A 57,671-nucleotide genomic window follows, 5' to 3' on the forward strand; every position below is an offset into this window, starting at 1 on the left:
GTTACTAAGAAATTTTATTTTAAGAGATCGGTTACGTATGGTAATAAGGCCATTTGGCGTGCTTTTTTAATGGCATCACCTACTTTACGCTGGTATTTTAAAGAATTGCCTGATAAGCGTTTGGGCAACATTTTACCTTGTTCATTGATGAATTTCTTTAAAAATTCAACATCTTTATAATCAACGTATTTAATGCCATATTTTTTAAACCGGCAGAATTTCTTTTTGGGTTTTTCCTGTTTAATGGCGGTAAGGTATTTAATTTCATTCTTTGCCATGGTTTATCCCTCCATTTTTTCGGTTATTTTAAATCCGCCATTTCTTTTTACATAGTTGTACTCGACGGCGTTTTTATCGAGTTTTGTAATCATGTGACGCATGATTTGCTCATCACGTAACATTTGAATTTTCAATTTTTCATTGAAACCGGGATTGGCGGTATATTCTAATACCCAATAAATACCCGTTGTTTTTTTCTGAATGGGATAAGCCAGTGATTTCAATCCCCAGGGATTGCTGTGCACAATGGTGCCGCCATTTTCGGTTACCAGTTCCGTATACTTTTTTTGTGCTGATTTAAAATCATCTTCTGAAAGTACCGGGGTAAAAATGATCATTAATTCGTAATTGTTCATTACCCTTTTTTTAATTGTTTAAATTGGTTTTTACCCAATGGACAAACTTCCTTTTGAAAGTATGATTCTGCCAAAACAGAATTGGGGCTGCAAAAGTAAGTGTTTATGGTTAAAATAAGAAACTGTTTTTTAAAATAAGTGTAGATATGCTCTTGGAAGGCTAAGTTATTCATACATTGATCCGATCAATGCGGATGAAATAAAAAAAAGAGCGCCTATTGCTCAGCGCTCCTCTTTTTTTAATTGAATTGATCAACCTATTTATTTCCCGGCTACTTGTTTGCGGATGATATTTAAAGCAGCCCCAGCTTTAAACCATTCAATCTGTTGCTGATTGTAGGTATGGTTGGCAATAATTGCTTCTGAACTGCCATCTGCATGATGTAAAACTATGGTTAAAGGCTTACCGGGTTCAAATTCGGTTAAACCAATAATATCAATGGTATCATTTTCAGCAATTTTGTCGTAATCGTTTTTATTAGCAAAAGTTAATGCCAGCATGCCCTGTTTTTTTAGGTTGGTTTCATGAATCCGGGCAAATGATTTGGTTAAAACTACACGTACACCTAAATGCCGGGGTTCCATGGCGGCATGTTCACGGGAAGAGCCTTCTCCATAATTTTCATCGCCCACCACAATGGTATCAATACCAGCTGCTTTATAAGCCCTTTGGGTATCGGGAACGGGGCCGTAAGCGCCTGTTAACTGGTTTTTTACCAAATTGGGTTTTTCGTTAAAAAAGTTAATAGCACCAATTAATAAATTGTTGGAAATATTATCTAAATGGCCACGGTATTTTAACCATGGGCCTGCCATAGAGATATGGTCAGTGGTACATTTTCCTTTTGCTTTAATGAGTAGTTTTAATCCCTTTAAATCAGTACCCTCCCATGCCGGGAAAGGTGCTAAGAGTTGTAAACGTTTTGATTGAGGGTCAACCACAACGTTCACCTTACTTCCATCGGCGGCGGGTGCCTGATAACCGGGATCATCTACCGCAAAACCTTTGGCGGGTAATTCAATGCCTGCCGGAGGGTCTAGTTTTACTTTTTCACCTTTTTCGTTCGTTAAATAATCTGTTAATGGATTAAAAGTTAAATCGCCGGCAATGGCTAATGCGGTTACCATTTCAGGCGAAGCCACAAAAGCATAGGTATTGGGGTTACCATCGGCACGTTTGGCAAAGTTTCTGTTAAATGAATGTACAATGGTGTTTTTTTCCTGCTTTTCTGCGCCCATTCTATCCCACATGCCGATACAAGGCCCGCAGGCATTGGCAAAAACTTTTGCACCAATCTTTTCAAATGTATCTAAAAAGCCATCTCTTTCAATGGTAAATCTTACTTGTTCAGAACCGGGGGTAATTGTATATTCTGCTTTTGTTTTTAATTGTTTATCAGCAACTTGTTTTGCTAAACTAACCGCTCTGCTAATGTCTTCGTATGATGAGTTGGTACAGCTGCCAATTAACCCAACTTCTACTTTGGTGGGCCATCCGTTTGCAGCGGCAGCTTCTTTCATTTTAGAAACAGGTGTAGCCAAATCGGGTGTAAAAGGCCCGTTTAAATGCGGTTCCAATTCATTTAAATTAATTTCAATCACCTGATCAAAATAATTTTCGGGATTTTCATATACTTCCGGATCAGCATTCAAATATGATTTGATGGTATCTGCCATTGCAGCTACTTCTTTGCGGCCGGTGGCTTTTAAATAACGGCTCATGCTATCATCATAACCAAATGTAGAAGTGGTGGCACCAATTTCAGCCCCCATATTACAAATGGTTCCTTTTCCGGTGCAACTAAGGGCAGCTGCTCCTTCACCAAAATATTCAACAATGGCGCCGGTTCCGCCTTTTACTGTTAGTATGCCTGCTACTTTAAGAATAATATCTTTAGGTGCGGCCCATCCATTCAATTTTCCGGTTAGTTTAATGCCAATTAATTTAGGCCATTTCAGTTCCCAGGGTAAACCCGCCATCACATCGCAGGCATCTGCTCCACCAACTCCAATTGCAATCATACCTAAGCCACCTGCATTTACAGTATGAGAGTCAGTACCTATCATCATACCGCCTGGAAAAGCATAATTTTCTAAAACCACCTGGTGAATAATTCCGGCACCGGGTTTCCAAAAACCAATGCCATATTTGTTAGAAACAGAAGCTAAAAAATCATATACTTCTTTGCTTTCGGTAGTAGCTACCTGCAAATCTTCTTTTGCTTCTACACGTGCTGTAATTAAGTGATCACAATGTACTGTTGAGGGTACGGCAACTTTAGGCCTTCCTGCCTGCATAAATTGTAACAGGGCCATTTGTGCGGTAGCATCCTGCATCGCTACTCTGTCTGGAGCAAAGTCAACATAACTTTTGCCTCTTTCAAAGTTATTTAAAGGTTGTTCTGAGTGTAGGTGTGCAAATAATATTTTTTCTGCCAGTGTCAAGGGTCTGCCTAAAGTTTTACGGGCTGCGGCTATTTTAGCCGGCATTTCAGCGTAAACTTTTCTAATCATTTCAATGTCGAATGCCATAATTGCTATTTTATAATTTGATGAATGAAAAGAGATGACTTTAATAAAGTGAACTGTTTCAAGTTTTTTAAAAATGCAAAATTACGATAAAACAAAAGGCGATAAAAAACTGTTTTATGAATTGTTTTGCAGTTACTATTTGTAAATACAGTAAATTGCATAAAGTTTATTTCTAAAATAAACACTATGAAACTGATGAATAAGTTACGTGAGTTTATGGAAATGCATGCTTTTGGTGTTTGCACAGCAATAGGTGAAAAACTTGGTATTGCCACTTCAAGAATTAGGATGTGGTTTATTTATATTTCATTTCTAACCATGGGCTCACCACTGATTATATATATGATTCTTGCTTTCTGGATGAATATAAAGCGATACATTCTCAATGCGAGAAGAAATCCGCTGAAGTATTTATAAAATATTTTTCAATTGTATTAACCAATTTTAACCACTGTTTCCCTCAGAGAGGCCAGTTTTTCAAGTAAATTTTCCAGTAAATGAAGTGGCAGCATATTGGCTCCATCACTAAGCGCCTTTGCCGGGTTGGGATGGGTTTCAATAAATAAACCGTCTGCCCCGGTTGCTATTGCTGCTTTTGCAATGGTTTCAATTAACGCAGGGTTACCGCCGGTAACGCCACTGGTTTGATTTGGTTGTTGTAAACTATGGGTACAATCCATTATCACCGGTGTATCTAAAGCTTTCATCCAGGTAATATTTCTGTAATCTACCACCAAATCCTGATACCCAAATGTAGTACCTCGTTCTGTTAACATGATTTGTTGGTTTCCGGCTTTTTTAATTTTATCAACTGCAAACTGCATGGCAGGGCCACTTAAAAATTGTCCTTTTTTTACATTAATAATTTTATGGGTAACTGCGGCAGACTGCAATAAATCAGTTTGCCGGCAAAGAAAAGCGGGGATTTGTAAAATATCTATATACTTTGCTGCTTCGGCTGCTTCATCATGTGCATGAATATCTGATGTTGTAGGCAAGCCAAACGTTTTACCTACTTTTTCAATTAACGATAATCCAACTTCATCGCCCAAACCGGTAAAGGAGTTAGCACTGGTTCTGTTCGCTTTTCGATAACTGGCCTTGAATATATAAGGTATACCTAATTTTATGCAGGTGCTATATACTTTATCTGCTACTTCCATTACCAATTCTTCATTTTCTACTACACAGGGCCCGGCAATTAAAAAAAATTGTTGTGGATGATATTGTTGATTTTTTAATACAGAAGATAAGTATGCAGGCATCATAAAATTAAATGAGTTATTGAAATGCGAACTTACATGCATTTTTGTTTTCTTTGCGCTAACAATTGTTAGTAAATTTAAATTAAATGGTGAAAGATAAAATTTTGGTGATTGGAGCCAGCGGACAGATAGGTGTAGAATTAACCCTTGCTTTAAGAAAAGTGTATGGCAATGTAAATGTTGTGGCTTCTGATTTACGGGAAGAAAATGATTTACTGAAGGGTACAGGGCCTTATGTTAGTTTAGATGTAATGAATAAGGAAATGTTGCATGTGCAGGTAATACGGCAAAATATTACACAGATTTATTTATTGGCGGCTATCTTATCTGCTACCGGCGAAAAAAATCCAAATCTTGCCTGGAACCTGAATATGCAGGGGTTATTAAATGTTTTAGATATTGCTCGGGAGGAGCAAATTCATAAAGTTTACTGGCCAAGCAGTATTGCAGTTTTTGGACCTACTTCACCAAAAATAAATTGTCCGCAACAAACCATTATTGAGCCTATTACTGTTTATGGTATCAGTAAATACGCAGGTGAATTTTGGTGTAATTATTATCATCAACGGTATGGTGTTGATGTAAGAAGCCTTCGTTATCCAGGTTTAATCAGTTATAAGTCTGCCCCGGGTGGTGGTACAACTGATTATGCCATTGAAATTTTCCATGGTGCACTTGAAGAACAAAAATATACCTGTTTTCTGAAAGAAGACACTTATTTACCAATGATGTATATGCCCGATGCCATTAAAGCCACATTAAGTTTAATGGAGGCACCACAGGATCAAATAACTGTACGAACTTCTTATAATGTTGCTGCCATGAGTTTTTCACCAAAAGAAATTACAGCAGCCATTCAGCAACTTATTCCTGATTTTACCATTGCATACCAGCCCGATTACCGCCAAACCATTGCCGATAGCTGGCCGCAAAGTATTGATGATACTACCGCAAGAAAAGATTGGAACTGGCAACCCGATTTTAATTTGCAATTAATGACTGCAGATATGATTGCTAATTTGCCGCATGTTTAGTTTTAAAAATTATTTTGATACACTGTAGTGAATAATACAGGTTTTGTTGTATCACTATTTTTTATTTCGTGTACGGGCTGTGCAGATACGATGACGGCAATGAAAATGTTCAGGAGTAAAAATAATATTTGCTTTTTTATCATGACAACATGGCTAAATCTGCCACAGTTTTACCTTCTAAAATTTTTAAAGAAGCGTCTCTTACTTCTATCATCACTCTATTCAGGCCACAGACTTCTTCTTCACAATCTTTACATTTCTCATAAAAATTTAAACTTACACAAGGTAATAAAGCAATAGGCCCCTCCACAGTACGCATCACCTTTGCCAAAGGAATGGATGAAGGTGGACTTTTAAAAAAATAGCCACCACCCTTGCCTTTCTTACTTTCTAAAATGCCTACTTTTTTTAATTCGAGCAGAATGTTTTCCAGAAATTTTATTGGAATATTTTTCTTTTTAGAAATTTCTGCAATTAAAACAGGATCATTATCCTGATGTTGTGCAAGATAAATCAGTGCTTTAAAAGCATATTGTGTTTTTTTAGACAGCATACACAGGGTTATTTTATATTCAATGTTAAAACTTTTAACGAATATCGTGAACTATTTTGCTTTTTCAACATGCTGTTAAATGTAGTTATTTTATTGTTATGCATTTGTAAATTCATGATAATAGAATAACAATCACCATGCTAAATGTTGAGTAGTTTGTAATGTGTTGTACTATTAAAATCAGTTTTCGTTTGAAACTTATTGCCTAATGGTGTTTCAGTAAACTCTGTATAACTAATGGCTGTTGAGCCAATTTTATTGAAACTTATGCCCAGTAAGCTTTTCAGAGCTTAATAGCACAACACGTTAGTTTGTATTGATTGCTACAAGAAAGGAAGTTGTTTTTCTGATTCAAAAAACATGTAAGCGGTTTTAATGTAACCCTAATACATCTTTCATTGTAAAAATTCCCTGTTTACCTATCAAAAATTCGGCAGCCAAAACTGCTCCGTCGGCAAAGCCCATTCGGCTATGTGCGGTATGTACAATTTCAATATCATCAATTGTTGAGTGGTACAAAATTTTGTGTGTGCCGGGCGCAGGATCAATTCGCTCTGAAATGATACTTAATTCATCTGCGAGGTTTGTAATGGTATTAACCCATTTTTTTTTCGATGGTATTTCCTGCATAATTTGTTCTGCCAATGAAATAGCTGTACCGCTGGGTGCATCTTTTTTTTGTGTATGATGAATTTCTGTAATAGTTACTTCATATTCCGGATGCTGTTTCATTAAATGTGCCAGAAATTTATTTAATTCAAAAAACAGATTAACGCCTATACTGAAGTTGCTGGCATAAATTAATGAACCTTTTTGTTGTATACAAGCCGCTTCTATTGCATGCCATTTTGCTAACCAGCCGGTTGAACCACAAATTACCGGTGTGCCGCTGTTGATGCATTGCATTACATTGCTGAAGGCGCTGTGCGGGCCCGTGAACTCAATCGCAACATCTGCTTTCTGTAAATGTGCTGCATTCAATTCATGTGCATTGTTTACATCAATTTTTAGAACAATTTCATGACCTTTGGCTACTGCCACTTTTTCAATGGCCTGGCCCATTTTACCATAACCTATTAATGCAATTTTCATGATTCGATTGCTTGGAGTTTAAACAAATACCATTTACCTGACATCGGGTAATGGTTTTAAAATATTGTGTTTATTTCTGAAACTAAAGGTAAAACTTAATCCCGGTGCCGAAAGCATAGGATTATAAGTGGGTTCAATATGTAAACTTAAATTGTTGCTAACATCAAAATCTTTTAAATGCCCATATACTGTGGCATCTACTACATTTAAACCCCATAAAATCATGAACCAGAGAATAGAGTAGTCTCTGTCTTTTCTAAATGAGTTGCGATAGGTTTGTAAAGCAGACGGATCTACATTTTGTAAAATGGGATAAATATTGGCAAAATGAGCAGTATCGTTATTAATTTTTATGTTGTATGCATCTCTGGTTCGTTTGTACCAGGTATTGTTGTATAAATAGGTAATGGTAGGAATAGCCAAAGCACCATAAACAATAGGAATTTTCCAGTATTCGCGATTATATGCCTGGCCTAAACCTGGTAATATGGCAGAGCGGAGCGTGGCAATTTTTGGATTGTGTTTTTTTTTGATAATAGGACCTGTGGCCTCTTTCTGGTTGTTTTCACCCGTAGTATCCATCAGAAATTTTTCATGAATGTTGCTGCCGGGTAAACTGCTGCCATTCCTGCTGAATGCAGTAGATACAGTATTCAAAAAAATAATGATACCGAATATTGTAATGCTTACCTTCATTTTTAGCTAACGCTTATATTCATAAGCTCTAAAATTTTATTCAATTCCTGTAAAGAATAATATTCCAATGTAATACTTCCTTTCCCTGTTTTTTGATGTGCCAGCGAAACTTTGGTACCAAAGTGAGAGGCTAAATTATCTTCAATTTTTTTATAAGCCGGTGGTAATTGGTTTTTTGAGGAAGATTTAACAGCCTGATGGTTTTGTGCCTTATACATTTGGCGCACCAATTCTTCGGTTTGGCGCACACTTAATTCCTTTGATTTAATTTCATTAAAAACAAATAGCTGTTTATCAACACTATCAATATTGATTAATGCTCTTGCATGCCCCATACTAATTTTACCGCCTCTTACTGCCAACTGAATATCAGGCGGCAATTTTAATAAACGTATATAATTGGTGATGGTACTTCTTTCCTTACCCATTCTTTCGGCTACCTGCTCCTGTGTATAATTTAATTCTTCCATCATGCGTTTGTAGCTTAAGCCAATTTCAATCGCATTTAAATCTTCACGCTGTAAATTCTCTAATAAAGCCAGCTCTAATAATTCTGTATCATTAGCCTGTCGAATATATACCGGTACATCTTTTAATCCGGCTAATTTGCTTGCTCTGTATCTTCTTTCGCCTGCAATGAGCTGGTATTTTCCGGAGGCTAATTTAGATACTGTTAAAGGTTGGATGATATCGTGTAATTTAATTGAAGCTGCTAATTCCTGAAGAGCATTTTCATCAAAATCACGCCGGGGCTGTTTGGGATTGATTTGAATATCCTGAATGGGTATGCGCATTACTCCGGTAACCTGTTCAACTACCTGGTTCTTAAGATGGCCGGTTGTATTTTTTAAATCTTCATCAATATTTTGCAGTAAAGAGCGGATGCCCTTACCCAATAAAGCTTTATTTTGTTTTGGTGCACTCATAATCAATGATGTGTTCTGATGAATTAGTTATTTTGAAATGACAGGTAAAAAGGTCTATTCAATTATTCGTTCTGTGTTCGACATATTGGTCATTTCGTTTTTTTGTAAAATTTCTTTGGCTAAATTCAGATAATTAACAGAGCCCTTGCTTTCTGCATCGTACAAAATAACGGGTTTGCCTACACTGGGTGCTTCACTTAATCTGGTATTTCTATGAATAATGGTTGAAAAAACCAAATCGTCGAAATGCCTTCTCACTTCACTGACTACCTGATTGCATAAACGTAAGCGGCCGTCATACATCGTCATTAATATGCCTTCTATTTGTAAATTCGGATTCAACCTGTTTTGCACAATTTTTACGGTATTTAATAATTTCCCCAATCCTTCCAAAGCAAAAAATTCGCATTGAACCGGAACAGCAACACTATCGGCCGCAACCAATGAATTTACAGTAATCAATCCAAGCGAAGGGGAACAATCAATAACAATAAAATCGTATTTTTCTTTAATGGGTTCTAAAACTGTTTTTAAAACATTTTCCCGATTGGGGTAATTGATCATTTCAATTTCGGCGCCTACCAAATCAATATGAGAAGGGATAACATCTAAATAAGGCATTTCACTTTTCAAAACCACATCTTCTGCGGATGCATTATTTACCATACAATCGTATAAACTGTTGGTAATATTATGCAAATCGAAACCAACACCGGTAGTGCTGTTGGCCTGTGGATCAGCATCGACCAATAATGTTTTGTACTCTAAAACTGCAAAACTGGCAGCCAGATTAATAGCTGTAGTGGTTTTACCTACACCTCCTTTTTGGTTTGCAATACTAATAATTCTCGCCATAGGGTTGATTGCTTAAAATGCAATTAAAAATAAGAAAGGATTTCCCAATTTATCAAGATTGCAAATCTAAAGTATTCTGTTGCATGTGTTCATATTTAATTTCTCATATTTTGATGTGTTTTTTCAGTTAGAATTTTTTTAATAGCGGGGTTGCAAAAAAATGAATGATGCATAATAAGCGGTGGTGGTTGTTGCCAAAACTTAAAAAAACCCTTCTTTTTTGCGGAAGAGGCTGGTATTTTATGATTGATTAGAATGTTTAAAGCGGAATGGTTTCGCCTATAGCTGGTAAATGCAGCGTTTTGCCGGCGGTGGCAAATGCTATTTTTGCAGCTTCGGTGTCTATTTTAATAAAACCGAATGTGTTATAATGTACGCCTATAATATGTTTACATTGCACAAAATCGGCTGCTTTTACCGCATCGGCAACATCCATGGTAAAATTATCTCCAATGGGGAAAATGGCATAATTTAAGGCAGCCCAACCGGGAATGAGTTGCATGTCTAAGGTAAGTGCCGTATCGCCGCTATAATAAAAATTACCTTCATCAGTAGTAAAAACAAATCCAATCGGATTGCCGCCATAAGTTCCATCGGGCAGTGCGCTGCTATGTTGTGCTACCACACATTTAACGGTTCCAAAATCAAATTGCCATTTGCCGCCTGTGTTCATGGGGTGTGTATTGGCAACGCCATTTTTATTGAGCCATTCATGAATTTCAAAAACTGCAACCACTTTTGCTCCTGTTTTGGTGGCAATGGAAATACAATCGGCTATATGATCGGCATGGCCATGGCTTAAAAAAATATAATCGGCTTCAATGGCATCTGCCTTAATATTTTTTGCTAATTCATTGTAAGTAATAAATGGATCGAAAAGAATTTTTTTGCCTTTCACTTCAACCAAAAAACAAGAATGTCCGTAATACGTAAATTGCATAGTTGTATTATTAAGCATTTAAAAATTTAATGTCATCTGCTTAACAAAATTAGTAGAAAGATGTTTAAACAATGTTGCAATGCTATTAAAACTTTAGTGAACAAAATATTGCCTGTTAAAAAAATATTTATGCGTAGTACCGGAATTTGGTGGATCATTATCTCCATTTTAATTATTTTAGATGTTTATGTATTTCAGGCTGTTAAAACAGTACTGCAAAACGCTTCAGAAAAAACCCGGATATGGGTAACTGTTATTTACTGGTTGATTGCCCTACTTTGCTGGATTGCTTTAATTGCATTGCCCTATATTCAGGACTTACAGATTTCTAAATTTTTTAGAAATTATGTTTTTTTTATATTAGTTGGCTTATTCATGGCCAAACTGATTGCTTCAGTATTCTTTTTAATGGATGATATTCGGCGTGGTATAGTTTGGCTTATAACATTTTTTTCCACGAAATCTGGTACTCATTTTGCCGATAATGGAGCTGAAACTATTTCACGTTCCTTATTTTTAAGCTGGATGGGTATTGGTATGAGTATTACATTAATGGGTATCCTTTTATATGGTTTTGGAAATAAATACAATTATCAAATAAAATATATACGCCTGCAATTTGCGAATTTGCCCAATGCATTTAAAGGTTTAAGGATTGCTCAGATTAGTGATATACACAGCGGCAGTTATAACAACAAACAGGCTGTTGCGCATGGGGTAAACATGTTGTTGCAACAAAAGCCCGATTTGGTATTGTTTACCGGCGATTTGGTAAACGACCGCTACGAAGAGATGAACGATTATATGGATGTATTTGAAAAAGTAAAAGCGCCAATGGGCGTGTACAGTACATTGGGTAACCATGATTATGGCGATTATGTTCAATGGCCATCTATACAGGCTAAACAACTGAATTTGGAAAAGTTGAAAGCAGTACATGCAGCTTTAGGCTGGCGCCTTTTAATGAATGAACATGCTATTTTGGAAAAGAACGGTGATGCCATTGCATTACTGGGAATTGAAAACTGGGGTGCAAAAGGCAGATTCCCAAAATATGGTAAAATGGAGGAAGCTTATCCCGGAACAGAAAAATATTCTTTTAAAATATTAATGAGCCACGATCCCAGCCATTGGGATGCTGAAGTTAGAACAAAATATCCCGATATTGATTTAACACTGTCTGGCCACACACATGGTATGCAATTTGGTGTAGAAACGCCTTTTTTTAAATGGAGTCCGGTACAATGGATGTACAAACAATGGGCAGGATTATATCAGGAAGGCTCGCAGTATTTATATGTAAACCGCGGATATGGCTTCATTGGTTATCCGGGCAGAGTAGGTTTTTTGCCTGAAATTACCATAATAGAACTGGTTTAAATCAGCAGCAATAGCACAGTTAATTGGTCATTCATTGTATCAAGAAAAAATTTTAGCCTTTTTTAATTTTAAATAACGTGTTGTGCTATTAAAATCTGTTTTCGTTTGAAACTCATTGCCAAATAGTGTTTCAGTAAACTCTGTATAACTAATGACTGTTGAGCCAAGTTTATTAAAACCCATGCCCAGTAAGCTTTTCAGAGCTTAATAGAACAAAGCGTTAATTTTAAATATTATCATACAATACTGCTTGTTTGCAACTTGTTTACATATAGAATTAAGTTTGGCACAATCATTGACTTTTATCCCTGTAAAACAATCATTTATGAAAAAAATAATAGTATTAACCATTGGTGTGTTTTGTTTAACGGCCATAGCACAGGCGCAAGGTTTTAGAGCCGGTATTAAAGCAGGCGGTAATTTAACTAAGATTGATGGGCAAACTTTTGATCAGGGCTTTCAATTGTCGTATCAGGTGGGTGGTTTTGCCGAAATAGATTTTAATAAAAAATTTGGTATTCAGCCGGAATTACTCTGGAGCCAATCTGCCACAAAATCAGCCACATTTTCTGGTATTTTTCCGCCCGATCAAAATATTAAATTAGATTATTTAACCATTCCGGTATTGTTGCGCTATAATGTTGGAAAATTGGTAACCTTCAATCTTGGGCCGCAATTTGGTATACTGCTGAATAAAAATGACAACTTGTTGGTGAATGGGCAAAATGCTTTTAAATCGGGCGATTTTGCCATGGTTGGAGGCGTGCAGTTGAATTTTAACGTATTGCGTATTTATGGTCGTTATGCGGTAGGTTTGAATAATTTGAACGATGTAAGTAATCAAAATAATTGGAAAAGTCAGCAAATACAAATGGGTATGGGATTTAGGTTTTAATGTAAATTTCTGCATAATGCATGGCATGGCATATCTTACCGGGTATGCCATTTTTTTGCGCCATTTTGTACCGTTTGCCCATCTTTGTTGCCAATGGCATTAATATTGCCCCAAACATACGCCAATAAATAAATCATTTTTATTGGTTGTAAGTGACAAAATGACTTTTTACCATAGATTGTAGTGTATGAACAAAAACAAATTTCTTTTTTCAGCAGAAGACGAGAATGATTTTATGCCCATCATTGCCATTAATGAACGGGAAGGTGAAGAAGAAAAAATTGTAATTCCCGATACTTTACCCTTGTTACCCTTACGAAACACAGTATTATTTCCGGGGGTGGTATTGCCCATAACAGTAGGGCGGGATAAAAGCATAAAGGCAGTAAATGAAGCTTATAAAAACGATAAGCTGATTGGCGTATTGGCACAAAACGATACCGAAGTAGAAGATCCTGCGGTAAAAGATTTGTGTAAAATTGGTACAGTTGCAAAAATTTTGAAACTGATTAAAATGCCCGATGGTGGGACAACCATCATTATTCAGGGTAAAAAAAGGTTTGAATTAATGCAAGTAATAGCCGAAGAACCATTTTTTAAAGCCCAAATACAATTATTAGAAGATCAACCGGTTTTAAATGACCCGGATTTTGATGCATACATCAGTACTATTAAAGATCTGGCAACAGAAATTATTCAGTTGTCTCCCAATTTACCTACCGAGGCTTCTATCATTTTAAAAAATATAGAAAATCCTTCCTTTCTCATCAATTTTGTAAGCAGCAATTTAAATACTTCTATTACAGAAAAGCAGGAATTGTTATCCCTTGAAAACATCAAAATAAGGGCAGAGAAATTAACCGGTATTTTACACAAAGAATTGCAGTTTGCAGAACTGAAAAATAAGGTTACCACAAAAACCAGAACAGAACTGGATAAACAACAACGTGATTATTTTTTACAGCAACAACTTAAAAGCATTAAAGAGGAGTTAGGCGGCGATCCCAATGAAAGAGAAATTGCTGAAATGAAAAAGAAAGCTGAAGCCAAAAAATGGCCTGAAGCTGCCAAAGCCATGTTTAAATCTGGTATTGAGAAATTAGAAAGAATGCATCCCAGTACACCCGATTATTCTGTGGTGTACAATCATTTAGATTTATTGCTTGATTTACCATGGAGAGAATATACCGATGATAATTACGATTTAAAAAATGCCAAAAAAATTTTAGATGCCGACCATTATGGCATGCAAAAAATAAAAAACCGAATTCTGGAGTATTTGGCCGTGCTCAAATTAAAAGGCGATATGAAGAGCCCGATTCTTTGTTTTATTGGCCCTCCCGGAATTGGTAAAACATCTTTAGGTAAAAGTATAGCCCATGCAGTAGGCAGAAAATATGTGCGTGTAAGTTTAGGTGGTCTGCACGATGAAAGTGAAATACGAGGGCACCGGAAAACCTATATTGGTGCTATGCCAGGGAGAATTATTCAGAATATCAGAAAAATCAAAACATCTAATCCTGTAATGATTTTAGATGAAATTGATAAAATTGGTAACGATTTTCGCGGCGACCCATCCTCTGCATTGTTAGAGGTATTGGATCCCGAACAAAACAACAGTTTCTATGACAACTATTTAGAATTGGAATATGATTTAAGCAAGGTATTGTTCATTGCTACTGCCAACGATATTCAAAACATACAACCCGCACTTCGCGACAGGTTGGAAATAATTGATTTAAGTGGATATGCCATTGAAGAAAAAGTTGAAATTGCCAAACGACACCTCATTCCAAAACAAATGGAAGCGCATGGGTTAGCAAAAGTAAATCTGAAATTCAGTGATAAGATTTTAGAAAAAATTATTGAAAACTATACACGTGAAAGTGGCGTAAGAGAATTAGACCGTCAATTAGCCTCCGTTATGCGCTATGAAGCCAAGGAACTGGCTACAAAAAATAAAATTAAACTATCGGTTTCATTAGCAGATATTGAAAAAATATTAGGTCCGCAGCGCTATAATAATGAAATATACAAAATGGCGAATATGCCCGGTGTAGCAGTAGGTTTAGCCTGGACTTATGTAGGCGGCGATATTTTATTTATTGAAACAGTACTGAGTGAAGGAAAAGGAGAATTGAAGCTTACCGGCAATCTGGGTAATGTGATGAAAGAAAGTGCCACCACAGCCTACACTTATTTACAGGCCAACGCCAAAAAACTTGGGATTGAAATGAGTGCCTTTACTACCCATAATGTGCATGTACATGTACCTGAAGGCGCAACACCAAAAGATGGGCCAAGTGCCGGTATTACCATGCTTACATCGTTAGCCTCAGCATTTACCGGCCGAAAGGTAAAACCTTATTTAGCTATGACAGGTGAAATAACTTTGCGTGGCCAGGTATTACCAGTAGGAGGTATTAAAGAAAAAGTACTGGCAGCAAAAAGAGCCGGTCTTAAAGAAATTATTATGTGTTGGCAGAATGAAAAAGATGTACAGGAAATAGATAGCAATTTTATAACCGGTGTGCAGTTTCATTATGTTAAAACCATGCAACAAGTGCTTGATTTGGCATTGGTATAAAATATGTAGCCAGCCGCATGAACAAAACAACCATTAATTATGTTGTTTATTGTATTTTTTCATGTTGGTTGTTTTAAGGGTTAAGTTCCTTCATATTTATGGGGGAACTTTTTAATTGCTCATCTTTTCAAAGCATACATACTATGTACATTTGCATATGCAAAAATTAAGTATGGATGCATTGGGCCGCAAGTCGGTTCAGGAATTTAAAGCATCTGCTAAACACCCATTGATTGTTGTTTTAGATAATATTCGCAGTATGCACAACGTGGGCAGTATTTTTAGAACCTGCGATGCGTTTTTAATGGAAGGAATTTGTATTTGCGGTTATACTCCTCAACCACCGCATCGGGATATCCATAAAACAGCTTTGGGAGCTACGGAAACGGTAGACTGGATGTATGTGCCAACTGCCTCCGCCGCAGTTCATTCATTGAAAAGTTTAGGCTATTCCGTTTGGGGTGTAGAACAGGCTAAAGGAAGTATATCATTACAGCAGTTTGCAATAACTTCAAACACCCAAATTGCTATTGTACTGGGAAATGAAGTAGAAGGGGTGAGTGAAGATGCATTAAGTTTGTGCGATGGATGTATTGAAATTCCACAATGGGGAACCAAACATTCACTGAATGTATCTGTTGCAGCCGGTATTGTTTTATGGGAGCTGGTGAAGAAAATCCAATCATTTTAAAAGAAAATAAAATTTATGCATAAGGTAAAAAAATATTTAAGTCTCGTAAAGTTTTCTCATACCATTTTTGCCATGCCTTTTGCATTCATTGGTTTTTTTCTTGGTGTAATACACCGGAAAACATCTAATATGTTTCAAGAAGTTGGCAATAATAAAACAATTATACAACACAGCAATTTTAGTAATCAGTATGTATTGGAAAAATTTTTATTGGTAATAATATGTATGGTTACTGCCCGAAATGCTGCAATGGCATTTAACAGATATTTAGACCGGCATTTCGATGCACGCAACCCACGTACCGCCATTCGCGAAATTCCCAAAGGCATTATTTCTCCTGAAAGTGCGCTAAGATTTGTTTTGCTGAATTGCCTTTTGTTTATGGGTACAACTTATTTCATCAATAAAATTTGTTTTTATTTGGCACCGGTAGCGCTTTTTGTAGTATTATTTTACAGTTATACCAAACGGTTTACTGCATTATGCCATTTAGTGCTGGGTTTAGGGCTTTCATTGGCACCAATTGGGGCTTATCTGGCAGTAACCGGAACCTTTAACCTGCTACCTGTTTTATTTTCATTTGCAGTAATATTTTGGGTAAGTGGCTTTGATGTAATTTATGCCTTACAGGATATAGAATTCGATCAATCGCAGGATTTATACTCCATTCCTGCTGTATTTGGAAAAGCTGCCGCACTACGTATTTCCTCGTTTTTACATTTTTTAAGTGCTGCTTGTGTAATATTGGCCGGTTATTATGGTCATTTTCACTGGTTGTATTGGATAGGAATTTTGCTTTTTACAGGTATGTTGCTTTACCAGCATTCCATTGTTAAACCCAATGATTTAAGCAGGGTAAATATTGCATTTATGACTGCCAATGGTATTGCCAGTGTGGTGTTTAGTGTTTTTGTAATTGCCGATTTATTTATTTTTTAAAAATGAAATTGTGGCCAGAATTATTTGTATTGATTATGGAGGAAAAAGAACCGGCATTGCTGTTACCGATCCATTGCAAATCATTGCTACGCCTTTAACCACCATTCCTACACAAACATTATTTTCTTTTTTAAAAGAATATATAGCCAAAGAACCAGTAGAGCTGATTTTAATTGGAGAACCTTATAATTTAGACCAAACAGCTACCCATGCAACCCCATTGGTGTTAAAAGCAATCGAACAGCTAAAAAAATATTTTCCGCAAATACCCGTAAAAACTGTAGATGAGCAATACACTTCTAAAATGGCATCGAGAGCCATGGTAGAAATGGGCATGAAGAAAAAACAAAGAAGAATCAAAGAAAATATAGATCAGATTGCTGCCACCATTATGTTACAAACTTACCTGCAGGAAAGGGCTATGTAGCCACATTCAATTATCTTTGCAGTTGTATTTAAATTTATAATTTCTCCCTTTTTGTATATGATTTTACCAATAGTTGCATACGGCAATCCTGTATTAAGAAAACCGGCAGCAGAAATAACATCTGATTATGACGGATTGTATACATTGATTGAAGATATGTGGGAAACCATGTATGCCAGTAATGGCGTAGGGTTAGCTGCACCTCAAATCAATAAACCCATCCGCTTGTTTGTAATGGATAGTGCTCAAATTTTCGCTAACCGCGAAGAAGAAGATGAAACCTATCCGGATGAACCGGGTATAAAAAAAGTATTTATCAATACCAGATTAGTGGAATTAAATGGAGAAGAATGGGTGTATAATGAAGGATGTTTGAGTATTCCTAAAATACGGGAAGATATTCAACGCCCTGAATTAGTTACAATAGAATATGTGGATGAACATTTTGTACCACACCGAGAAACATTTACCGGCTTAACCGCCAGAATTATTCAGCATGAATACGACCATATTGATGGTAAATTATTCATTGATTATTTAAAACCTCTCAAGAAAAAATTACTGCAAGGCAAGTTGAATGATATTAGTAAAGGCAAGGTGAAAGTGGATTACAAAATGCTTTTTGTTAAATGAAATATGTACAAATATTGGTACTAATCTGCTGTAGCATTTCATCTGTATACGCTCAGGATACCACTTTGCATCCATCAAAGGCAGATACTACGGTGGGCTTTGGAAAATCGGGTCTGTTTACTTTACCCGAAGTAATGGTGCGAACCAACTTTAACTACGAAAAATTACTGCAACAAATTAAAGAAGATACCAGTTTTTATAAGGCTTTTCGCAACTTACGGATTTTGGGTTATTCTGCTTACAACGATATACAAATGAAGGATAAAACGGGTAACACTATTGCATCATTATATAGTAAAATCAGACAAAATTATGTAAATGGTTGCCGCACCATGGATGTACTGGAAGAAAAAACAACCGGTGATTTCTACAATAAAAAACATCAGTATAACTACCTAACCCCCGAATTATATGCAGCTTTATTTTTTACGAAAGGCACCATTTGCGGCGAAAATAATATTGTAAAGGGTCATGAAATTTCTACATCTGCTAAAAGTGGTATAGATAAGCATAAAGAACAATTAAAAATGTTATTTTTTAATCCCGGTAAAAAAATTGCCGGTATACCTTTTATAGGTAATAAGTTAGATCTATACGATGAGAAAGCGCACAAATTATACGATTACCGATTAGATATTCAGGAATATCATCATCAATTATGTTATGTATTTACCATTACTCCAAAAGAAGATTTAACAGCATCGCAAAGAGATGATGTAGTGGTTGATGAAATGGTTACCTGGTTTAATACCAATACATTAGAAGTGCAGGGCAGAAGGTATATTTTAAGTTATAAAGCCGGTGTATACGATTTTGATGTAAGCATGGAAGTAGAAATGACACATTATAAAAATTTTTTAGTACCCGCTGTTTTAAGATATAAAGGTAATTGGGATGTGATATTTAAGAAACGTGAACGTGCAGTATTTACAGCTACTTTATTCGATTTTAAGTAGCACTTCCAAAAATAAATGCTTACCCTTTATAAACTGTTTAAAAATACATTTAAACTTTGAACACTAATTTTTTTAGGGTATAATTTTTGCAAACCTGCACTGAGCCCAAATAATGTATTTGTACCCAGATAAAAACTATTGTTAATCAATGAAATGCTAACAATGGTAATATTGGCATTTGTAGGAAGATTAGTGGTATAAAAGCCTTTTTCAATTGCCGATGGTGTTAACCGAATAACAGACTTTACATTATTAAAAACTGCAAAAGCTATTGTGTTTTTATTATTAAAATTAAGCGGTAATACTACATTCAAATTGGTAGTAGCCTGTGTGGTATCCATTAAATAATTGGCACCCATCCATTGCAAGTGCGGCGATTGTAAACGATAGCCGGTTTTGTGCATTCCATTTACCAAAGTATCCCAACGTGTAACAGAACCATTATTGTCCTGTTGCCAATTCACTTCATATTGGCCGCCTGTGTTGGATGATCCCGAATAAAATTGCATGGCGTTGTTTACATTATCATCCATCCATTGTATGGTAATAGGTTTAGCAGGTGCAATCGCAATGGGCTGATTGTTTGAAGTGAAACTCACATAAAAATCTGCCGCACAAACCAGTGGATATTGATTAAAAGTAGTGGAAATCAGATATCTGATAAAATCACCCCGTTCTTTTAAGGTAATTAGCCTCAAGTAAACAGGATCTGTTACAGGATTGGCTGTATTGCTCACATACGCACTGGTATAAGCAGGAATTTTTAGTTGTATATCATTATTCAGCCAAAAAGCTGTATCATGGGTGGGATTAAATGTAGTATAGTAAGCCATCGGTAAGCCTAATTGCACTTGCAATGAATCAATAAGGTCATTGCTAATAGGCTCATTGGTCCAGGTTGTGTCATTAAACGACATGCCCTGATAAGGCGTAAATTCATCAGAAAAATCTTTCTTACAACTTGTAATGGTTGCGAAAATGATGAATATATAAAAAAATACTTTTTTCATGGTTACTGAATAAGATATGGAATGGGTTATAAATGCTGCCTTCGGCCATTTAACTTTATGCGGGTGCCAATGTTTAAACCGGCGGCACCAAAACGTTGGTTCACGCCGTAAAGACTATTTGTACCAAAAAGATTATACCTGAAATAAGGCTCTGCAAATACATCAACCAGATCCGAGAGCCTTCTGTAAATACTAACACTTCCATAAATGCTGGTGGTAAGTGAATGCTGATACACCCCATTGTTTGATTTACTATTGATGGCAACTACCTGTAAACTGGTATCTAAAGTTTCGCCCATGTACCAGGAGGAAAGATCAAAAATGAGTCCGCCATTAACTGCCATACGCCAGTTATCATCGGTCCGGCCAAATTCATAACCCAGCATTACCGGGATTTCTAAGTTTTTATAATGATTGAGACTTCTGATAACTCTATAACCAATTTGAGTAACAGAAGAAGTATCCATAATAGTTGTTGAATTGCCTTGTGGTGTTGTAATGGTGCGCCGTACAATTACTGTAGTTGTTTGCGTTTCGTTTTCTTTTCGCTGGCTAAATAATTCATTCATCTGGCTGTATTGCAAGCCTAATTTCAGATAAGTGTGTTCTCCAATGGTTTTACTAAATCTGGCACCAAACGTAAAGCCGCCTTTCATGCGTTCGCTACTGTCTTTTTTCTGCAGGTAATTGGCACTGGCGCCACTGGTTAATACTGATTTCATGGTATAATCCGGCGCACCATATAATTCAATATACCAGTCGTTTCGCTGGCTGCCATTGGCATTAGGGCAGGCATCCAAACCTAAAATGCGGCGTAAATTAAGCGGTGGTAAATGCAGGGAACCAGTATTATATAATAAATTATTTTTTAATGAAATAAAAGCATTTACCTGATTATAAGAGAAGTTATTTGCTGCATCTTGATTATTATCTGAGTAGCCGGGTAAATTGCGATTGAATGTGGGGGAGAAGGTTTGGCCTGATAATGCGTTATGGCTGGTGGTACTTTGAGGGCGCAATAACTGCTTGTTTGGTAAATAGCTATTTTTAGATAGATATGAATTGGATGTATTGTTTTGATGCTGGGGAAGTTTGGAAGTACTTTTGTTCAGGTTGTTTGAACTTTGCAAACTATCAGTTAAAACAGCTCCATTTAATTGCTGATTTTCAGGAGAATTGTGTGTGTGAACATTAGATTGACCAGGGGTAGAAACTATTGTTTGTTGAAGCGTAGATTTTTGATCAATAGAAGAAGCATTTTTATTAAAAAAATAAAAAGCAAGACTACCGGCCAATATCAGGAAAAGTGCTGCTATGGCAAGTATAGTTTTGTGCTGATTTATCCAAAAGCCTTTGGGCTTTTTATTGGTATCAGCCATTATTTTCTCCCATAGATCGGGTGGAACGGGAGCGGAGTAATTTTTCAGTTTGTTTCTGATAAAATCATCCATTAATTGATCATTCATTACACAGCAATTTTTTGTAATTGTATAATTTGTTCCTGTAAAATTTTTCTGGCTTTTACTAATTGGCTTCTACTGGTACTGGCTTTAATATTCAGCATTTTAGCTATTTCTTCATGGCTATATCCTTCTATCACATTCAGGTTAAATACAATTTTATAACCTGTTGGTAATTGTTGAATCAGCTGCAGCAGCACTTCTTCACCCAACTGGCTATAAGCCATTGCAGGAATAGTAGCTGCTGAATCATGATGCTCACTTACTTCGGTAAACTGTAATTTTTTTTTCTGAATATATTTTAAAGCCACATTCACTGTTATTCTTCGCATCCAGCCCTCAAATGATCCTTCAAATTTAAATTGGTTGATGTAGTTAAAGATTCTTACAAATGCATCCTGCAAAATATCTTCCGCTTCCATGGCATCATTGGCATAACGCAAACAAACAGCCATTAATTTACCGGCATATTGCTCATAGAGCATACGCTGGCAATTTGCCTGTTGCTTTATACAACCTTTAATTAATTCAAACTCTGTCAACGGGGGCAGGTTTATATATGTTAACAATCATCAGATGCCCAACAACATAGCAATGCTGCCCAAGTATCTGATATTTTCATAAAATTACCTAATTGCAGTTAAAATGAATGAAATATAGACTTTTAAATACACCGGATTGTTTAAAGTACGACGAAAGTTGCAGGTAATAAAGGTTAACGTAAAAGGAATTGGGATTGAATAAAATCGACCACTGTTTGCAAACTATTGGTAGTTTGGTATACCTGAAGTTGTTTATCGGCGCCGGTACCTTCCTGTAAAATTGTATGAATGTATTGCAAAGCCTCACGTGCATCTAATGCATCCACTACATCATCTACAAAATCGAGTAATTCTATAATCAGTTGTCGGGTAGGTACTTCGGTTTCTTTACCAAAATCAATCAGCATACTGTCAATCCCATACCTGCTTGCCCGCCATTTATTTTCATTCAATAATGCACGTTGGTATGAAATGAAGTTGAGGTTTTGGGTACGTAACAAATACAATTTAGCACAAATTGTCTGAAATAATGCAGCTATGGCAATGGTTTCCTTTATTTTTAATGGCACATCGCAAATGCGAAACTCAACCGTGTTGAAAAAGGGATGCACTCTTACATCCCACCATATTTTCTTTGCATTATCGATGCAATTGGTTTTAATCAACAGATTAACATAAGCTTCGTAGGCTTCAATGCTTTGAAAATGATCGGGTATTCCGGTTCGGGGAAATTTATCAAAAACTTTAGAGCGGAATGATTTATAGCCGGTATACCTGCCCTCCCAAAAAGGCGAGTTGGTGCTTAAAGCGTACACGTGGGGTAAAAAATAACGGGCACTATTTGCAATATGTATGGCCATTTTTCTATCTTCAACACCTACATGTACATGCAGCCCAAAAATTAAATTGCTACGGGCTGCTTCCTGCAATTCATTTACAATTTGATGATAACGGTCGTGATCGGTAATTAACTGGCTGTTCCAGTGGCTGAAGGGATGGGTACCTGCTGCACCTATTCCCAAACCCATACTATTTGCAATAGCAGCAATATTGCCGCGCAGTGAAGCTACATCTTCCAAAGCTTCTGCTGCATTTTTGCAAATGTCGGTTCCCACTTCTACCACGGCCTGGTGCATTTCTGCTTTTACTTTATCTTTCAATAGCTTTTGCCCTTCCTGAACAATTTTTTGTTCATGGCTTTTCAACTCTCTGGTAACAGGGTCTATTACCATGTATTCTTCTTCAATACCTAATGTAAATTGATGAAAGTTAAGAGATGGCATAAGGTGCATTTAAATCATTAAAAATTACCCGGTTAATGCTGTTAAAATAGTTTTGTTTTGGTAGTGCTTCTTTTCAAATATTCACCCCAGGTTAAATTGTCTTTTCCGTTTTCTTGTATTTGTGCACGCTCAATGGCAAAGTTGGCAGCTGTTTCAACTACCCATTCAAAATTTTCTTCACCCACACTTTGTTTATCTGCATCCGGTGCCGGATTACAAAAATCAATAGCAAAGGGTACACCGCTACGAAGTGCCAATTCTACCGTGTTAAAATCATACCCCAAATATTGATTAATACGGAGTACTATTTCAGTCATTTCCTGCAGTTTTTCTGCCGATGGTTTAAAATGGGCATCATAGCGTAAATGGTGTGGGTTGCGTGGTTCATAAGGCATAATACGCACATGTTTTCCGCCTATACAATAACAACGGTAGTATTCTTCAAACACAATTTCTTCCTGCAATAGCATTACCAAATGCCCTGTGGTATTATATTTTTCAAAAAATTCTGCTTTGTTTTCTAATTTAAAAACATGCTTCCAACCTCCGCCGGCAAATGGTTTCATATAGGCAGGAAATCCTACATAACTAAAAATATGGTCCCAGTCTAACGGATAGGCCAAATTAGAAAACGAGGCATCTGTCGTATCATCTGGCAATTCCTTAGAGGGTAGAATAACTGTTTTAGGAACGGGGACATTTATTTTTGTAGCCAGACAATTATTAAAAAATTTTTCATCGGCACTCCACCAAAACGGATTATTAATAACTGCAGTACCACATAACGCAGCGTTTTTTAGAAAGGCGCGATAAAATGGTACATCCTGACTAATTCTATCAATTATAACACTATAACCTGCATCTTCGCCCTGTATTACTTTGCTTATATGAACCGGTTCGGCAATTATATTGGGAATTTGTTTGCTATTAATGCGTTGAATAATGGCTTCGGGAAAGCTTCTTTCTTTTCCAAACAATATACCTATTTTTTTCATAATGTAAAATTTGAAAAATTATTTGATTAAAAATACTTGTATAAAATATATTAGTGATGGAGTTAACGATGGTACCATTAAAATAAGTAAATTTTTGAATACAGTAACAACATTGTTTCGCTTTTATTTTTTTTGGATGGGGGTATGCTAAAATTATTCCTGGTTTAATGATTCAACAAATTATATTTTATTTGATATTCAACTTGAAAACGAACCAATTTAAAGGAAATTTGGGAAGGCAGATTTAGATACACTATTTTTGAAGATATGCCAACCGAAACCATTCAACACGCCACCGAAGTAATTGTAGAACAAAGCACCTTATTTTCTCAATATTTGGAAAGAGAGGTGATAGTGGATAGTTACATGCCACCTCAATTTCATACGTTGAAAGAAGTGAGCTTGTTATTGGTGAATGATGGGCAGGATTTAATTAAAATGCCATTACAGGAGCAATTGAACCTACTGTATATTCAAAATAAATTGATGCCTGTTTTGTGTATAGGTATTTATTGTGGGGAAGAACGCAAACGCGAATATGGTACTGCCTATAGTGCCGATTATTTAGGCAGGGGCGATAAAGCCGGTTTATACCATAAATTTATTTTTGATGAATTACTGCCGTTTCTTCGAAAAAAATACCATGCACCATCTTTTAAAGAAAAAGCATTTGCTGGATTTTCATTGGGTGGGTTAAGTGCATTGGATATTGTATGGAACCATGCTTTAGAATTTGCTAAAGTGGGTGTTTTTAGCGGTAGTTTATGGTGGCGTAGAAAATCATACGACAATGGTTATGATGATGAAACCGATCGACTGATGCATTTGCAGGTAAGAAATGGGGCTTTTTTCCCATGGCTTCAGTTTTTTTTGCAATGCGGCACTTTAGATGAAACGGCAGACCGGAATAATAACGGTGTAATTGATAGTATTGATGATACACTTGATTTAATTATTGCATTGAAAGCAAAAGGCTATACCGATGCACATATAAAATATTTAATCATTGAAGATGGAAAGCATGATGTGGCAACCTGGGCTACTGCCTTGATTGAATTTTTAGAATGGGGTTGGGGTAAATAATGTCAAATTATTTTCATAAAAAAACCTGTCAGCTTTTTACTAACAGGTTTTTATTTGTGTTGGATTGGGTCGCTTAGTTAAATAAATAACGTACACCAATTTGCCCTTGCCAGCGAGAGAAGATGCCGGTATTGTCCTGAAAACTGTTTACATAAGGAATTTGATTTTTAGGATCCTGATACAGGAAGGAGAACATTGGTTTGCCTGCATTAACGCCAGATTGTGCAATGCCTTCAAATTTCAGGAATGAAGTATTATTAAATGTTTTAACAATACCCCAGTTCGGATTTAAGAAGTTACCTAAGTTAATCAGGTCAAAAGTTAAACGAATGGTATGTTTGTTTTTACCTGATTTCACATAAAAATCTTGTGTAACGTTTAAGTCAACATGTTTGTACCAGGGTAATACAATGGCATTTCTTTCAGCATATTGGCCTCTGTGTTTGCTCATGTAGGGGTCTTGCTGAATAAAGTTATTCAGTTGGTTCCAGATAATATCAGGTGTACGTGTATCGGTAATGGTACCACCGCCTGTATTTACAGGAACCAGTACAATATCGGATTGTGTTTTAGGAATATAAATTAAAGAACTGTTACCTCCGGTACCACCGTTCACTAAATCGCCCTGATAAGTATAAGAACCTACACCTGCAGTAGCCGCTTCAAACACCAAACCTACTGAAGTGGCATAATGTTTACCATATTCAAAACGGTATTGGGCATAACCAATAACACGGTGTGGTTGGTAATAACCTGCGTAGCCTAATTCATCAGAGTTTAAGTCGCCGTGTGTTGGCCGATCCCTCCACATACTTTGTGCAATAGAACCGCCATCATTTACATTTTTAGCCTGGCTATAAGTGTAAGCTATACTGGTGGTTAAGTTTTTTACTGAGCGTTGAAACTGTGCGGTGGCGGTATAAGCATAGCCTTTATTGGTATTGGCCATTAAGATTGCACTGCTAATGTTCGGATTGGTTACGGAAGCACCACCGGCGCCAGACCAAATTTTGGTAGAAGAATAACGTAAGCGATTATCAGATCCTACCAAAGGTGTGCCTGTTGAAGGTAAGTTAACGTTTTGGAAATACACTGCATTCACATCTTTTGAGAAGGTATATTCAAATGTAGCTACAATATTTCCGGGCAATTTTTGGTCAACTGCTGCACTTAACTTCATTACCTGAGGGTATTTAAACTTAGGATCTGTAAATACTAAGTTGTAGGAAGTATTGGGCGAAGTTGCTGAAGGTCTGTATGCATTAATATCGGGGTTAAATACCCAGGGTTTACCTGTGGAAGGATTGGTTTTAGCTTGGAAGAAAGACCCAAACAATACACCATTGTTGCTGGCCTGATTGCTAATCCATACAAATGGTGGGGGTCCTGTAAATAAACCGATACCACCACGAACCTGTGTTTTGTGGTCATGAAATACATCCCAGTTAACACCTAATCTTGGAGAAACCAACAAATTATTGTCCGGTTTATGACCTACATCGTAAGTTTTACCATCTCTAAATACCAATTGAGAGGCATAAGGATTTGCAGTGAAGCTATTGGTGAAGATGGGTAAATCTAATCTTAAACCATAAGTAATGGTTAAATTATCTTTTGCACGCCATTTATCTTGTGCAAAGAAACCCAATTCATTTGAACCTACCTGCGCAAATGGGAAAGAACCATCTTTAGTCAGCGCATATGATAAAGTATAATTGGCTGCAGTAGGAGCACCATTCATTGCACTATTATAAAAATCAGTTAAAGTATTAAATTGGTAGGCTCCGGCATAGTTGGGCGAAAAACCATTTTTAAAGCGCTTGATATAATTTTGTGTTCCCAAGGTAATTTCATGGTTGCCTTTATAAACAGTTACTATGTCTGAAAATTGGAATACATTGGTATTTAAAACGTTATTGTAAGTAAACGGCTCATAACCGAAAGCAGTATAGCTTTGGCCTAAACCATTCAGGATATCTACCAATGGGAAGTTGGCACCGGAAAGGCTTGATCTGAAATCTCTTAAAGCGGTATAACCTACTTGTAATTTGTTAGATACTCGATTGCTGAAACGGGTATTTAATTCACCAATAACAATGTTGAAGTTGTTGTTAATTCTATAACCACTGCCACTAAAAGGTAAACCGGTATTACTGGGTTGGCGGTTACCATTTGGCGCACCACTGTTACTGGCTGAAATATCGCGATATGATTTGAGGTAATTGTATTTTAGGGTAAATGTACTGTTTTTACCTACGTTCCAGTCTAAACGGGCAGTCAATTTATCACTATAGGTATTATAGTTATAGTTCTGATAATTGCCTGGATTGTAATTGTATTTTTGAATCAGAAAATTTTTTAAAGCATCTAAAGTATCTGCTACTGCTTGCGAAACCACACCCGGTACAGGCGCTTGTCCCGGCTTGGCAGCAACAAAAGTGGTAGCAGGTTGGCTAATTCTTTCCTGTTCAGCACTAACAAAAATGAACAATTTATTTTCTATAATGGGGGCACCAATGGATGCACCACGTAAATTATAGGTATAACTGGGTCGGGGTACTGTATTGGTTCTAACATTATAACCCTGTAATCCGGGGGTTCTAATGTAGGTATAAACTGAACCTTTTACCTGATTGGTACCGCTGCGGGTAACGGTGTTAACACCGGCTCCTGCAAAGCCACCCTGACGAACGTCGTAGGGAGAAATGTTTACTTGAATTTGTTCTATTGCATCTAAGCTAATAGGTTGCGAATTGGTTTGACCACCTAAAACTGATGAAAGACCAAAAGCATTATTGAAATTGGCACCATCTACTGTAATGTTGTTGTAAGAACTATTCATGCCACCAAAGCTTAAACCGTTGGCAGAAGGTGTTAAACGGGTAAAATCCTGTAAACTTCTGTTGATGGTGGGTAAGCGTTCAATTTGGCTGCGGCTAATAATTTCCTGGCTGCCGGTATGGCCGGTATTAAATACTTTATCTTGCCTTATACCTTTTACTTCTACCGCATTTAGCTGATTACTGGTTTCAGTTAAAGAAAAGTCAGCTTTAAATTCCTGGCCTAACACCAAAAAAACATTGTCTTGTTGCTCTGTTCTGTAACCCAAAAAAGTAACGGTAATTTGGTAGGGACCTCCCACTTTCATATTGGCCAAATTATAGCGGCCATCTTTACGTGTTGTGGTTACATATTTGGTACCGGTAGGCTGATGAATGGCTGTAACAACAGCACCTGCTACCGGATTTTTGCCATCGGTTACCCTTCCCTGAACATCGGAAGTGGTTTCCTGGGCCATTACATAATTGATTGCTCCGATAAACAGAGCTACCATAAGTAGTAGTTTTTTTAGCATGTGATTTGATTTTTTAATTTCAGGTGCAAATTTGATGGTTAAGTTTTAACACAACCTTATACTAATGTTACCGTTTTATTAACAAAGCGCAAATATTCCGTTAAAAAGCAGAAGCCCCGAAATATTCGGAGCTTCTTTATTAAAATTTAATTTGTATTAAGCTGAAATTTAGAAAAAGTATTTCAAACCTAACTGCATACCCCAGGTACTTAATGTACTTAATGAGTTTTGCCATGGCTTGGTTATCAATTGCCCATTTAAGGTTTGCATATTAAAAGTGGGTCTTCCCTGACTATCTAATCCTCTAAAAATTAAAGGCTGTGTAGTGGTGGTAATTTGGCGTACTCCCCACATTTTATTAATCAGGTTGCCGGCATTTAAAATGTCTACAGAAAGTTGTAAAGTGTGTTTCCTATCACCCACTTTAGCGTAGAAATCCTGCAAAATTCTCACGTCAAATGTGCTTAACCAAGGTAAGTAAGCAGCATTTCTTTCTGCATCTTTTCCTTTGTTATTGTTTAAATAAGGCGTGTTTTGTATAAATTGCTGGAAAGCTGCAGCCTGTTGAGCCGGTGTGAAAGAACTTCCAGATTGTACAAATATAACCTGAGGTGGATCTTTAGGAATATACATCAAATCAATACCACTTAACCCATCATTATTAATATCGCCACCATATACATAGCTATAATTGTTTTGTTTGGCTAATTGACCGAAAATACTTACAGTAGTAGCTAAGTGATTTAAGTATTCCCATCTGTATGAAAGCGTACCAATAAAACGATGGGGTGTAACATAAGATGATGTGGCCAATTGTAATGTATTAGGCGTTCCAGTTGTTGCATTGCTGTTCCATACAGAAGTTGCCTGAGCACCCGGGTTGGCGGTAACTTCTGAAGCAAAGCTGGCAGTGTAAGCAAATGAGCCATAAAAACCTTTTGCTGCTGATTTCTGAATTTGGAAGGTAGCAGAACCACTGGAACCCATACTGGTATTTTCTAACACAATAGCCGTATTGATATTGCTATAAACGTTTCTGGCCGCTGGAGATGAAAATCTGCCTCTGTAATCAATACCATTAATAGTTCCATCCGGATTTTTTAAATTTGCATTACGCATTACTACTGCATTCACATCTTTTGTATACAAAAACTCAGTAGTAATTAACCAGCCCTTCCCAATTTTTTTGTCGAAGGCTAAATTAGAGCGCCATACCTGCGGGAATTTAAAATTAGGATCAATCAAAACAATATTGGCATTATTGGGTAATGTACCGGGTGTTGGATTAAATTTGCTGGCATACGCATCAGGGTTAGGATTGAATAAAAAATTCTGCAACTGTGCAGCATTATTCACTGCCTGACCAGACTGATACATGAAGCTATTAGAGGGCATGTTGGTTAAGAATACAAAGGGTATTCTTCCGGTAAACAATCCGGTACCACCGCGAAATACAATATTCTCTTCATCAATTTTATAACGGAAACCTACTCTGGGTGAGAAGTACAAGGTGCTTTTGGGCCATTTTCCTGTGCTATAATGGGTTGGATTACCATTTTTATCAGGGAAAGTTAAAGCCGTAATATTTGGATTTTCTAATGGTTGTTGCGGATAAACAGGTTTATCGATCCTTAAACCATAAGTAATCTTTAATTTATCATTCACGTTAAACTCGTCCTGTGCATATAAACCCAACTGACCAATTTTTAAATCGGCAGAATAAACGGCCGGTGTGCCCGGTACCAAAGAGAAGTTATAAGAGAAAAATGCAGGTGCCCGGTTATTCATGAAATCGCTTAAAGAATTAAAAGCATAATAACTGGAAGAACCCGGCATAAACATATTGCCTACACGTTGATATTCATAAGTAGCACCAAAGGTTAATGTGTGTTTACCGGCATAATAGGTAAAGTTATCCGTAGCATTGTATATATCGTTAATTACGTCATTATTCCTGGTAAAAGGATCCGTTCCTGCAGACATATAGTTTTGCCCGTTATTGTTAAAAATATCAATAGTAGGGAAAGCTTGTCCGCCGGGAATGGTTCTGGTATCCTGTATTTTAGTAATGGTAGCAATAAACTGATTAGAGAAGCGGCTGTTGAAGTTAGAGTTCAATTCAAATGCACCTGATTTTACCAAATGCTTAAACCCATAGTTTGAATTACTGAATGCCATTGATCGTAAACTAAACCTGTTATTGGGTAAACGGCTGATTTGTCCACTTCCTCCTACCACTGAGAATGGTGCAGCGTTTGGGATACTAGTGCCATTCAGCGGGTTCATGTCTGTACCAATCAACTCATTGTATTTTACACTGAGTTTGTGCACTTTGTTAATATTCCAGTCTACCTTAATTAATAATTTATGGTTGGCAGTAACAAAATTCGGAAAATTATCATACGCACCCGGGTCGTAATTGTATTGCGATTTTAAATAATCAGCAAATTTCTTTAAAGAATCGATGGGTGTTTGTGATATATTTCCAATACCACTACCGCCTGTTGGAGAAAAAGTAATACCAGGTGAAGTATTTTCTTCATGCTCATAGTTGGCAAAGAAGAACAATTTATTTTTAATAATTGGACCACCCAAGGTAAAACCATAGATTTTTTTAGTAGAAGGAGCCGGGTCTGTTAAGGTTACAGAACCTACTTTTTTACCATTGTAATCCTGATTTCTGTACAAACCATAAGCTGAACCATGGAAGGTATTGGTACCACTTTTGGTAACTGCAAAAATACCGGCACCTGTAAAGCCTGATTGGCGAACATCAAATGGGGCAATGTTTACTGAAACTTCTTCAATGGCATCTAATGAAATAGGCTGACTACCACCACCCGGTAAAGGGTCAGAACTTAAACCAAAATTATTATTCAGGTTGGCACCGTCAATTACCACATTGTTATAACGGCCGTCTCTTCCAGCAAAGCTGGTACCGTTGGCTTGTGGTGTAATACGTGTAAAGTCGGTAATGCTTCTGCCAATGGTAGGCAGGGTAGATAATTGCCGTTGAGAAATTTGTGTGGAAGCTCCCGTGCGGTCCGTGTTAATTCTACGGGCTTGAGATGTTACCACCACTTCACTTAAATTGTTCGATATATCCTGCATTGAAACGTTGGCAATGTAAGGTTCACCCAAATTCAGGTAAAAGTCCTCCACAGTTTCAGGCCTTAATCCTACATATTTAAATTCAATTTTGTAGGGGCCGCCAATTCTTACGTTCGGTAAAGTGTATTCACCGCTTTTGCGGGATACGGTACTGTAAACAGTTCCAGAAGGAATGTGGGTTGCAGTAATGGAAACACCTTCTAAAGGTTTCCCGTCTGACATTTTTACAAAACCTTTAATGCTACTGGTGGTTACCTGGGCAATCAAGGTTGCCGGCAAGCACAATAACAGCAATACAAAGGCTCGCAGTAGTTTTTTACTAAGCATAATGTTAATTTTTTCTGAGGCAAATAAAGTGAATTATTTACGTTGAACCACATTAAAATATTAACAAATTGTTGCTTTTTATGAACGTTTACCGGTTTTAAGGTGAAATTTGAACTGTTTTAAACACATCCAATGTGCTCGCAGATTTTATATTTTTAAATAAAACAGTACCTAATCTGTACTTTTGTAAGATAATATTGAAACATGTTGCATTCTATCCAAGAAGGAATTGAAGCCATTAAAAATGGCAAATTAGTGATTGTTGTAGATGATGAAGACCGTGAAAATGAAGGAGATTTTATTACTGCTGCACGAAATGTAACACCGGAAATCATCAATTTTATGAGCAAGGAAGGCCGTGGATTGATTTGTGCCCCCATTTCAGAAGCATTGGCCGATAAGCTTCGACTCAATTTAATGGTGAACCAAAATACCGCATTGCACGAAACACCCTTTACCGTGAGTGTTGATTTGCTGGGGCATGGTTGCACCACCGGCATCAGTGCCCATGACAGGGCCAAAACCATTCAGGCTTTAATTGACCCTAATACAAAACCGGATGATTTGGGTAGGCCCGGTCATATTTTTCCGCTGAGAGCGAAGAGAGGTGGCGTTTTGCGCCGTACCGGACATACCGAAGCAACTGTTGATTTGGCACGTTTGGCAGGTTTTGAAGAAGCCGGCGTGCTGGTTGAAATTATGAATGAAGATGGCACTATGGCTCGATTGCCGCAGTTATTAAAAATTGCAAAAAAATTTGATTTGAAAATTATTTCAATTAAAGATTTGATTGAATACAGGCTGCAATCCGATTCATTGATTGAAGAAGTTACCCGGGTAGAAATGCCCACCAAATATGGCTATTTTAAATTGGTGGCTTTTAAAGAAAAAATTTCCGGTGGTGAGCACCTGGCATTAATAAAAGGGGAGTGGAAGCCGGATGAACCCGTTTTAACCCGTGTACACAGCAGTTGTTTTACAGGCGATATTTTAGGCAGTTTTCGTTGCGATTGTGGCGATCAGTTGCACAAAGCTATGCAAATGGTACAGGCTGAAGGTAAAGGCGTTATTTTATACATGAATCAGGAAGGCAGAGGCATTGGGTTGATGAATAAATTAAAAGCTTATCGCTTACAGGAAGAAGGCATGGATACTGTAGAGGCCAATCTGCATCTGGGTTTTGCCATGGATGAGCGTGATTATGGTGTAGGTGCACAAATGTTGCGGGCTTTAGGCGTAACCAAACTTCGTTTAATGAGTAATAACCCCAAGAAAAGAGCAGCATTAAAAGGTTATGGCTTAGAAATTGTTGATATTATTCCCATTGAAATTCCACCCAACCCATTCAATGAAAAATATTTACAAACCAAACGCGACAAAATGGGGCACGAAATTTTGAAAAAGAAATAACTTAAAAAAAAGGTAGCCATTATTCGCTTACCTTTTTTGCATTAATTTATCTTTCTTTTAAAAATGCTTCCTCTTTTTCATATTCCTTTTCATAGGCTTTAATAATGGCTTTTACCAACTTATGCCGTACTACATCTTCTTCCGATAATTCAACATGTGCTATGCCATCAATATTTTGCAAAATGCGTGAAGCTTTATGCAAACCACTGCGTTGATTGCGGGGTAAGTCTATTTGCGTAGGATCGCCGGTAATAATGGCTTTTGCATTGGCACCAATACGTGTTAAAAACATTTTCAACTGCAAATCATTGGTGTTTTGCGCTTCATCTAAAATAATGAAGGCATTGTCTAATGTACGGCCACGCATGTAAGCCAACGGAGCAATCTCAATAGTACGGGTAGTCATATAATATCCCAGTTTATCCGCAGGAATCATATCATCCAAAGCATCATATAAAGGGCGTAAATACGGGTCAATTTTTTCTTTTAAATCGCCGGGTAAAAAACCCAAACTTTCGCCTGCTTCAACAGCAGGCCGGGTAAGAATAATTTTTTTTACCACTTTATTTTTTAAAGCTCTAACCGCTAATGCAACAGCAGTATAAGTTTTACCGGTACCTGCCGGCCCAATGGCAAAAACAATATCATTTTTATCAATAGCCTGTACCATTTTTTTCTGGTTGGCCGTTCTGGCACGTACTGTTTTGCCATTTGGTCCAAAAACTAAAATGTCATTGGGGTGCCGGTCTACAAAATTGTCAACGGTTTCTGCATCATCTCCACCTAATATCTGTTCAAAATAATTTTCACTTAAATGCCCATTCCGTTCTAAGTATTGCAGAATGAGTTCAATTTTTTCTTTGGCTACTTCTATTTGTTCCGGAGCACCACTAATTTTTATTTGAGTACCTCTTGATAAAATTTTTAATAATGGAAATTTCTTTTTTAATAAATCTAATTTGCCGTTGTTAACGCCGAAGAATTCAATGGGATTAACGCTGTTAAGGCTAATAATGGTGTCTGTCAATGTTTATTCGTTTTAGGTTGAATAAAATTATTTATTTCTGTTTGCTGCTTTCTCAAATTTAATTTATTTTATTGATGAAATAACAAACTTGTTTTTGCACATATTGTGGAAAGAATTATTGAAGTTTAAGTATCACGCTTTTAAAAATAACTATAAACCTTTTTTCTTGATTGAATGGTATTGAAAACAGAAAATGCAATGCAATTATTTTTATGTTAACAGCATTCCCCCTATTTCAAACAATTATTGTGTTCAAATGCAAAATTATGCAGGTTTGATGAGGTGTATGATTCCACTGGTGGCAATTTGTAAGCCTACGCAAAAAACTAAAAAGGCACTTAATCTGTTTACAATTTGACCGCCTTTGGCACCCAGTTTTTTGATGAGAATGGGTGTATAAGCGTAGCTCAAAAAAATAAGTACAGCCATTAAAAGCACAGCAAAAAGCAAAGCGCCCAAATTAATAAAATAAGTAGATACTTTTTTGGCATGCCCATGTGCACTTAAGGTTAGCAAAACAGATATAGTTCCTGCACCGGTAGTCATGGGAAATGATAATGGATAAAATAAAATTTTATTGACACTTTCCATATCAGTTTTGGTATCGGGGCTTTTCGTTTCTTCCGATGTTTTGATGTCATTGTCAGAAGATAGCAGTTGCCATCCCATTTTGCAAATTAATATACCGCCTGCTACTTGTACAACCGGAATGGAAATGCCAAATAATTTAAAAATCCAACTCCCGGTAATGGTTGAAACCGCACAAATGATAAAACTATAAGTGGCAATTTTTTTTGCTGCTATTCTTCTTTGTTTTTCTTCCAAATTGTGCAGTAAAGGATCCATTACCAATGCAGTTCCAATAGGATTTACCGGTGGAAATAATGCCACAAATCCAATGAATACAAGATTTAAAAACGATAGTATAAGCTCCATGATGGTTTCGATGCAGTTTGTATTTTTTTACTTTTATTTCGAATCTAATTTCTTCAATATTTCTAAAATCAACTCATTTTGTTTTTCTAAGTGAACCAAAATTGATTCAATTTCAGCCTCAGCTTTTTGGTTAATTCTAAAATCTGTTTCAGCTCTTATTTCTGCATGTATGCCTTGCAGGTTTTGGCCTACCATAATGAGTGGCATCAATAAAATTTGAATCAGGTTTGAAATAAATAACCAAAACACAAAGGCAGGATAAGGATCAAATCTAAGCGACTTTGGTCCAACGGTATTCCACAGTAACCATAAGGCCGACCAGGTAAAAATGATAATGAAAAACCCCATACTGCCTACTCTGATGGTAATCCATAAGGCTAATTTATTTAATGAGGTAAGATGTTCTTTGTAAGCAACATTCACATTTACTACCGGACTAGTTGTGTGTTGTGAATGATTGCTTTCTTTATTATACTCGTTCATATATTTACAAGTTCAGGGTTACATTATTATTGGTAAACTATTATACCACCATTTTAAATTGTTCTATTGTAGCATCAGGGTGCTGGGTATTGAAGATAGCGCTTCCAGCCACCAAAACATTGGCGCCGCTTTGTATAACAGCTGCTGCATTTTTTAATGTAATGCCACCGTCTACTTCAATTAAAACTTCCGGAGCAACTTTGTTTAGTAACTTTCTTAATTCTTTTATTTTGTGTAAACTATTAGGAATAAAAGATTGTCCGCCAAAACCGGGATTTACACTCATTATTAAAACCATATCAATATCCGAAAGAATATTTTCTAACATGCAAATTGGGGTGTGTGGATTTAGAGCAACACCTGCTTTTAAACCTGCATCTTTTATTTGTTGAATATTACGGTGTAAATGCGGGCAGGCTTCTACATGAACCGTTATACTATCTGCACCGGCTTTTTTAAAATCATCAATATATTTTTCAGGTTCCACAATCATTAAATGTACATCCAATATTTTTGAAGTAGCCTTTTTAATGGCGTTTACTACCGGAATACCAAAACTAATATTGGGTACAAAGCGGCCATCCATAATATCTAAATGAAACCAGTCTGCTTTACTTTCATTCAGCATAGTACAGGTTTGTTGTAGTTGCAAGAAATTGGCAGCTAAAATTGAAGGGGCTATAATTGGCATAGTACAATGTTGTTTATGTGTTGAGCAATTAAATTTTCTTTTTGCAGTTGCCTAATGCTTTTCTAATCTTTTAATGGCAGTGGCAGCTTCATGTAGGGTAGGATCTAAAGTAAGGGATGTTTGGTAATTTTTTATGGCATCGTTTGTTTGTTGCAGGGCCTCATAGCATTTGGCCTGCCAGTAATAAGCGTCAGGATAAGTATTGTTTACATTCGATGCCATATGAAAAATTTTTAAGGCGATGGCATAATCTTTTTGATCATAATAAATAAATCCTTTTTCTAAATATGCCTCCATGTATGCGAAGTTTTGATTAATGCATTGATCAAATGCCTGCAGTGCCTTATTCTTTTGTCCTGTTCGAGCATAATAAACGCCGGTTATAAATAAGCAATTAGCATTTGTTTCGCGGCCTAATCTTAATTCAGCTATTTGATTACATAGTTTCAGGGCTTCTTTATTCTTTTTTTCTGCGTATAAATTTGCCAATGAAAGCAAAGCATCTGGTGCAGGATATATTTCAGTTGCGTGCCTGTAGGCATCTATGGCAGCAGCGGTATCTTCTGCATTTTCAGATAAACGTCCTTTACGGTACCAAAGGCCGTAATTGAATTCATCTTTTGCAATGAGTGAATCTAACTCCATTATTGCCGGTTTAAATAAGTTCAAGCTGTCATAAGCATCAATCAATTTCAAACGAATACCTACACTATCCGGATGTGTGGCAATTGCTGTTTTTAAATTTTTAATATAGGGTGTTAGTACTATTGTTTGATTGCTGTCTGTTTTAGCCTGCTTTTCTGAGTTGCGGTTGGTACATCCTGCCATTAATAATACAATCAGGATGCTTGATATTATAGCGGGCAATATTTTCATGAAGCACTATTTACTTTGTTAAAATAATCATTATTTGTTAAATGAAAAAACGTTTTGTTATTCTTTTCCTGTATTGTACAAAAGTACAAGTGCCTGCGCATAAAAAATGTTATAAAAATCAGTGTAAGCCGTTGAATGCCAAGTTCTGTTGTTTATAAGAAAATATTACTACTTATCGGTTGTTTTGTAATTGAAAGTTATATCTTCGGGCAGTATATTTTTTAAATCTTCAATATTTTAAATATGAGTGCTTTGGATAGTTTTCTGCTTGTTTTACACAGCTGGTTACGCTGGATTATTTTAATTCTGTTAATAGTTGGCATTATTAACAGCATTGCCAAAATGCAAAAACCTTTGAGCAGCGTGGCCAAAAAAATGAATTTATGGCTAATGATTGCCGCACACATTACTTTATTAATTGGGTTATATCAATATTTTTTTGGTCCCAAAGGCTTCGTTTTTTTTAGAACAATGGGTGCTGCAACGGTTATGAAAGATGCAGTACTACGTTTTTGGGCGGTGGAACATATTACAGGGATGATAATTGCCATTATATTGATTACTCTTACCCGCGGGATAGCCAAAAAGGAAGCAGAACCTTCAAAAAAGAACAAAAAACTACTGTTATTCTATGTGTTGGCCCTTGTTATTATTCTATCTTCTATACCCTGGCCCGGTCGTTTTGGCGATGTTCCATTGTTCAGAGGTTTTTAATTTCAATTTCATTCACTCCAATCCATTTTATTATTATAAGAGGCTTCGGCCTCTTTTGTTTTTGTATCTTTGAGTGAATACGATTGCCTTATGCCTTATTGCAGGAATATTCTTTACTGGATAGATAAGCGTGGCTGGAAATATGTTTTCCTGCATTCTATGTTGGCACTTTCAACGTGCCCCGTGGCTTTTATTAAACAAACCAGCATAGCTAATGGTTTTGCATATTCTATCACAATAAAATCAACACAATGCCATATTATATTCAAAGAGGGAATATCCCGCCTAAACGACATACCCAGTTTAAAAAATCTGATGGATCATTATATTCAGAACAATTATTTTCTACTGAAGGCTTTAGTAACGATTATACCCTGCTGTATCATTATCACCCGCCCACTCAAATAATAAAAACAGATGCTGCTGTAAATGTTACACCGGTAATAGCCGAAGAAAAAATGCTGCATCACCGGTGTTTTGAAACATTTAATATAAAACCGGTGCCCGATTTTTTGGAGAGCCGTAAACCTTTACTGGTAAATCGTGATTGCATGGTAACTGTAGCTGCCCCGGAAAAAAGTATGGAAAACTATTTTTATAAAAATGCAGATGCAGATGAGCTGCTTTTTATTCATGAAGGAAATGGTATTCTACATACGCAATATGGAGATCTTTATTTTCAGTATGGTGATTATATTGTTATACCCAGAGGAACCATTTACCAAATTAGTTTTCAAAACAACAGTAACAGATTACTGATAGTGGAATCTTTTAGCCCCATTCGTTTCCCCAAAAAATATGTGAGTAAAAATGGCCAGTTGTTAGAACATTCTCCTTATACAGAACGCGATTTAAAAGTACCTGAATTTAAAGAGCCCGTTGATGCTAAAGGCGATTTTTTGATTCAAACAAAAAAACAAGGCATGCTGTATGGTGTTCATTATGCACATCACCCGTTTGATGTGATAGGGTGGGATGGCTGTTGCTATCCCTATATTTTAAGTATTCACGATTTTGAACCCATCACTGGCAGGGTACACCAACCCCCTCCCATTCATTTAACATTTGAAGCCAATAATTTTGTGATTTGTAGTTTTGTGCCCCGGTTATATGATTATCATCCACTCGCAATTCCGGCACCTTATAATCACAGTAATATTGATAGTGATGAAGTTTTGTATTATGTAGATGGTGATTTTATGAGCCGTAAAAATGTTAGCAGAGGAATGATTACTTTACATCCTGCAGGAATACCACATGGTCCACATCCTGGAGCAGTTGAAAAAAGTATCGGTAAAAAAGAAACACGGGAACTGGCGGTAATGGTTGATACTTTTCATCCACTGCAGCTCACAGAAACAGCTATTAATATTGAAAATAAAGGCTATGTAATGAGTTGGGCAGAATAAAATTTACAGAAAAAAGCCTGCCCGGATGGTAAGGCGTTGATAAAGTTTGTTTGTTTGTTTCGGATGAAAGATTTGTGTTGCAATCTTTATTCAAACTGCCTTGCAGCGAAATTTGGCACTAAAAAACATTATTGCAATTACAAATGAGCCAAATTAGTCTGTTTTTTGTCCGAATAATTTTTTTATATTCATGTTCTAAAAATTTGCCAATATGATACCATTCAACGATCTTAAAATAGGTGATTATGTAAAATGCACCTTTGAAGGAAAACAATGGGAAGGGGAAGTAACCGACCTTAACCATGATGAAAAACAGGTATGTGTAGCAACTGAAGTACAGGAATTTTGGTATGAACCTGATGATTTAGAACCCCTGCCACTGAATGATGAACAATTACAAAAACTACATTTTAAAAAAGAAGTTCAGGCAGATGGTTCCATAAAATATAGTAAGGGTGCTTTTAGAATGTTAATACCCGGTGAAGGCGATTTTTCAGGTTTAGATATGTGGTACAGAGAAGATAGAAGATATCATCCCAACGTTCATTACATCCATCAATTGCAAAACCATTATGCAGATATGACTAAAATTCATTTAACAACTGCACCCATGTAACAGTAGTTGTAATTTTTCCTTTCATCAAAAACAAGAGCAGTCTTTTGGACTGCTTTTTTTCTTTACCTATATTCACAACTTTAACTGCATAATCGGCAGTAGATTAAATTATTGAAGCTTATAAATAATTGATTGTATGAGAAAATGGCTTATGTTATTTGTTTTGCTTTTGGTGTCAGGAAGTTTAATGGCACAAAACACCATTACCAGTCCTGAAGAATTTTTGGGTTATCCTATTGGAAGCCGCTTTACCAGGCACCATCAAATTGTAGATTATTTTAAACTTATTGCAAAAGAACGGCCAGATTGGGTAACCATTCAACCTTATGGTACAACCAACGAAGGCAGGGAATTAATGGTTGCCATCATTGCCAATCCGGAAAATCATAAGCAACTGGAAGAAATCCGAAAAAATAATTTACGCTTAACCGGTTTATTGCAGGATATTGTGGCACCCGTATCCAATAATGTGCCCCCCATTGTGTGGTTAAGTTATAATGTGCATGGTAATGAAGCCGCATCAAGCGAAGCTGCTATGCTAACTTTATATACTTTATTGAAACCCGATAATAAAGATGCCCAGGAATGGTTACAACATGAAGTCATTATCATGGATCCCTGTATTAATCCCGATGGTCGCGACCGTTACATTAATTGGTATAATAGCGTAGTTGGCGTAAATATGAATGTGGATGTGCAGTCAAGAGAGCATGCAGAACCCTGGCCTGGTGGCAGAACCAATCACTATAATTTTGATTTAAACCGCGATTGGGCATGGCAAACACAAATTGAAACACAACAACGCCTGAATTTATACCAGCAATGGATGCCGGAAGTACATGTTGATTATCATGAACAGGGTTTTAATGAACCTTACTATTTTGCACCGGCTGCAGAACCTTATCATGAAGTAATTACAAAATGGCAGAGGGATTTTCAGGTATTGATAGGTAAAAACAATGCATCTTATTTTGATAAAAATGGATGGCTATATTTTACCAAAGAGCGCTTCGATTTATTTTACCCATCTTATGGTGATACTTATCCATTATACAATGGCGCAATAGGAATGACGTTTGAGCAGGGTGGTATACGTGCAGGCCTTGGTGTAATTAATGATGATGGTGATACACTTACACTTCGCGACAGGGTAATGCATCATTTTACAACCGGTATCTCAACAGTTCAGGTATCTGCACTCCAACATCAGCAATTAATAGATAATTTTAAGAAATACTACGAGAATAATAACAATGCTGCCAATAGTGTATACAAAACCTATGTTGTTAGCAGTAATGATCTCAATAAAATCAATGCAGTAAAAAAATTACTCGATAATAATCGAATTGAATATGGTGTGATGGAAGGAAACTACAAAGGCTATCATTATGTTAACAATGCTGTGGAAGATGTAAAATTGCAGAAATATCAATTAGCGGTATCCATGTACCAGCCTAAAAGTAGTTTGGCAAGGGTTTTATTTGAACCGAAATCAAAATTTTCAGACAGTGCTACTTACGATATTACTGCCTGGAGTATTCCCTATACTTTTGGGTTAGATGCTTACGCTATCAATGAAAAGATAACTTTAAAGCAATTTCCTGGTGCAGTAAATGTTGCCAATGTTGTTGCAAGTGATTATGGCTATATTATTCCCTATCAATCATTTAATGCTGCAAAATTGCTGGCATACTTAATAAAAAACAAAGTGAAAGTACGGGTAACTGCCAAACCAATTACCTACAATAATATTACTTATCCCGATGGAACGCTATTGGTTTTAAAAACCAGTAACGATAACGTAAACTGGGTATCGTTAGTTCAGTCGGCTGCAACTTTGTATAATATTACACCCGTTCCCGTAAACACCGGATTAATGCAGAAGGGGCCTGATTTTGGAAGTCCTGATATTCAGGTTATTCATGCACCTAAAGTAGCTTTAATAACTGGTGAACAAAGTTCTGCAACCGATGCAGGCGAAGTATGGAATTATTTTGATAAAGCATTGCAATATCCGCTTACCTTATTAAATGCTGTTGATTTGTACCGTTTGAATTTAAGTGCTTATACCGTTATCATCATACCGGATGGATATTATAGGGTATTGAATGATAAAGCTGTATCAGAAAAATTAAAAAATTTTGTACAAAGCGGCGGTAAGTTAATTACCCTGCAAAATGCTACCGCAATTGTTGGAACCAATTTATTTGGCCTAAAATTAAAAAGGCAAAAAACAGACGACACCATTTCAGTAAATAAATTACCTGTTTATGATCAGCAAGACAGAGATCGTTTATCTTTTTCCATTCCCGGCAGTATTTATAGTGTTCAGTTAGATAATACCAACCCATTGGCGTATGGTTACGATAAAGTTTATTATACATTAAAACAAAATGATCAGGTATACGAATATGTTAACAATGGATGGAATGTAGGAACAATTGCAGATAACAATTATGTGGCCGGTTTTGTAGGTAACCAGTTAAAAGATAAAATTAAAAATGGCGTATTGTTTGGCACACAACCTGTAGGAAAAGGCATTTATGTATTTATGGCTGATGATCCAATTTTCAGAATGTTTTGGGAAAATGGAAAATTGATGTTTGCCAATGCTGTTTTCATGGTTAATTAATTATTATAATATATTTTTTATGAAATACCCGAATTTATCTGGCATTTTTGTTGGGTTTCATTCTTAAATTATACCCGATTTTTCGCTTAAATTTTGTATATTGTTCATAAAAAATGAATCCACTTTGGTCGCAATTTATTTATCATCAAATTTTAAAAAAGAAAAGCTTTTTTATAAACAAAGACGATTCCAGTTATAAAAAAGCCAAAGGATTCCGTTTTTTCAAGCTGCTTTTCTTTCGATTGATAAAAGATGTGGCATTGATGTTGGGTGGAATTTTTTCAGCAGCCTTTGGATTAAAAGGCTTTTTATTACCCAATAAGTTTATTGATGGTGGTGTAACCGGTATTTCATTATTGATGGCCGCACTTACCCATTTGCCCATTTATGTTTATATTATTCTAATCAACATACCTTTTATTTTAATGGCATTTAAAGTTATCAATCGGGCATTTGCCATTAAAACTACTTTCGCAATTACAGGTTTGGCCATGTGTTTGGCATTTATTCAGTTTCCGGTAATTACAAAAGATCATTTGTTGGTAGCAGTATTTGGCGGATTTTTTTTGGGCGCCGGTATCGGACTTTCTGTTCGGGGGGGTGCAGTAATTGATGGTACCGAAATTTTGGCTATTTTTTTAAGTAAAAAATTACGAACTACCATTGGGGATATAATTGTTGTAATTAATGTAATCATATTTTGTGCTGCAGCGTATTTACTTTCTATTGAAGCAGCTATGTATTCACTCATTACTTATTTGGCAGCTTCTAAAACCTTAGATTTTATTGTAGAAGGTATTGATGAATACATTGGTGTTACCATTATTTCGCCTTATCATGAAACTATCCGGCAAATGATTATTCATAAAATGGGAAGAGGCGTAACGGTGTATAACGGTAAACGCGGATTTGGCAAAAATGGCGAAACCAAAGAAGTAGATATCATTTATACAGTAGTAACCCGTTTGGAGTTGAATAAATTAAGTGCAGAAATTGAACGGGTAGATTCAAATGCATTTGTTGTAATGAGCAGTGTAAAAGACACCAAAGGTGGAATGATTAAAAAAAGAGGATTATAGACGATTGTAAATCAAAGCTTTGAATTAGATTTTTGATCTAATGTTTTAAAGTGTTATGCTATTAAAATCTGTTTTCGTTTGAAACTCATTGCCTAATAGTGTTTCAGTAAACTCTGTATAACTAATGGCTGTTGAGCCAAGTTTATTGAAACATATGCTCAGTAAGTTTTTCAGAGCTTAATAGCACAACGCGTTAATATTTTAAAACATGCATATGCTGCCGAAGCTATTATTGAACGCTCTTCCGAGCATAGTTATGTAAATCTTATTTTGAAAGATAACGGACAGGGATTTGATACCTCAAAAAAACCAAAGGAATTGGCCTAAGAAATATTGCGAACCGGCTTTTGCTGCACAATGGTAAATTGTTAATTGAATCTTCTCCGGGAAATGGCTGTACATTAAAAGTCAGTATTTTTATTGGCAATGAATTTGATCATGTTATCTAATTTCATTGTACCTTCAATCAGAACGATTTCAATAAACTGAGATAAACCGGGTAGTGGTCACTATAACCATTTCTGAATTGATATCCATCCCATGAACGCATTGGATATCCTTTATACTTGCCAATATTTTCGGTTAAAAAAGAAGCATTATAAATACCACTTCTATAATAAAAAAAACCTTTCTGTTTTTTATCTAACCATTCCTGCGACAAAATAATCTGATCAAAAAGCGCCCAGGCATCCTGAAAAGCAAGTGTGCCAATGCCTTTCATATAAAGCGCATGAAATGGGTTATACAAATTATTGGCAATGGCTTTTTCTTTTGCGCCTAAAATCTGATAAATACTTTTGTTGGATGGATTGTCGTTGAAGTCGCCCATGATGATAATTTTTCTTCCTATCTCAATTTGTTTAATGCTGTCTATATGCCGTTTTAATACATTCGCAGCATACATTCTTGCCGGTTCACTGGCATTGGTTCCTCCATATCTGGATGGCCAGTGGTTGATGTATATGTCAATGAGTTCTCCGTCCAGAAATCCTTCCACCCATAAAATATCTCTGGTATATCTGCTTGTTTTACTTCCTTCCGGTAAAATTACCTGAATGGCTTTGCTTTGAATGACTTTGAAATAGGAGGGTTGGTAGAGCAGGGCAACATCAATTCCTCTGGCATCTCTGCTGTCATAATGCACAAACGAGTAGTTGGCAGTTCTCAACCTGGAATGGTTGACGATATCGTTTAGTACCCAATCATTTTCTATTTCTGCCAGCCCAATGAATGCAGGCAAATTGCTGCCAATACTGGCCAATGTCTGAACAATGTTATTTAATTTACTGGTATATATAGTACCGGAATATTTTCTTGCTCCTGTTGGGGTAAACTCCTCATCTCTGTATAACGGGTTTTGAATCGTATCATATAAATTTTCTGTATTATAAAAAATAATGGTAGCTGATTTGAAAATGGATTTTTGTTGGCTATTTGCAAGCAGGCATGTTACAAGAAATAGTGAGAATATTGGTTTCATTTCACAGAGGATTATGCTTAAAAAATAAAAATATTAAAAAATAGTTAAAGTAATTAAAAAATTTATTAAATTTAATTTTTTAGATGGCAATTGTTCTGTTTTGGTGTGAGCGGATTGATGCCGGATAGTGCGTTAGGTAAGTGGGTAAAACTGCTTTGCTTAAATACAATATCTATATGCATTATGTTTTTCTCTTTTTTTGTCTGGGTGGCTTTAGTATGCTCATGGCCCAGCCGGTTACAGATACATCAAAAAATACGGAAAGTGTTTACTGGCAGCAACTTCGCCAACAAACTGCTGATGAAATGGCGTTGGTAGTATTAGAAGATGCTACATTGGATGGTGAAAATAATCAACAGTATGCATCTTTACTTTCAGCCGGAAGAGATGCATTTTACAATGCTGCAGCTTTCAATTGGAATATAGCTCGTTTTAAAATGCGTGGCTATTCTAAATCTTTATTTACTACTTATTTAAATGGAGTGCCACTCGAGGATCTGGCTAATGGCAATACGTTGGTGAATTTATGGATGGGGTTAACAGGCGTATTTAAATCACGTGAAATGGTAATAGGGTTACAACCCAATCAATTTTCTTTCGGCAATCTGGGTAATGTCATCAATATTCATATTGCACCCATTCAGCAACAACGACAAAATATTTTAAACTACAGCGTTGCCAATAAAAATTATTCCCATCGCTTCAATTATGCGCATTACAGTGGCCAGTTAAAAAAGGGATGGTCATTTATATACAGCACTGCATGGCAATGGGCAAAAGAATCTTATGTTCCAGGTACTTATACCAATTATTTATCACTCTTTTTTGCTGCCAATAAAATCATTTCATCTAAACATTTGCTCACATTTAGTTTTTTAGGGTCTTCTGCAATAAATGGTCAGGCTGCAGCCACAACTTTAGAAGCTATGCAATTGGCAGGTAATCGTTATTATAATCCCAATTGGGGATATCAGAATAACCGGAAGCGCAATGCAGCTGAATATCGAAATATACAACCACTAATTGTATCGAATTATCAATGGAGGATTGATCAGCAAAGCACTTTTAATTTGGGGGCATTAGTTAGTATAGGGCTACAAAAAAGCAGAGGTTTAGATTGGCACAATGCACCTGACCCTCGTCCCGATTATTATCGGTATTTACCCTCTTTTCAAACAGATCCGGATTTACAAATGCAGGTAAAAAAACGATTGGAAAATGAACCGAATTTATTGCAACTGAATTGGGAAAATTTTTATGAAATTAACCAAAATAGTAAAGAAACCATTGCCAATGTAAATGGTATAAATGGCAATAATATTAACGGGTTAAGAAGTCGTTATATATTAAGAGATAATAATGTACTGAATACTTTTTTTGTACTTTCTCCTGTATTACATAAAAACTATTCAGGAAACTGGCAGCTCACTGCCGGAGGCACTGTTCAATATCAGCAAAGCCATTATTTTCAAACGGTAAACGATTTATTAGGGGGCGATTTTTTTGTGAATTGGAATCAGTTTGCTGACCAGAATCTGGTTGCGAATACAAATGCTTTACAAAATGATATATTGCATCCTAACCGGTTGGTAAAGAAAGGCGAAAAATATGGATACGATTTTCAAATGAATATCTGGAAGGCTTCCCGTTTTTTTCAGATTTCCAAACAATTCAGACACTTTGATTTTTTTGCTGCCGAGGCATTGAGTTATACCGGTTTTCAACGATTAGGTTTAGTTAAAAATGGTCTGTTCCCCCAAAGCTCTTATGGCCATTCTACAACAAATACTTTTCTCAATTATGCATTTAAATCGGGGATTACTTACAAATTAAATGGTAAAAATTACTTCAGTTTAAATATGGCCTGGCTTTCAATGCCACCTTATTATTCAGATGTATTTCTATCACCCCGAACAAGAGCTGCTACTCAGGACAATATTACCAGCACAAAATATGCAGCATATGAATTAAACTATCATTTAAATACTTCATTCATTAAATTACGTATTACCGGCTATTTAACCACAATTCAAGATGCATTAAAAATTTATACATTTTATGATGATGGTGTAAAGGGTTTTGTGAATGATGCTTTAAGTAATATTAACCAGATGAATGCGGGTATAGAATTGGGTGCTGAATTGAGATGGAATGACAAGCTACAATTTGCAGGCGCTTTTACTTTGGCCAATAACCGCTATACCAACAGGCCTCAGGCCATCGTAACTTTCGACAATTCTTCTGAAATCATTCAAAAAGAAACCGTTTATATTAAAAATTTTAAAGTGCCCGGATCGCCGCAACAGGCTGTGAATATAGCAGCAACATACCGGCCTACCCGCAAGGGTTTTATAACAGTATCCGGTAATTATATGGCTGATAACTGGCTTAATTTAAATCGGGTTAGAAGAACCGAAAGGGCAGTGCAGGGCTTAGATACAAAAAGTAATGCGTTCAATGCTATTATTCGTCCCGAAAAATTACCCGATTATTTTGTTGTGAATTTGTTTACGGGTTACCAGTTTGTAATGCCTGCAATTCAATCAAAAATAAAATCAAACCATTTGTTTGTGAGTTTAGGTATTACCAATTTGCTCAATAACAAAGCAATGGTTGCCGGTGGGTATGAACAAATGCGATTTGATTTTGCCACACAAAATCCGGAAAAATTTCCTCCAAAATATTATTATGCTTATGGCATACAATATTTTTTGAGTACTAGTTTAAAATTTTAAATCCAATGGTATGATGAAAAAATATGCATCATTTTTTTATTTTGCGGCCTGTTTTTTTTTAATGAATAGTTGCGCAAAACCATTTGATGCACCTCCTGCAAATGATACACTAACACTTAACGCAAATACTACTATCCGGCAGTTAAAATTATTGCATGTTAAAAATAATTTTGAAAGGATAACAGATGATTTAATTGTTAGTGGTATTGTAATTGCAAATGATCAATCAGGTAATTGGTACAAGCAAATTATTATTCAGGATGAAACCGGAGGAATTACTGTACGAATGGATGGTAATAATTTGTTTAACAATTACCCTGTAGGAAGAAAAATTGCAGTGAAAGCAAAAGGTTTGTATTTGGGTGATTATGGCGGCGTGATACAATTGGGAGCAGGTATTGATAACAGCGATCCCAATAATCCAAGCCTAATTCCGCTTCCAACATCTTTATTCGATAAATATGTTTTGAAAGGTAGTTTGAACAATCAGGTTATCCCCAGGTTAGTAAATATCAATACACTTTCTGCAAACTTGCAGGATACATTACAAAGTACTTTAATTCAGTTAGCCGATGTAGAATTTGCTGTAAATGAATTAGATAAAACCTATGCCGATGCAGTGGGTAAGCAGGCTGCAAACCTAACCATAAAAAATTGTTCCGGTAACAGTATTATATTACGAACAAGTGGTTATGCAGATTTTGCTTCCAATAAAATTCCGGCAGGCAATGGTAATCTGGTTGCGGTTTTTGCAATATTTGGAACGACCAAACAATTGTTGATTCGTGATACTTCAGATGTTCATTTTCAAAATGCCCGATGTGGGAACAGCACTGTCAGTAAAATTTCAATTGCTGCTGTTCGCAATAGTTATAAAGGTACTGCATATACTTATCAGGAAGATAAATTCATCAATGGTATTGTTATTTCAGATGCAACTGCGGGAAATATTCCTGAAAATGAAGTGATTTTGCAGGAAGATTCAAATATGCCGGGTATTCTGCTCCAATTAAATACCGGGCATGGTTTTAAAATGGGCGATTCGGTAACTGTTCAATTAAATCAGGCCATGCTAACCAAAGAAAACAATATATTATTGCTGAAAAATATGGATACTACCGCTATTACAAAAATTGCCGGTTCAAAAAAAATTATTCCCCGAATGGTTACTATTCAGCAATTACAGGAAAATATTACCGATTGGGAATCTACATTGATTCAATTGAACTATCCGGCAATCAGTGGAACATTCTGGAATAATGCTGTTCGTTTATCAGACCCATCCGGCAGCATTGATTTATTTACTTATTCAACAGCAAATTTTTATAATACACCGGTTCCTACTCAAGCAGTTAATAAACTAACAGCAATTGTAAGCCTTCATCAAACCGGAGCTGTTATAATGTTGCGTAATTTGAATGATGTTGAATTGCTTTCAGGAGGTAGTGGTAATTTGAACAATGTTATTCAATTAAATCAATCTCCTCTTCTCATCAACTTTGATGATATTGCCAATGGTTTACCAAACGGTTGTTCTGTTTACACAAATGCAGGTAGCAATAGTTTGGGCAATGTTACCAATTTTGCTACTTCAAAAACAAGTTGGGGAAATACCACCGGCGGGTTTAAAAACTGCGCCTCAGCAATTGGCCTTTCTTCAAATGCAACTACTATACAACAAGATAATGCAACAAACAGAGCATTAGCACTTCGGCAAACAGGAACCGGTGGGTACGATCCCGGTGCGGCTTTTGTACTGCATTTGGCCAATACTACCGGTAAAAAAAATATTCAAATATCCTTTCAACTGCAATCGCTCGATGTAAGCAGTACCCGCACCACTAACTGGACGGTGGAATACGGATTAGGCGACAATCCAACCACATTCAGCAGCATTACTGCAACCGGATTATTGCAATCGGGAAATAGCCAATTCGGTTCGGGAACTGTTCAAATAAATTTTGGTTCGCTACTCAATAATATACCTACAGAAATTTGGATAAGAATTGTTGCAAAATCGACCACATCCGGAACTGGAAGTAGGCCGGTTACCGCAATAGATGATCTTTCATTCACCTGGGAATAAATGGGTTTGTTTGTCAGCTTGTCAGTTTAAGTTGCTTTGGTATTTAATTTGTCTACAAACAATAGGCTAATTTTTCTTGGATGAATAGTTATGCCTCACCTATTTGAAAAATATCGGCCTGTCAAAATTTCAACTTAAAAGATTTCAAATACTATTATTATGCAAAAAGGACAAATTAGGGTACAAACAGAAAACATTTTCCCCATCATTAAAAAATTTCTTTACAGTGATCATGAAATTTTTCTTCGGGAATTGGTAAGTAATGCAGTTGATGCGGTTCAAAAATTGAAAACATTGGCCTCAATAGGCGAGTTTAAAGGTGAACTGGGCGATTTGAAAATTGAAGTTGAATTAGATGCGAAAGAAAAAACCATCAGCATTACTGATACCGGTGTGGGAATGACAAAGGAGGAAGTAGATAAATACCTGAATCAGGTGGCTTTTAGTGGTGCCGAAGAGTTTTTAGCAAAATATAAAGATGCCAACATTATTGGACATTTTGGTTTAGGTTTTTACAGCTCATTTATGGTGGCAGAAAAAGTGGAATTATTAACCCAAAGCCACAATGCAGATGCGCCTACCGTTTATTGGAGTTGTGATGGCAGCCCTGAGTTTGAATTGTTTGAGGTAGAAAAAAGGAATCGCGGTACAAAAATTATTTTACATGTAGGCGAGGATAGTAAAGAATTTTTGGATGCATACCGGCTTAAGGGTATTTTAGAAAAGTTCTGTAAGTTCTTACCGGTTCCGATTTATTTTATTGATGTTGCTGCCGAAAAGAAAGAAGATGAGAAAATAAAACCTATTAATAATACAGCACCTATTTGGACCAAAAAGCCAAGTGAATTAAATAAAGAAGATTACGAAAAGTTTTATAAGGAATTATATCCTTTTGGCGAAACGCCATTGTTCTGGATACACCTGAATGTAGATTATCCGTTTAATTTAACCGGTATTTTATACTTTCCGAAAATTAAGCAGAGTTACGAAATACAAAAAGACAAAATACAGTTGTATAGCAATCAGGTATTTGTAACCGATGAGGTGAAAGATATTGTTCCCGAATTTTTAATGTTACTGCATGGTGTAATTGATAGCCCGGATATTCCATTAAACGTAAGCCGCAGTTATTTACAAGGCGATCCGAATGTTCGAAAAATCAACAACCACATTACCAAGAAAGTGGCCGATAAGTTAGAAGAAATTTTTAATAATGATCGTGCTTCATTTGAAGAGAAATGGGAAAGCCTTGGCTTATTTGTGAAGTATGGTATGATGACGGACGATAAGTTTTTAGAGAAGGCCAATCGTTTCCTCATTATGGAAGAGACAGTGTTAGAAGATACCGCAAAAAGCGAAGCAGAAAAAACAAAAGCTAAATTTTATACTATAGAGGAATACAAGAATGCAACGAATGCATTACAAAAAAATAAAGATGGTAAAAATGTAATTTTATACACTACCCAACCGGTACAGCAACATGCTTTTATTAAAGCCTGTGTAGATAAAGGCTATGTAGTAGTTAAAATGGAAACATTGGTAGATGCGGCTTTCATTAATACAATGGAAATGAAATGGGAAAATGTACATTTTGTGAGAGTGGACGCAGATATTGTAGATAATTTGATTGATAAACAGGAACACAATGAAATGGTACTTTCAAAAGATGAGCAGGAAAATCTGAAAAATCTCTTTAGTTTTCCCATCAACGATTTACATGTTACAGTAGAGCTAAAAGGGTTAAGTTCACAAAGTACACCCGTTGTAGCTACTAGGCCCGAATTTATGCGTCGTATGAAAGATATGGGTGCTGTTGGCGGTGGTATGGCATCATTCTATGCGCAAATGCCCGATGAAGTTACACTTACCGTTAATGGTAATCATCCAATTTTTCAACATATTTTGAAGTTGGATGATAAAGAAAAACAGGAAAAGCAGGTAAGAAATCTGGCAGATTTAGCGCTATTATCGCAAGGCTTGTTAAAAGGAAATTATTTAACCGGATTTATTGATCGTAATATTGAACTCATGCATCAGCAGGCAGAGGCTTCTGCATAAAACTTTGTATTTTTTTCAGGGAGGCTGCATCAAAAGTGCTATGCAGCCTCTTTTTATTCTGTAAGGAGGGGGGATGGAGAAAATTTTCGTTTATGCAAATCTCAGCCCCTTCTTTTTGCTTTAGATACATCCTCTTTTTTTAGAATGCTGATTTCCATATATTTCTGAATTCGTTGATGGAATGTTTCAGTATACCCTTTTTCAAGAAATAAATTTTTGTGCATGGGGGTTATGTAGATAACTTCAATAGATCGTGGATGTTCGAGCAGACTTTTATCGATATTCAAAACAACCTGCTGCATAATCATTTCATCAAAGGGATTGTAAAAGAATAAGCAATTTGCGGTAGATGGGATTGGAGTGTAAAAGGCATCGTTATTTATCAAATGAAAATTTACATGCGGAAACAAATGTTGCGTTAGGGCAATATTATTTTGCGCATCCTTATACAATTGCGGTGATAGTTCAATTCCGGTAATGTTGTTGAAACCAAAATGAGCTGCAACACATAAGGCTCTTCCTTTGCCACATCCGAAATCTATGAAATGCAAATGTGGTAACTGTAATTGTTGAAATCCGGTTTCTAAAAGTGTAAAATCGACGGGCATATAAATACTTGCGTGCTCTATGTTTACATCAGCAAGTGCTAAATGTTTTAATTCATCATGGCCGGTTGAATGAATGCTATATTTTTTTTCTCCGCGCCATTCGTTTCTAACAATATACCAGGCAATCCTAGTATTCCAGTTAATGGCAATGTACCAGAAATAAGATATGTGTTGCAATATTTTCATCTGCAAATATTTTTGGTGTGAACACAGGAACAATGCTGTTTTTGAATAAAGTTTTTCAAATGTTCTATTTAAAATTGTGAAAGAATAATAGCATTTTTTTACTGCGATGTACAATTTATTTTGACTTATTTTGACGGTCTAATATCCATTACCCGTAATTGTAATTTTTTTTCTCCCATATATTCATTCAGGTCAATTGTGCAAACAATATCTATAGGCTGTTGTGATTCTAATAAAGAAAAAAAATGCGCCATATTAAAGCCAATGCCGGTAATAGTACTATTATTTTGTTTTAATACAAAGCGAATGTGTTCCTCTTTTACAATTTTAGAGTAGCCGGTATCAGTAAGTTTTTCTATCATAAAAACAGGTTGCATGTTTTCCGGTCCAAAAGGCTCCATTTGGCAAATGATATTATAGAACCCCATTGTAATATCATTGAGTGTAATCACCGCATCAACTATAATTTCGGGGGTAAGCAGATCTGGATCAATGGTTTCATTTACAATGGCTTCAAATGCATTGCTGAATGTAATTAAGTTTTCGGGTTTTAAAGTTAATCCTGCAGCGGCAAAATGGCCGCCATAACCAATTAAATAATCCCTGCAGGCATGAATGGCTTCATACAGGTTAAAACCGGCCACACTTCTTGCACTGCCGGTAAGGTATTCGCCACTTTTGGTCAGTACAATTGTGGGGCGATAATGTTTTTCAATTAATCTGCTTGCCACAATGCCTACTACTCCTTTATGCCAGTGTTCCTGATATACTACGGTCGTTTTTTTATGTGTGTGATTTGCATCATCCTGAATTAATGACAGTGCTTCTGCTGTAATAGTGGTATCTGCTTCTTTTCGGTCAGTATTGTCGTTGTGCAACATTTCTGCTAATTGCAATGCTGCTTGCATATCCTGTTCAATGAATAACTGAACGGCTTTTTTAGCATCATCCATTCTACCGGCTGCATTTACTCTTGGAGCAATAATGAAAACAAGATTATTAATATGTAGTTCTTTTTGGATGCCGGCAAGTTGCAACAGGGCTTTAATGCCTATACAAGGGTTTTCATTTACTTTTTTTAATCCAAAATAAGCCAGTGTTCTGTTTTCCCCTGTAAGGGGCACAATATCTGCAGCAATGGCACAGGCAACCAAATCAATATATTGAAATGGTATTGTATCAGATAATCCGAGTTTTTCAGCCAATGCTGTAATTAATTTAAACCCTACTCCGCAGCCACACAGTTCTTTGTAGGGATAAGCACAATTTTTTTGTTTCGGATTAAGGATGGCAACCGCAGGGGGTAGTTGTTTGTCTGGTAAATGGTGGTCGCAAACAATAAAATCTATTGATAGATCTTTTGCATATTGAATAAGTTCTATGCTTTTTATACCACAGTCTAATGAAATAATTAATGAAAATCCATGCTCTTGGGCATAATGAATGCCTTGTTGACTAACACCATATCCTTCTCTGTAACGATGGGGAATATAAAAAGCCACATTCGGATAAACAGATTGTAAGAATCGGAACATGCAGGCAACAGAAGTGGTGCCATCTACATCGTAATCGCCATACACTAAAATTTTTTCGTTTTGTTGAAAAGCATTCAGAATACGCTGTACAGCCTTATCCATATCTTTCATTAGCCAGGGGCTGTGTAAATCGGTTAATTGTGGGCGAAAAAATTGTTTGGCTTTCTCAAAATTATCAATACCTCTTTGAACCAAAATTTGGCAGATAACCTGATTTACTTTTAAAGAAGATTGTAATTGCAAAACAGCATTGGCATCCCAAACGGGCATTTTCCATCGTTTCTCCATATTTAAATTACTTTATTGGTACAACAAACAATGGGAATGAAGATATCATTTAATTTTATACAATTCATTTTCAGGCTCTGGCTTTTCAATGAATCAAAAAAAAACAGTTACAGCATGAAGAACCAATGTATATGCTGATGTTTCTGAAAATGATTAGGTAAAAAACGTGTTGTGCTATTACGCCCTGAAAATCTTACTGGGCATAGGTTTCAATAAACTTTGCTCAATATCAATTAGTTATACATAGTTTACTGAAACACCATTAGGCAATGAGTTTCAAACGAAAACTGATTTTAATAGCACAACACGTTAGGTAAAAAATAAGTGAGGTACTAATATTTTCTGTCTGTAGTAAAACGAACCAATTCTTCTAATGCACTGCGTACTTCTGATTCAGGAAATTGGTGTAAAATTTTTAAAGCTTCATCCCTGTATTGATTCATGATTTCAATGGTGTATTGAATACCGCCGTGTTTCATGACTTCTTGAATCACCTGTTGCACTTTTACCTTGTTTTTATTTTCGTTTTTCAGTATGTACATCAAAGCTTTCCTTTCCTTTATAGGTATATTATTCAAGGTATAAATGAGTGGTAAGGTTAATTTTTTTTCTTTTATATCATTGCCGGTAGGTTTGCCTATATTATAAGTGCCATAATCAAAAAGGTCGTCTTTTATTTGGAACGCCATGCCTACTTTTTCGCCAAACAAACGCATTTGTTCAATTTGCTCCGGATTATTGAATGTGGTAGAGGCACCTGCGGCACAGGCAGAGGCTAATAATGAGGCAGTTTTTCCTTTAATAATGTTAAAATAAATGGCCTCATTTATATTCAGGTTTCGCGATTTTTCCATTTGCAGCAATTCGCCTTCACTCATTTGTTTAACTGCCTCTGACATAATTTGTAAAACGCCAAAATCATGATTGCTCAGCGAAAGCAATAAACCTTTTGATAAAAGGTAATCGCCTACTAAAACGGCAACTTTATTTTTCCATAAGGCATTGATGGAAAAAAAACCACGTCTTTCCATTGATTCATCCACCACATCATCATGAACCAAAGTGGCCGTATGCAATAATTCTACCAAAGAAGCAGCCCTATATGTACTTTTATTTACCGGTGCCCCTAGTTTGGCGCTGAGTAAAACAAACATAGGCCGCAATTGCTTTCCTTTTCTTTTAACAATATATTGCATAATCCGATCTAACAGCGGTACCCTGCTTTGTACAGCCTCTTTAAAGTGCTTTTCAAATTCATCCAACTCGTCTTTTATTACCTGAAGGGCTAATTTCATAGCTTTTTGTATAGTGGTGCAATATAATAATTATGTGCAGCAGAATAATATAGTGTGTTAATTAGCCATAACTTACAATAATTTTGCAGATGCAACGTTTTTCAGAAATAAACTGTCTTTTTAGGCAGTTCTGTAAAAACATAATATAAAATTTGATTGTTCATTCCGATTATAATACTTTTGTCGGGAATTTTATCATCAACATTAAACATAAGCTATGGCAAGCAAAAAGTACATTTCGTTATTTGCAGCAATGTTTGTTCTGTTTCAGAGCATTGGATTTGCGCAAACATCAACTGATTGGGGTTGGGACTGGAAAGACAGTTCTAAAGTTCCTACTAAAAGGATACCTCAGTACAATGAGTTTCTAAACAACCAATACCCTTACCCGGCTAAACCCCGCGATCAGTGGGAGTTAGGTTTAAGTGCCGGTAGTTCTTTCATTTTAGGTGACCGGGCCATTTTAGCTGGCGGATACAATGGTGGTATTGTAGGTGGAATTTCTCTTCGTAAATCCATCAGTCATGTATTCTCGATTAGAGGTGCTTACAATGGTTCCATTGTTTCTATTCCCAGCAGTAAAACTACCGTATGGGCTAAAAACTATACCCACATGGGTTCTATTGATGCCATCGCGTCTTTAAATTCTATGAGTCATTACAGAGGCAATCCAAAATGGGATGTTTATGTTTTTGGAGGTTATTCTTTAATTTATACCAGAGTAATGACCAACCAGGGTGGTTCACTGCATAACTTGTATTATCCACAAACTAATTTAATTGGTACCTCTAATTTTCCCAATGATGCACCTGCTGTAAATGGCAGACATACCTGGGCTTTAATGCATGGCTTAAGCTATGGTGGTGGTGTATCTTATAAAATCAGTAACCGTGTAAATATCGGAATTGAACAAAGATTCACTGTTCCCATGTTCGGTAATGATTATTTAGATGGTAACAAAGTAGGTAATTCAGGAGACCAATACAGCTTCTCAACTGCTCATTTAAACATTAACTTAGGTAAAACTGCCAAAAGAGTACAACCCTTATGGTGGATTAACCCTTACAATTATGAGTACAATGAGCTGAATAGCCCCAAGCATATGAAAATGCCAAAGGTTGTATTGCCTGATGCAGATGGTGATGGTGTAACTGATCAATTCGACTTAGAACCCAATACACCAGCCGGTGCACCTGTTGATAGCCATGGTAGAGCAAAAGATACTGATGGTGATGGCGTTCCTGACTACAGAGATAAAGAAATTTTAACACCACAAAGTTGTTTCCCGGTAAATGCAGATGGTGTTGGTACTTGTCCTGAACCAG

47 protein-coding genes (1 of these 47 only partly in view) are annotated in these 57,671 nt (G+C 36.3%); 21 read left to right on the plus strand and 26 right to left on the minus strand.

Translation table 11 applies throughout. The features are described from left to right. Window positions 1-14: 14 nt before the first annotated feature. The 3 genes from rpsR to AC3QLY_RS09060 form a co-directional block, all read right to left on the minus strand. A complete protein-coding gene (rpsR, locus tag AC3QLY_RS09050; RefSeq protein WP_068247180.1) occupies window positions 15-278 on the minus strand; it encodes a 30S ribosomal protein S18 in 264 nt (87 codons plus the stop codon). A 3-nt stretch (window positions 279-281) separates the two neighbouring features. Next, window positions 282-635: a 30S ribosomal protein S6 gene (rpsF, locus tag AC3QLY_RS09055; protein ID WP_218330618.1), complete on the minus strand. Its 354-nt coding sequence runs from the start codon at window positions 633-635 to the stop codon at window positions 282-284. Between the two features lie 261 nt (window positions 636-896). After that, window positions 897-3,167 (minus strand): aconitate hydratase, encoded by a 2,271-nt coding sequence (locus AC3QLY_RS09060; protein WP_218330617.1) that lies wholly within the window; start codon window positions 3,165-3,167, stop codon window positions 897-899. 186 nt (window positions 3,168-3,353) lie between these two features. Between AC3QLY_RS09060 and AC3QLY_RS09065 the strand changes: the two genes are divergently transcribed. After that, the gene (locus AC3QLY_RS09065) at window positions 3,354-3,584 is read left to right on the plus strand and encodes a PspC domain-containing protein (RefSeq protein WP_228733107.1); all 231 of its coding nucleotides are present in this window, start codon (window positions 3,354-3,356) and stop codon (window positions 3,582-3,584) included. A 17-nt stretch (window positions 3,585-3,601) separates the two neighbouring features. Here AC3QLY_RS09065 and kdsA read toward each other — a convergent pair whose 3' ends face one another. Further along, window positions 3,602-4,435 (minus strand): 3-deoxy-8-phosphooctulonate synthase, encoded by an 834-nt coding sequence (gene kdsA, locus AC3QLY_RS09070; protein WP_287100651.1) that lies wholly within the window; start codon window positions 4,433-4,435, stop codon window positions 3,602-3,604. A gap of 83 nt (window positions 4,436-4,518) precedes the next feature. Here kdsA and AC3QLY_RS09075 point away from each other — a divergent pair, with 83 nt between their 5' ends. After that, window positions 4,519-5,466 (plus strand): NAD-dependent epimerase/dehydratase family protein, encoded by a 948-nt coding sequence (locus tag AC3QLY_RS09075; protein WP_218330616.1) that lies wholly within the window; start codon window positions 4,519-4,521, stop codon window positions 5,464-5,466. 139 nt (window positions 5,467-5,605) lie between these two features. On the opposite strand, the gene AC3QLY_RS09080 is transcribed toward AC3QLY_RS09075, so the two are convergent. The 6 genes from AC3QLY_RS09080 to AC3QLY_RS09105 form a co-directional block, all read right to left on the minus strand. Next, window positions 5,606-6,019 carry an RrF2 family transcriptional regulator gene (locus AC3QLY_RS09080; RefSeq protein ID WP_218330615.1) on the minus strand — a complete coding sequence of 138 codons (414 nt, stop codon included), beginning with the start codon at window positions 6,017-6,019 and terminating at the stop codon, window positions 5,606-5,608. 372 nt (window positions 6,020-6,391) lie between these two features. Then, window positions 6,392-7,111 carry a 4-hydroxy-tetrahydrodipicolinate reductase gene (gene dapB / locus AC3QLY_RS09085; protein ID WP_288095542.1) on the minus strand — a complete coding sequence of 240 codons (720 nt, stop codon included), beginning with the start codon at window positions 7,109-7,111 and terminating at the stop codon, window positions 6,392-6,394. A gap of 33 nt (window positions 7,112-7,144) precedes the next feature. Beyond that, the gene (locus AC3QLY_RS09090; RefSeq protein WP_218330613.1) at window positions 7,145-7,768 is read right to left on the minus strand and encodes a DUF5683 domain-containing protein; all 624 of its coding nucleotides are present in this window, start codon (window positions 7,766-7,768) and stop codon (window positions 7,145-7,147) included. A 41-nt stretch (window positions 7,769-7,809) separates the two neighbouring features. Continuing rightward, complete coding sequence (locus AC3QLY_RS09095) at window positions 7,810-8,733, minus strand: ParB/RepB/Spo0J family partition protein (protein WP_218330612.1); 924 nt, start codon at window positions 8,731-8,733, stop codon at window positions 7,810-7,812. A gap of 54 nt (window positions 8,734-8,787) precedes the next feature. Continuing rightward, window positions 8,788-9,588 (minus strand): ParA family protein, encoded by an 801-nt coding sequence (locus AC3QLY_RS09100; RefSeq protein ID WP_218330611.1) that lies wholly within the window; start codon window positions 9,586-9,588, stop codon window positions 8,788-8,790. Window positions 9,589-9,847: 259 nt separating this feature from the next. Continuing rightward, window positions 9,848-10,528, minus strand: a complete 681-nt coding sequence (locus AC3QLY_RS09105; protein WP_218330610.1) for a metal-dependent hydrolase — start codon at window positions 10,526-10,528, stop codon at window positions 9,848-9,850. Window positions 10,529-10,657: 129 nt separating this feature from the next. On the opposite strand from AC3QLY_RS09105, the gene AC3QLY_RS09110 reads away from it, so the two are divergent. The 8 genes from AC3QLY_RS09110 to AC3QLY_RS09145 all read left to right on the plus strand — a co-directional run bounded on the left by AC3QLY_RS09110 (window position 10,658) and on the right by AC3QLY_RS09145 (window position 19,036). Next, window positions 10,658-11,908: a metallophosphoesterase gene (locus tag AC3QLY_RS09110; RefSeq protein ID WP_492989691.1), complete on the plus strand. Its 1,251-nt coding sequence runs from the start codon at window positions 10,658-10,660 to the stop codon at window positions 11,906-11,908. A gap of 325 nt (window positions 11,909-12,233) precedes the next feature. Further along, complete coding sequence (locus tag AC3QLY_RS09115; protein WP_218330608.1) at window positions 12,234-12,803, plus strand: porin family protein; 570 nt, start codon at window positions 12,234-12,236, stop codon at window positions 12,801-12,803. A gap of 187 nt (window positions 12,804-12,990) precedes the next feature. Beyond that, window positions 12,991-15,390, plus strand: a complete 2,400-nt coding sequence (gene lon / locus AC3QLY_RS09120; protein WP_218330607.1) for an endopeptidase La — start codon at window positions 12,991-12,993, stop codon at window positions 15,388-15,390. Window positions 15,391-15,562: 172 nt separating this feature from the next. Then, entirely contained in the window at window positions 15,563-16,081 is a 519-nt protein-coding gene (locus AC3QLY_RS09125) for an RNA methyltransferase (protein ID WP_081298648.1), read from the plus strand. A gap of 15 nt (window positions 16,082-16,096) precedes the next feature. Further along, window positions 16,097-17,020: a UbiA-like polyprenyltransferase gene (locus AC3QLY_RS09130; protein WP_492989692.1), complete on the plus strand. Its 924-nt coding sequence runs from the start codon at window positions 16,097-16,099 to the stop codon at window positions 17,018-17,020. A 10-nt stretch (window positions 17,021-17,030) separates the two neighbouring features. Then, window positions 17,031-17,447 (plus strand): Holliday junction resolvase RuvX, encoded by a 417-nt coding sequence (ruvX, locus tag AC3QLY_RS09135; protein WP_074419229.1) that lies wholly within the window; start codon window positions 17,031-17,033, stop codon window positions 17,445-17,447. Window positions 17,448-17,504: 57 nt separating this feature from the next. Continuing rightward, window positions 17,505-18,080: a peptide deformylase gene (def, locus tag AC3QLY_RS09140; protein WP_074419225.1), complete on the plus strand. Its 576-nt coding sequence runs from the start codon at window positions 17,505-17,507 to the stop codon at window positions 18,078-18,080. Further along, window positions 18,077-19,036: a hypothetical protein gene (locus AC3QLY_RS09145; RefSeq protein WP_074419224.1), complete on the plus strand. Its 960-nt coding sequence runs from the start codon at window positions 18,077-18,079 to the stop codon at window positions 19,034-19,036. The genes def and AC3QLY_RS09145 overlap by 4 nt, the downstream gene beginning before the upstream one ends. Window positions 19,037-19,062: 26 nt before the next feature. Here AC3QLY_RS09145 and AC3QLY_RS09150 read toward each other — a convergent pair whose 3' ends face one another. The 5 genes from AC3QLY_RS09150 to AC3QLY_RS09170 form a co-directional block, all read right to left on the minus strand. Then, window positions 19,063-20,046, minus strand: a complete 984-nt coding sequence (locus AC3QLY_RS09150) for a hypothetical protein (RefSeq protein ID WP_074419223.1) — start codon at window positions 20,044-20,046, stop codon at window positions 19,063-19,065. 26 nt (window positions 20,047-20,072) lie between these two features. Then, complete coding sequence (locus tag AC3QLY_RS09155; protein ID WP_074419222.1) at window positions 20,073-21,512, minus strand: outer membrane beta-barrel protein; 1,440 nt, start codon at window positions 21,510-21,512, stop codon at window positions 20,073-20,075. After that, entirely contained in the window at window positions 21,512-22,048 is a 537-nt protein-coding gene (locus tag AC3QLY_RS09160) for an RNA polymerase sigma factor (RefSeq protein WP_068247319.1), read from the minus strand. The genes AC3QLY_RS09155 and AC3QLY_RS09160 overlap by 1 nt, the downstream gene beginning before the upstream one ends. Window positions 22,049-22,221: 173 nt before the next feature. Further along, entirely contained in the window at window positions 22,222-23,331 is a 1,110-nt protein-coding gene (locus AC3QLY_RS09165) for a carboxylate-amine ligase (RefSeq protein WP_074419221.1), read from the minus strand. Window positions 23,332-23,372: 41 nt separating this feature from the next. Further along, window positions 23,373-24,326 (minus strand): ATP-grasp domain-containing protein, encoded by a 954-nt coding sequence (locus AC3QLY_RS09170; protein WP_074419220.1) that lies wholly within the window; start codon window positions 24,324-24,326, stop codon window positions 23,373-23,375. 267 nt (window positions 24,327-24,593) lie between these two features. Here AC3QLY_RS09170 and AC3QLY_RS09175 point away from each other — a divergent pair, with 267 nt between their 5' ends. After that, entirely contained in the window at window positions 24,594-25,409 is an 816-nt protein-coding gene (locus AC3QLY_RS09175) for an alpha/beta hydrolase (RefSeq protein ID WP_074419219.1), read from the plus strand. 73 nt (window positions 25,410-25,482) lie between these two features. Here the strand turns inward: AC3QLY_RS09175 and AC3QLY_RS09180 are convergent, their stop codons facing one another. After that, entirely contained in the window at window positions 25,483-28,764 is a 3,282-nt protein-coding gene (locus tag AC3QLY_RS09180; RefSeq protein WP_074419218.1) for a TonB-dependent receptor, read from the minus strand. Between the two features lie 168 nt (window positions 28,765-28,932). Beyond that, a complete protein-coding gene (locus tag AC3QLY_RS09185) occupies window positions 28,933-32,202 on the minus strand; it encodes a TonB-dependent receptor (RefSeq protein WP_074419217.1) in 3,270 nt (1,089 codons plus the stop codon). Between the two features lie 204 nt (window positions 32,203-32,406). Between AC3QLY_RS09185 and AC3QLY_RS09190 the strand changes: the two genes are divergently transcribed. Continuing rightward, the gene (locus tag AC3QLY_RS09190) at window positions 32,407-33,612 is read left to right on the plus strand and encodes a bifunctional 3,4-dihydroxy-2-butanone-4-phosphate synthase/GTP cyclohydrolase II (protein WP_074419216.1); all 1,206 of its coding nucleotides are present in this window, start codon (window positions 32,407-32,409) and stop codon (window positions 33,610-33,612) included. Between the two features lie 46 nt (window positions 33,613-33,658). On the opposite strand, the gene AC3QLY_RS09195 is transcribed toward AC3QLY_RS09190, so the two are convergent. The 5 genes from AC3QLY_RS09195 to AC3QLY_RS09215 all read right to left on the minus strand — a co-directional run bounded on the left by AC3QLY_RS09195 (window position 33,659) and on the right by AC3QLY_RS09215 (window position 37,625). Then, window positions 33,659-34,639, minus strand: coding sequence for a PhoH family protein (locus AC3QLY_RS09195; protein WP_074419215.1), 981 nt, complete (start codon window positions 34,637-34,639; stop codon window positions 33,659-33,661). A 264-nt stretch (window positions 34,640-34,903) separates the two neighbouring features. Next, window positions 34,904-35,575 carry a MarC family protein gene (locus AC3QLY_RS09200; protein WP_074419214.1) on the minus strand — a complete coding sequence of 224 codons (672 nt, stop codon included), beginning with the start codon at window positions 35,573-35,575 and terminating at the stop codon, window positions 34,904-34,906. A 33-nt stretch (window positions 35,576-35,608) separates the two neighbouring features. Continuing rightward, window positions 35,609-36,058: a DUF1003 domain-containing protein gene (locus AC3QLY_RS09205; RefSeq protein ID WP_075051630.1), complete on the minus strand. Its 450-nt coding sequence runs from the start codon at window positions 36,056-36,058 to the stop codon at window positions 35,609-35,611. Window positions 36,059-36,098: 40 nt separating this feature from the next. Next, window positions 36,099-36,749, minus strand: a complete 651-nt coding sequence (gene rpe / locus AC3QLY_RS09210) for a ribulose-phosphate 3-epimerase (RefSeq protein WP_075051631.1) — start codon at window positions 36,747-36,749, stop codon at window positions 36,099-36,101. A gap of 51 nt (window positions 36,750-36,800) precedes the next feature. Continuing rightward, the gene (locus AC3QLY_RS09215; protein WP_074419211.1) at window positions 36,801-37,625 is read right to left on the minus strand and encodes a tetratricopeptide repeat protein; all 825 of its coding nucleotides are present in this window, start codon (window positions 37,623-37,625) and stop codon (window positions 36,801-36,803) included. Between the two features lie 243 nt (window positions 37,626-37,868). Here AC3QLY_RS09215 and AC3QLY_RS09220 point away from each other — a divergent pair, with 243 nt between their 5' ends. The 5 genes from AC3QLY_RS09220 (at window position 37,869) to AC3QLY_RS09240 (ending at window position 44,075) form a co-directional block, all read left to right on the plus strand. Further along, the gene (locus AC3QLY_RS09220; RefSeq protein WP_074419210.1) at window positions 37,869-38,339 is read left to right on the plus strand and encodes a hypothetical protein; all 471 of its coding nucleotides are present in this window, start codon (window positions 37,869-37,871) and stop codon (window positions 38,337-38,339) included. A gap of 251 nt (window positions 38,340-38,590) precedes the next feature. Continuing rightward, on the plus strand, window positions 38,591-39,748 hold the full coding sequence (locus tag AC3QLY_RS09225; RefSeq protein ID WP_074419209.1) for a homogentisate 1,2-dioxygenase: 1,158 nt from the start codon (window positions 38,591-38,593) through the stop codon (window positions 39,746-39,748). A 211-nt stretch (window positions 39,749-39,959) separates the two neighbouring features. Further along, the gene (locus AC3QLY_RS09230) at window positions 39,960-40,364 is read left to right on the plus strand and encodes a hypothetical protein (RefSeq protein WP_074419208.1); all 405 of its coding nucleotides are present in this window, start codon (window positions 39,960-39,962) and stop codon (window positions 40,362-40,364) included. A 136-nt stretch (window positions 40,365-40,500) separates the two neighbouring features. Then, window positions 40,501-42,996, plus strand: a complete 2,496-nt coding sequence (locus AC3QLY_RS09235) for a M14 family metallopeptidase (RefSeq protein ID WP_492989693.1) — start codon at window positions 40,501-40,503, stop codon at window positions 42,994-42,996. A gap of 113 nt (window positions 42,997-43,109) precedes the next feature. Next, window positions 43,110-44,075, plus strand: a complete 966-nt coding sequence (locus AC3QLY_RS09240; protein ID WP_074419206.1) for a YitT family protein — start codon at window positions 43,110-43,112, stop codon at window positions 44,073-44,075. 466 nt (window positions 44,076-44,541) lie between these two features. Here AC3QLY_RS09240 and AC3QLY_RS09245 read toward each other — a convergent pair whose 3' ends face one another. After that, window positions 44,542-45,555, minus strand: coding sequence for an endonuclease/exonuclease/phosphatase family protein (locus AC3QLY_RS09245; protein ID WP_074419205.1), 1,014 nt, complete (start codon window positions 45,553-45,555; stop codon window positions 44,542-44,544). Between the two features lie 176 nt (window positions 45,556-45,731). Between AC3QLY_RS09245 and AC3QLY_RS09250 the strand changes: the two genes are divergently transcribed. The 3 genes from AC3QLY_RS09250 to htpG all read left to right on the plus strand — a co-directional run bounded on the left by AC3QLY_RS09250 (window position 45,732) and on the right by htpG (window position 52,434). Further along, window positions 45,732-48,290, plus strand: a complete 2,559-nt coding sequence (locus tag AC3QLY_RS09250) for a TonB-dependent receptor (RefSeq protein WP_074419967.1) — start codon at window positions 45,732-45,734, stop codon at window positions 48,288-48,290. A 10-nt stretch (window positions 48,291-48,300) separates the two neighbouring features. Next, window positions 48,301-50,376 carry a DUF5689 domain-containing protein gene (locus AC3QLY_RS09255; protein ID WP_074419605.1) on the plus strand — a complete coding sequence of 692 codons (2,076 nt, stop codon included), beginning with the start codon at window positions 48,301-48,303 and terminating at the stop codon, window positions 50,374-50,376. Between the two features lie 159 nt (window positions 50,377-50,535). Continuing rightward, window positions 50,536-52,434, plus strand: coding sequence for a molecular chaperone HtpG (gene htpG, locus AC3QLY_RS09260; protein ID WP_176712986.1), 1,899 nt, complete (start codon window positions 50,536-50,538; stop codon window positions 52,432-52,434). Window positions 52,435-52,535: 101 nt separating this feature from the next. Here htpG and AC3QLY_RS09265 read toward each other — a convergent pair whose 3' ends face one another. The 3 genes from AC3QLY_RS09265 to AC3QLY_RS09275 form a co-directional block, all read right to left on the minus strand. Then, window positions 52,536-53,228, minus strand: coding sequence for a methyltransferase domain-containing protein (locus tag AC3QLY_RS09265; RefSeq protein WP_074417882.1), 693 nt, complete (start codon window positions 53,226-53,228; stop codon window positions 52,536-52,538). Between the two features lie 125 nt (window positions 53,229-53,353). Then, entirely contained in the window at window positions 53,354-55,051 is a 1,698-nt protein-coding gene (gene recJ / locus AC3QLY_RS09270; protein WP_074417881.1) for a single-stranded-DNA-specific exonuclease RecJ, read from the minus strand. Window positions 55,052-55,383: 332 nt separating this feature from the next. Then, complete coding sequence (locus AC3QLY_RS09275) at window positions 55,384-56,346, minus strand: polyprenyl synthetase family protein (protein WP_074417880.1); 963 nt, start codon at window positions 56,344-56,346, stop codon at window positions 55,384-55,386. A gap of 217 nt (window positions 56,347-56,563) precedes the next feature. On the opposite strand from AC3QLY_RS09275, the gene AC3QLY_RS09280 reads away from it, so the two are divergent. Beyond that, window positions 56,564-57,671, plus strand: partial view of an OmpA family protein gene (locus tag AC3QLY_RS09280; protein ID WP_074417879.1) — the 5' portion only. The gene runs 404 nt beyond the window's last position; the window shows 1,108 of its 1,512 coding nt (coding positions 1-1,108); its start codon is at window positions 56,564-56,566; its stop codon lies beyond the right edge, outside the window.

It is taken from the genome of Hydrotalea sp. GW822-HT8A01, from assembly GCF_058798575.1.

Excerpts from the sequence above, each read along its gene's own strand:
- rpsR (WP_068247180.1), bottom strand. The coding sequence starts at position 278 with ATGGCAAAGAATGAAATTAAATACCTTACCGCCATTAAACAGGAAAAA.
- rpsF (WP_218330618.1), bottom strand. The coding sequence starts at position 635 with ATGAACAATTACGAATTAATGATCATTTTTACCCCGGTACTTTCAGAA.
- AC3QLY_RS09060 (WP_218330617.1), bottom strand. The coding sequence starts at position 3,167 with ATGGCATTCGACATTGAAATGATTAGAAAAGTTTACGCTGAAATGCCG.
- AC3QLY_RS09065 (WP_228733107.1), top strand. The coding sequence starts at position 3,354 with ATGAAACTGATGAATAAGTTACGTGAGTTTATGGAAATGCATGCTTTT.
- kdsA (WP_287100651.1), bottom strand. The coding sequence starts at position 4,435 with ATGATGCCTGCATACTTATCTTCTGTATTAAAAAATCAACAATATCAT.
- AC3QLY_RS09075 (WP_218330616.1), top strand. The coding sequence starts at position 4,519 with ATGGTGAAAGATAAAATTTTGGTGATTGGAGCCAGCGGACAGATAGGT.
- AC3QLY_RS09080 (WP_218330615.1), bottom strand. The coding sequence starts at position 6,019 with ATGCTGTCTAAAAAAACACAATATGCTTTTAAAGCACTGATTTATCTT.
- dapB (WP_288095542.1), bottom strand. The coding sequence starts at position 7,111 with ATGAAAATTGCATTAATAGGTTATGGTAAAATGGGCCAGGCCATTGAA.
- AC3QLY_RS09095 (WP_218330612.1), bottom strand. The coding sequence starts at position 8,733 with ATGAGTGCACCAAAACAAAATAAAGCTTTATTGGGTAAGGGCATCCGC.
- AC3QLY_RS09100 (WP_218330611.1), bottom strand. The coding sequence starts at position 9,588 with ATGGCGAGAATTATTAGTATTGCAAACCAAAAAGGAGGTGTAGGTAAA.
- AC3QLY_RS09105 (WP_218330610.1), bottom strand. The coding sequence starts at position 10,528 with ATGCAATTTACGTATTACGGACATTCTTGTTTTTTGGTTGAAGTGAAA.
- AC3QLY_RS09110 (WP_492989691.1), top strand. The coding sequence starts at position 10,658 with ATGCGTAGTACCGGAATTTGGTGGATCATTATCTCCATTTTAATTATT.
- AC3QLY_RS09115 (WP_218330608.1), top strand. The coding sequence starts at position 12,234 with ATGAAAAAAATAATAGTATTAACCATTGGTGTGTTTTGTTTAACGGCC.
- lon (WP_218330607.1), top strand. The coding sequence starts at position 12,991 with ATGAACAAAAACAAATTTCTTTTTTCAGCAGAAGACGAGAATGATTTT.
- AC3QLY_RS09125 (WP_081298648.1), top strand. The coding sequence starts at position 15,563 with ATGGATGCATTGGGCCGCAAGTCGGTTCAGGAATTTAAAGCATCTGCT.
- AC3QLY_RS09130 (WP_492989692.1), top strand. The coding sequence starts at position 16,097 with ATGCATAAGGTAAAAAAATATTTAAGTCTCGTAAAGTTTTCTCATACC.
- def (WP_074419225.1), top strand. The coding sequence starts at position 17,505 with ATGATTTTACCAATAGTTGCATACGGCAATCCTGTATTAAGAAAACCG.
- AC3QLY_RS09145 (WP_074419224.1), top strand. The coding sequence starts at position 18,077 with ATGAAATATGTACAAATATTGGTACTAATCTGCTGTAGCATTTCATCT.
- AC3QLY_RS09150 (WP_074419223.1), bottom strand. The coding sequence starts at position 20,046 with ATGAAAAAAGTATTTTTTTATATATTCATCATTTTCGCAACCATTACA.
- AC3QLY_RS09155 (WP_074419222.1), bottom strand. The coding sequence starts at position 21,512 with ATGAATGATCAATTAATGGATGATTTTATCAGAAACAAACTGAAAAAT.
- AC3QLY_RS09165 (WP_074419221.1), bottom strand. The coding sequence starts at position 23,331 with ATGCCATCTCTTAACTTTCATCAATTTACATTAGGTATTGAAGAAGAA.
- AC3QLY_RS09170 (WP_074419220.1), bottom strand. The coding sequence starts at position 24,326 with ATGAAAAAAATAGGTATATTGTTTGGAAAAGAAAGAAGCTTTCCCGAA.
- AC3QLY_RS09175 (WP_074419219.1), top strand. The coding sequence starts at position 24,594 with ATGCCAACCGAAACCATTCAACACGCCACCGAAGTAATTGTAGAACAA.
- AC3QLY_RS09180 (WP_074419218.1), bottom strand. The coding sequence starts at position 28,764 with ATGCTAAAAAAACTACTACTTATGGTAGCTCTGTTTATCGGAGCAATC.
- AC3QLY_RS09185 (WP_074419217.1), bottom strand. The coding sequence starts at position 32,202 with ATGCTTAGTAAAAAACTACTGCGAGCCTTTGTATTGCTGTTATTGTGC.
- AC3QLY_RS09190 (WP_074419216.1), top strand. The coding sequence starts at position 32,407 with ATGTTGCATTCTATCCAAGAAGGAATTGAAGCCATTAAAAATGGCAAA.
- AC3QLY_RS09200 (WP_074419214.1), bottom strand. The coding sequence starts at position 35,575 with ATGGAGCTTATACTATCGTTTTTAAATCTTGTATTCATTGGATTTGTG.
- AC3QLY_RS09205 (WP_075051630.1), bottom strand. The coding sequence starts at position 36,058 with ATGAACGAGTATAATAAAGAAAGCAATCATTCACAACACACAACTAGT.
- rpe (WP_075051631.1), bottom strand. The coding sequence starts at position 36,749 with ATGCCAATTATAGCCCCTTCAATTTTAGCTGCCAATTTCTTGCAACTA.
- AC3QLY_RS09215 (WP_074419211.1), bottom strand. The coding sequence starts at position 37,625 with ATGAAAATATTGCCCGCTATAATATCAAGCATCCTGATTGTATTATTA.
- AC3QLY_RS09220 (WP_074419210.1), top strand. The coding sequence starts at position 37,869 with ATGAGTGCTTTGGATAGTTTTCTGCTTGTTTTACACAGCTGGTTACGC.
- AC3QLY_RS09225 (WP_074419209.1), top strand. The coding sequence starts at position 38,591 with ATGCCATATTATATTCAAAGAGGGAATATCCCGCCTAAACGACATACC.
- AC3QLY_RS09230 (WP_074419208.1), top strand. The coding sequence starts at position 39,960 with ATGATACCATTCAACGATCTTAAAATAGGTGATTATGTAAAATGCACC.
- AC3QLY_RS09235 (WP_492989693.1), top strand. The coding sequence starts at position 40,501 with ATGAGAAAATGGCTTATGTTATTTGTTTTGCTTTTGGTGTCAGGAAGT.
- AC3QLY_RS09240 (WP_074419206.1), top strand. The coding sequence starts at position 43,110 with ATGAATCCACTTTGGTCGCAATTTATTTATCATCAAATTTTAAAAAAG.
- AC3QLY_RS09245 (WP_074419205.1), bottom strand. The coding sequence starts at position 45,555 with ATGAAACCAATATTCTCACTATTTCTTGTAACATGCCTGCTTGCAAAT.
- AC3QLY_RS09250 (WP_074419967.1), top strand. The coding sequence starts at position 45,732 with ATGCATTATGTTTTTCTCTTTTTTTGTCTGGGTGGCTTTAGTATGCTC.
- AC3QLY_RS09255 (WP_074419605.1), top strand. The coding sequence starts at position 48,301 with ATGATGAAAAAATATGCATCATTTTTTTATTTTGCGGCCTGTTTTTTT.
- htpG (WP_176712986.1), top strand. The coding sequence starts at position 50,536 with ATGCAAAAAGGACAAATTAGGGTACAAACAGAAAACATTTTCCCCATC.
- AC3QLY_RS09265 (WP_074417882.1), bottom strand. The coding sequence starts at position 53,228 with ATGAAAATATTGCAACACATATCTTATTTCTGGTACATTGCCATTAAC.
- recJ (WP_074417881.1), bottom strand. The coding sequence starts at position 55,051 with ATGGAGAAACGATGGAAAATGCCCGTTTGGGATGCCAATGCTGTTTTG.
- AC3QLY_RS09275 (WP_074417880.1), bottom strand. The coding sequence starts at position 56,346 with ATGAAATTAGCCCTTCAGGTAATAAAAGACGAGTTGGATGAATTTGAA.